The sequence below is a fragment of the Pseudomonas sp. B414 genome, from assembly GCF_055408445.1.
This window is the reverse complement of the sequence record NZ_JBUZTQ010000039.1, coordinates 1-45160: the sequence shown is the minus strand read 5'-3', so window position 1 is coordinate 45160 and position 45160 is coordinate 1. Positions and strand designations below refer to the sequence as shown.

43 protein-coding genes, 6 pseudogenes and 1 riboswitch are annotated in these 45160 nt (G+C 52.0%); of the genes and pseudogenes, 30 read left to right on the top strand and 19 right to left on the bottom strand.

The window, feature by feature from the left end:
• Positions 1–248: 248 nt before the first annotated feature.
• Positions 249–827 (bottom strand): Maf family protein, encoded by a 579-nt coding sequence (locus ACZRMH_RS22525; RefSeq protein ID WP_464015334.1) that lies wholly within the window; start codon positions 825–827, stop codon positions 249–251.
• Positions 828–932: 105 nt separating this feature from the next.
• On the opposite strand from ACZRMH_RS22525, the gene ACZRMH_RS22520 reads away from it, so the two are divergent.
• The 10 genes and pseudogenes from ACZRMH_RS22520 to tmk all read left to right on the top strand — a co-directional run.
• The gene (locus ACZRMH_RS22520) at positions 933–1460 is read left to right on the top strand and encodes a YceD family protein (protein WP_016779948.1); all 528 of its coding nucleotides are present in this window, start codon (positions 933–935) and stop codon (positions 1458–1460) included.
• 13 nt (positions 1461–1473) lie between these two features.
• The gene (rpmF, locus tag ACZRMH_RS22515) at positions 1474–1656 is read left to right on the top strand and encodes a 50S ribosomal protein L32 (RefSeq protein ID WP_003442519.1); all 183 of its coding nucleotides are present in this window, start codon (positions 1474–1476) and stop codon (positions 1654–1656) included.
• A 4-nt stretch (positions 1657–1660) separates the two neighbouring features.
• Positions 1661–2671 carry a phosphate acyltransferase PlsX gene (plsX, locus tag ACZRMH_RS22510; protein WP_464015333.1) on the top strand — a complete coding sequence of 337 codons (1011 nt, stop codon included), beginning with the start codon at positions 1661–1663 and terminating at the stop codon, positions 2669–2671.
• Positions 2672–2797: 126 nt separating this feature from the next.
• On the top strand, positions 2798–3736 hold the full coding sequence (gene fabD, locus ACZRMH_RS22505; RefSeq protein ID WP_464015332.1) for an ACP S-malonyltransferase: 939 nt from the start codon (positions 2798–2800) through the stop codon (positions 3734–3736).
• A gap of 16 nt (positions 3737–3752) precedes the next feature.
• A complete protein-coding gene (fabG, locus tag ACZRMH_RS22500; protein ID WP_464015331.1) occupies positions 3753–4496 on the top strand; it encodes a 3-oxoacyl-ACP reductase FabG in 744 nt (247 codons plus the stop codon).
• 191 nt (positions 4497–4687) lie between these two features.
• A complete protein-coding gene (gene acpP / locus ACZRMH_RS22495; protein ID WP_016779952.1) occupies positions 4688–4924 on the top strand; it encodes an acyl carrier protein in 237 nt (78 codons plus the stop codon).
• A 111-nt stretch (positions 4925–5035) separates the two neighbouring features.
• Positions 5036–6280 carry a beta-ketoacyl-ACP synthase II gene (fabF, locus tag ACZRMH_RS22490; protein WP_464015330.1) on the top strand — a complete coding sequence of 415 codons (1245 nt, stop codon included), beginning with the start codon at positions 5036–5038 and terminating at the stop codon, positions 6278–6280.
• Positions 6280–7098 carry an aminodeoxychorismate lyase gene (gene pabC, locus ACZRMH_RS22485; RefSeq protein ID WP_464015329.1) on the top strand — a complete coding sequence of 273 codons (819 nt, stop codon included), beginning with the start codon at positions 6280–6282 and terminating at the stop codon, positions 7096–7098. Before fabF ends, pabC begins: the two co-directional genes overlap by 1 nt.
• Before the next feature lie 3 nt (positions 7099–7101).
• Positions 7102–8196, top strand: coding sequence for an endolytic transglycosylase MltG (gene mltG / locus ACZRMH_RS22480; RefSeq protein ID WP_464015328.1), 1095 nt, complete (start codon positions 7102–7104; stop codon positions 8194–8196).
• 12 nt (positions 8197–8208) lie between these two features.
• Positions 8209–8502: pseudogene (gene tmk / locus ACZRMH_RS22475) on the top strand (dTMP kinase); the annotation flags it as partial.
• A 485-nt stretch (positions 8503–8987) separates the two neighbouring features.
• On the opposite strand, the gene ACZRMH_RS22470 reads toward tmk, so the two are convergent.
• Positions 8988–9179: a helix-turn-helix domain-containing protein gene (locus ACZRMH_RS22470; RefSeq protein ID WP_464015327.1), complete on the bottom strand. Its 192-nt coding sequence runs from the start codon at positions 9177–9179 to the stop codon at positions 8988–8990.
• A gap of 483 nt (positions 9180–9662) precedes the next feature.
• Positions 9663–10130 carry a helix-turn-helix domain-containing protein gene (locus ACZRMH_RS22465; RefSeq protein WP_401368972.1) on the bottom strand — a complete coding sequence of 156 codons (468 nt, stop codon included), beginning with the start codon at positions 10128–10130 and terminating at the stop codon, positions 9663–9665.
• A 263-nt stretch (positions 10131–10393) separates the two neighbouring features.
• Here ACZRMH_RS22465 and ACZRMH_RS22460 point away from each other — a divergent pair.
• The 5 genes and pseudogenes from ACZRMH_RS22460 to ACZRMH_RS22440 form a co-directional block, all read left to right on the top strand.
• A pseudogene (locus ACZRMH_RS22460) lies at positions 10394–10726 on the top strand (DUF6957 family protein); the annotation flags it as partial.
• A 42-nt stretch (positions 10727–10768) separates the two neighbouring features.
• Positions 10769–11191, top strand: coding sequence for a hypothetical protein (locus ACZRMH_RS22455; protein ID WP_401368975.1), 423 nt, complete (start codon positions 10769–10771; stop codon positions 11189–11191).
• 103 nt (positions 11192–11294) lie between these two features.
• On the top strand, positions 11295–12023 hold the full coding sequence (locus ACZRMH_RS22450; RefSeq protein WP_401368978.1) for a metallophosphoesterase family protein: 729 nt from the start codon (positions 11295–11297) through the stop codon (positions 12021–12023).
• Between the two features lie 111 nt (positions 12024–12134).
• Positions 12135–12539 (top strand): DUF6957 family protein, encoded by a 405-nt coding sequence (locus ACZRMH_RS22445; RefSeq protein WP_401368981.1) that lies wholly within the window; start codon positions 12135–12137, stop codon positions 12537–12539.
• Between the two features lie 49 nt (positions 12540–12588).
• A complete protein-coding gene (locus ACZRMH_RS22440; protein WP_401368984.1) occupies positions 12589–12957 on the top strand; it encodes a hypothetical protein in 369 nt (122 codons plus the stop codon).
• Between the two features lie 379 nt (positions 12958–13336).
• On the opposite strand, the gene ACZRMH_RS22435 is transcribed toward ACZRMH_RS22440, so the two are convergent.
• Positions 13337–14487, bottom strand: a protein-coding gene (locus ACZRMH_RS22435) for an IS3 family transposase (protein ID WP_401368987.1) whose coding sequence is annotated in 2 segments (ribosomal slippage) — positions 13337–14253 and positions 14253–14487 — 1152 coding nt in all. Because the reading frame shifts where the segments join, the coding sequence is not laid out codon by codon here.
• Between the two features lie 318 nt (positions 14488–14805).
• Here ACZRMH_RS22435 and ACZRMH_RS22430 point away from each other — a divergent pair.
• Positions 14806–15171 carry a histone-like nucleoid-structuring protein, MvaT/MvaU family gene (locus ACZRMH_RS22430; protein WP_401368990.1) on the top strand — a complete coding sequence of 122 codons (366 nt, stop codon included), beginning with the start codon at positions 14806–14808 and terminating at the stop codon, positions 15169–15171.
• Between the two features lie 149 nt (positions 15172–15320).
• On the opposite strand, the gene ACZRMH_RS22425 is transcribed toward ACZRMH_RS22430, so the two are convergent.
• The gene (locus tag ACZRMH_RS22425) at positions 15321–15803 is read right to left on the bottom strand and encodes an OsmC family protein (RefSeq protein WP_401368993.1); all 483 of its coding nucleotides are present in this window, start codon (positions 15801–15803) and stop codon (positions 15321–15323) included.
• Positions 15797–16138 (bottom strand): annotated as a pseudogene (locus ACZRMH_RS22420) (transposase domain-containing protein); the annotation flags it as partial. The gene ACZRMH_RS22425 and the pseudogene ACZRMH_RS22420, both read right to left, overlap by 7 nt.
• 626 nt (positions 16139–16764) lie before the next feature.
• On the opposite strand from ACZRMH_RS22420, the pseudogene ACZRMH_RS22415 reads away from it, so the two are divergent.
• Together ACZRMH_RS22415 and ACZRMH_RS22410 are read left to right on the top strand one after the other, a co-directional pair.
• Positions 16765–18059, top strand: a pseudogene (locus ACZRMH_RS22415) (HAD-IC family P-type ATPase); the annotation flags it as partial.
• Between the two features lie 67 nt (positions 18060–18126).
• Positions 18127–18561 carry a universal stress protein gene (locus ACZRMH_RS22410; protein WP_401368995.1) on the top strand — a complete coding sequence of 145 codons (435 nt, stop codon included), beginning with the start codon at positions 18127–18129 and terminating at the stop codon, positions 18559–18561.
• A 217-nt stretch (positions 18562–18778) separates the two neighbouring features.
• On the opposite strand, the gene ppa is transcribed toward ACZRMH_RS22410, so the two are convergent.
• The 3 genes from ppa to chrA form a co-directional block, all read right to left on the bottom strand.
• Complete coding sequence (gene ppa, locus ACZRMH_RS22405; RefSeq protein ID WP_401368998.1) at positions 18779–19309, bottom strand: inorganic diphosphatase; 531 nt, start codon at positions 19307–19309, stop codon at positions 18779–18781.
• 165 nt (positions 19310–19474) lie between these two features.
• Positions 19475–19858, bottom strand: coding sequence for a fluoride efflux transporter CrcB (gene crcB / locus ACZRMH_RS22400; RefSeq protein ID WP_401369000.1), 384 nt, complete (start codon positions 19856–19858; stop codon positions 19475–19477).
• Between the two features lie 137 nt (positions 19859–19995).
• Positions 19996–20056: riboswitch (Fluoride riboswitch) on the bottom strand.
• A gap of 72 nt (positions 20057–20128) precedes the next feature.
• A complete protein-coding gene (chrA, locus tag ACZRMH_RS22395; RefSeq protein ID WP_401369003.1) occupies positions 20129–21322 on the bottom strand; it encodes a chromate efflux transporter in 1194 nt (397 codons plus the stop codon).
• 688 nt (positions 21323–22010) lie between these two features.
• Here chrA and ACZRMH_RS22390 point away from each other — a divergent pair.
• Both ACZRMH_RS22390 and ACZRMH_RS22385 read left to right on the top strand, forming a co-directional pair.
• The gene (locus ACZRMH_RS22390; protein ID WP_401369006.1) at positions 22011–22376 is read left to right on the top strand and encodes a histone-like nucleoid-structuring protein, MvaT/MvaU family; all 366 of its coding nucleotides are present in this window, start codon (positions 22011–22013) and stop codon (positions 22374–22376) included.
• A 647-nt stretch (positions 22377–23023) separates the two neighbouring features.
• The gene (locus ACZRMH_RS22385; RefSeq protein WP_464015326.1) at positions 23024–24301 is read left to right on the top strand and encodes a DUF2254 domain-containing protein; all 1278 of its coding nucleotides are present in this window, start codon (positions 23024–23026) and stop codon (positions 24299–24301) included.
• Between the two features lie 83 nt (positions 24302–24384).
• Here the strand turns inward: ACZRMH_RS22385 and ACZRMH_RS22380 are convergent.
• Positions 24385–25678, bottom strand: a pseudogene (locus ACZRMH_RS22380) (TrkH family potassium uptake protein).
• Positions 25679–26289: 611 nt separating this feature from the next.
• Between ACZRMH_RS22380 and ACZRMH_RS22375 the strand changes: the two are divergent.
• The 3 genes from ACZRMH_RS22375 to ACZRMH_RS22365 all read left to right on the top strand — a co-directional run bounded on the left by ACZRMH_RS22375 (position 26290) and on the right by ACZRMH_RS22365 (position 29267).
• Positions 26290–27777, top strand: coding sequence for a SulP family inorganic anion transporter (locus ACZRMH_RS22375; protein ID WP_464015325.1), 1488 nt, complete (start codon positions 26290–26292; stop codon positions 27775–27777).
• 11 nt (positions 27778–27788) lie between these two features.
• Positions 27789–28640 (top strand): universal stress protein, encoded by an 852-nt coding sequence (locus ACZRMH_RS22370; protein ID WP_048350927.1) that lies wholly within the window; start codon positions 27789–27791, stop codon positions 28638–28640.
• A gap of 93 nt (positions 28641–28733) precedes the next feature.
• On the top strand, positions 28734–29267 hold the full coding sequence (locus tag ACZRMH_RS22365) for an NUDIX hydrolase (RefSeq protein ID WP_401369011.1): 534 nt from the start codon (positions 28734–28736) through the stop codon (positions 29265–29267).
• A 112-nt stretch (positions 29268–29379) separates the two neighbouring features.
• On the opposite strand, the gene nhaA is transcribed toward ACZRMH_RS22365, so the two are convergent.
• The 5 genes and pseudogenes from nhaA to ACZRMH_RS22340 all read right to left on the bottom strand — a co-directional run bounded on the left by nhaA (position 29380) and on the right by ACZRMH_RS22340 (position 33551).
• Positions 29380–30582 carry a Na+/H+ antiporter NhaA gene (nhaA, locus tag ACZRMH_RS22360; RefSeq protein ID WP_463959755.1) on the bottom strand — a complete coding sequence of 401 codons (1203 nt, stop codon included), beginning with the start codon at positions 30580–30582 and terminating at the stop codon, positions 29380–29382.
• 123 nt (positions 30583–30705) lie between these two features.
• A pseudogene (locus tag ACZRMH_RS22355) lies at positions 30706–30895 on the bottom strand (inorganic diphosphatase); the annotation flags it as partial.
• The gene (locus ACZRMH_RS22350; protein ID WP_048350924.1) at positions 30888–31634 is read right to left on the bottom strand and encodes an S-methyl-5'-thioinosine phosphorylase; all 747 of its coding nucleotides are present in this window, start codon (positions 31632–31634) and stop codon (positions 30888–30890) included. The pseudogene ACZRMH_RS22355 and the gene ACZRMH_RS22350, both read right to left, overlap by 8 nt.
• Positions 31635–32058: 424 nt before the next feature.
• Positions 32059–32826 carry a haloacid dehalogenase type II gene (locus ACZRMH_RS22345; protein WP_401369018.1) on the bottom strand — a complete coding sequence of 256 codons (768 nt, stop codon included), beginning with the start codon at positions 32824–32826 and terminating at the stop codon, positions 32059–32061.
• Between the two features lie 152 nt (positions 32827–32978).
• Entirely contained in the window at positions 32979–33551 is a 573-nt protein-coding gene (locus ACZRMH_RS22340; protein WP_048350923.1) for a carboxymuconolactone decarboxylase family protein, read from the bottom strand.
• 321 nt (positions 33552–33872) lie between these two features.
• Here ACZRMH_RS22340 and ACZRMH_RS22335 point away from each other — a divergent pair, with 321 nt between their 5' ends.
• Together ACZRMH_RS22335 and ACZRMH_RS22330 are read left to right on the top strand one after the other, a co-directional pair.
• On the top strand, positions 33873–34403 hold the full coding sequence (locus ACZRMH_RS22335) for a TetR/AcrR family transcriptional regulator (RefSeq protein ID WP_082136478.1): 531 nt from the start codon (positions 33873–33875) through the stop codon (positions 34401–34403).
• Positions 34404–34458: 55 nt separating this feature from the next.
• Positions 34459–35139 carry a haloacid dehalogenase type II gene (locus ACZRMH_RS22330; RefSeq protein ID WP_048350921.1) on the top strand — a complete coding sequence of 227 codons (681 nt, stop codon included), beginning with the start codon at positions 34459–34461 and terminating at the stop codon, positions 35137–35139.
• A 159-nt stretch (positions 35140–35298) separates the two neighbouring features.
• Here ACZRMH_RS22330 and ACZRMH_RS22325 read toward each other — a convergent pair whose 3' ends face one another.
• The 4 genes from ACZRMH_RS22325 to ACZRMH_RS22310 all read right to left on the bottom strand — a co-directional run bounded on the left by ACZRMH_RS22325 (position 35299) and on the right by ACZRMH_RS22310 (position 37982).
• Entirely contained in the window at positions 35299–36000 is a 702-nt protein-coding gene (locus ACZRMH_RS22325; RefSeq protein WP_048350920.1) for a TIGR04283 family arsenosugar biosynthesis glycosyltransferase, read from the bottom strand.
• A complete protein-coding gene (locus ACZRMH_RS22320) occupies positions 35990–36676 on the bottom strand; it encodes a TIGR04282 family arsenosugar biosynthesis glycosyltransferase (protein WP_048350919.1) in 687 nt (228 codons plus the stop codon). Before ACZRMH_RS22320 ends, ACZRMH_RS22325 begins: the two co-directional genes overlap by 11 nt.
• A gap of 95 nt (positions 36677–36771) precedes the next feature.
• Positions 36772–37413, bottom strand: a complete 642-nt coding sequence (locus tag ACZRMH_RS22315) for a DUF1109 domain-containing protein (protein ID WP_464015324.1) — start codon at positions 37411–37413, stop codon at positions 36772–36774.
• Complete coding sequence (locus ACZRMH_RS22310; protein ID WP_048350917.1) at positions 37410–37982, bottom strand: sigma-70 family RNA polymerase sigma factor; 573 nt, start codon at positions 37980–37982, stop codon at positions 37410–37412. Before ACZRMH_RS22310 ends, ACZRMH_RS22315 begins: the two co-directional genes overlap by 4 nt.
• A 484-nt stretch (positions 37983–38466) precedes the next feature.
• On the opposite strand from ACZRMH_RS22310, the gene arsS reads away from it, so the two are divergent.
• Genes arsS through ACZRMH_RS22285 form a run of 5 tightly spaced genes read left to right on the top strand, consistent with a single transcriptional unit; the run spans position 38467 to position 45128 of the window.
• Positions 38467–39444, top strand: coding sequence for an arsenosugar biosynthesis radical SAM (seleno)protein ArsS (gene arsS / locus ACZRMH_RS22305; RefSeq protein ID WP_048350916.1), 978 nt, complete (start codon positions 38467–38469; stop codon positions 39442–39444).
• 11 nt (positions 39445–39455) lie between these two features.
• Entirely contained in the window at positions 39456–40841 is a 1386-nt protein-coding gene (locus ACZRMH_RS22300; protein WP_048350915.1) for an SLC5/6 family protein, read from the top strand.
• A 53-nt stretch (positions 40842–40894) separates the two neighbouring features.
• The gene (locus ACZRMH_RS22295) at positions 40895–41821 is read left to right on the top strand and encodes a hypothetical protein (RefSeq protein WP_464015323.1); all 927 of its coding nucleotides are present in this window, start codon (positions 40895–40897) and stop codon (positions 41819–41821) included.
• The gene (locus ACZRMH_RS22290; RefSeq protein ID WP_464015322.1) at positions 41818–44007 is read left to right on the top strand and encodes an FAD-dependent oxidoreductase; all 2190 of its coding nucleotides are present in this window, start codon (positions 41818–41820) and stop codon (positions 44005–44007) included. The genes ACZRMH_RS22295 and ACZRMH_RS22290 overlap by 4 nt, the downstream gene beginning before the upstream one ends.
• Entirely contained in the window at positions 44004–45128 is a 1125-nt protein-coding gene (locus tag ACZRMH_RS22285) for an FAD-dependent oxidoreductase (protein ID WP_464015321.1), read from the top strand. The genes ACZRMH_RS22290 and ACZRMH_RS22285 overlap by 4 nt, the downstream gene beginning before the upstream one ends.
• The last annotated feature ends 32 nt before the right edge of the window (positions 45129–45160 follow it).

Sequence of the window (45160 nt, the reverse complement as noted above, 5' to 3'; positions counted from 1 at the left end):
GACGGCTTCCTCGAATAGGCCTAATACATAGATGCAACGGGGCGGCAGTTTTTTAAAAGCAGGTAGACAGTGGGGGCGAGTCCATACATAGCAGCTGCCGTAGGAACGAGGCTGCGTTCGGCGGCGAAGCCGTCGTAAAGTCAGGTAGCGAGGTGTTTCAGGTCGCCCGCGTATTCGGGTTTTACGACGGCTTCGCCGCCGAGCGCAGCCTTCGTCCCTCGGCAGCTGCTACGCATGTTCTTTCACATCTAGGGGATATTAACGCCTTCAGCTAGCAGCATATCCACCAGGCGAATCAGTGGCAGGCCGACCAGGCTGGTGGCGTCATCGCCTTCGGTGCGTTGGAACAGGCTTACGCCCAGCCCTTCCGCTTTAAAGCTGCCAGCGCAGTCGTAGGGCTGTTCAGCGAGCAGGTAGCGTTCAATCTGCTCCGCGCTTAGCGTGCGCATGTGCACGGTGAAGGGGATGCAGTCAGTCTGGTGGTGGCCTGTGCGGCTGTTGAGCAGGGTCAGGCCGGTCAGGAAGCTGACACTGGCGCCGCTGGCACTCGTCAGTTGCTGATGTGCCTTGGTGTGGGTGTGAGGCTTGCCGATGATCTGGCCGTCGAGTACGGCGACCTGGTCCGAACCAATGATCAGATGATTCGGATGGCTGGCGGCCAGTGCCCGGGCTTTTTCCAGGGACAGGCGTTTGACCAGTTCGACGGCGCTCTCGCCCGGGCGGTGGCTTTCGTCGATGTCCGGCGAACTGCAACTGAAGGGCAGGCACAGGCGAGACAATAAATCGCGGCGATAAACCGAGCTTGAAGCGAGTAATAAAGGTAGCATGCGCGACTCCTGTAGGCAGTTGACGATTCTAATGCTCGTACGCAATGTCGCACAGACACAATTTCCTTTGACACGTGAAGGGGTCCTCCCTAGAATGCTGCGCCTATGTTGAATGACCCGATTCCACCTCACGTTGACCCGCGCAAATTGGCTGATCGTGGCACTACCCTTCAAGGTGAAGTGTTGCTGGCTGATTTGGAGAGACTCTGCGATCCGCTTTCCGACGATGTTGGAACGGTCCAGGCTAAATTTGTTTTTGAGCGCGACGAACGTAGATCTGTGGTAATACACAGTTCCATCGACGTCGAGGTCAAGATGGTTTGCCAGCGTTGTCTTGAGCTGGTCACCCTGCCGATCCACAGCGAATGCAGTTATGCTGTGGTGAAAGAGGGTGCGAATACCCAGTCGTTACCGAAAGGTTATGACGTGCTGGAACTGGGCGAAGATCCATTGGATCTGCATGCACTGATCGAGGAGGAGCTTTTGCTCGCCTTGCCCATTGTGCCTGCTCATCATCCGGAAGAATGCCAGCAGCCGGCGGGTCTCGATGAGCCCGAACCAGGCGAGGACGAGGTAACGCGGTCCAACCCGTTCAGTGTATTGGCGCAGTTAAAGCGTGACCCAAACGTTTAGGAGTTAATCAATTATGGCTGTTCAGCAGAACAAAAAATCCCGCTCTGCCCGTGACATGCGTCGTTCGCACGATGCTCTTTCGGCTAGCACTCTGTCTGTAGAAAAAACCACCGGTGAAATTCACCTGCGTCACCACGTATCGCCAGAAGGCGTATACCGTGGTCGTAAAGTGATCGACAAGGGCGCTGACGAGTAATCACTTGTCCGCTCAGGTCATCGCGATCGACGCAATGGGCGGGGACTTCGGTCCCCGCAGCATTGTTCAGGCCTGTATTGCCTGCTTGTCTGCTACTCCCTCGTTACATCTGACCCTAGTCGGTCAACCCTCCGTACTTGAAGCTCTGATTGCCGGCCATTCGGCTGTGGATCGCTCGCGCCTGACGATTACCCCTGCTGCAGAAGTCATTGCCATGAATGAGCGGCCTTCCCACGCCCTGCGCAGCAAGCCTGACTCTTCCATGCGTGTCGCTCTGGAGTTGCTCCGTGATGGCAAGGTGCAAGCCTGTGTCAGTTCCGGCAATACCGGTGCGCTGATGGCATTGTCGCGGCATGTGCTCAAGACTTTGCCGGGCATTGACCGTCCGGCGATGGTGGCGGCGGTGCCGACCCAGACCGGCTACTGTCAGTTGCTGGATTTGGGGGCGAATGTCGATTGTACGGCTGCGCAGTTGTTCCAGTTTGCGGTGATGGGCTCGGTGGCGGCGCAGGCGCTGGGTGTGCGTCGTCCGCGAGTTGCCTTGCTCAATATCGGCACCGAAGACGTCAAGGGTAATCAGCAGGTCAAGGAAGCAGCAGCATTGTTGCAGGCTGCGCCGGGGCTGCATTACATCGGTTTTGTCGAAGGTGACGGGGTGTACCGTGGCGAGGCGGATGTGGTGGTGTGTGACGGTTTTGTCGGCAATATCATGCTCAAGTCCAGCGAAGGCCTGGCGACGATGATTACGGGTCGGCTTGAAGCTGTATTCAGACGTAACCTGTTCAGTCGTTTTGTGGGGGTGCTGGCATTGCCGCTGATGCGGCGCCTGCAGGCCGATCTGGCCCCGGCGCGGCATAATGGTGCGAGCTTTCTCGGGTTGCAGGGCATTGTGGTCAAGAGTCACGGTTCGGCAGGTGCTCAGGGCTTTCAAAGTGCGATAGAGCGCGCGCTGATTGAAATCCATGAAGACCTGCCAAAGCGTTTGTATGGACGCCTGGAAGGATTGTTACCGTAGGCGTTTTGCCGGGCGAGTGCTTAAATGTGACCGCTCGGTCCAATCAGCCATCCAACTGTCAGTTTCTTGCGTCCACTATGGTGGGACGTCAATTCTCCGACGACAAGATCATTAGGGGCTTGTTACATGTCTACATCCCTCGCATTCGTCTTTCCAGGGCAGGGTTCGCAGTCCCTCGGCATGTTGGCCGAGTTGGGCGCGGAACATCCGCTGGTCCTGGAAACATTCAAAGAAGCTTCTGCTGCCCTGGGTTACGATCTGTGGGCGCTGATCCAGGAAGGTCCTGCAGAGAAGCTCAATCAAACTGACATTACCCAGCCTGCCATTCTCACGGCCTCGATTGCCTTGTGGCGTCTGTGGCTGGCCGAAGGTGGCAAACGCCCTGATTTCGTTGCCGGCCACAGCCTGGGCGAGTACAGCGCGCTGGTGGCCGCCGAATGCCTGACATTGGCCGAAGCGGTCAAACTGGTCGAGCGTCGTGGTCAGTTGATGCAGGAGGCCGTACCGGCCGGGCAGGGCGCCATGGCGGCGATCCTGGGGCTGGAAGATGCCGACGTACTGGCTGCCTGTGCGCAAGCTGAGCAGGGCGAAGTGGTCAGCGCGGTCAACTTCAACTCGCCGGGCCAGGTAGTGATTGCCGGGGCCAAGGCGGCTGTCGAGCGCGCCATGGAGCTGTGCAAGGCCAAGGGCGCCAAGCGTGCCTTGCCGTTGCCGGTGAGCGTGCCTTCGCACTGCGAGCTGATGCGTCCTGCTGCCGAGCGTTTTGCTGAATCGATCGAAGCGATTGAATGGAAAATGCCAAGCATCGCGCTGGTGCAGAACGTCAGTGCTGCTGTTGCCGCTGATTTGCCAACCCTCAAGCGCGATTTGCTTGAGCAGCTGTACAAGCCTGTGCGCTGGGTTGAGTCGGTGCAGGCGCTGGCTGCCGCAGGTCCGGTTGATCTGGTTGAATGCGGCCCGGGCAAAGTCCTGGTGGGCATCAGCAAGCGTTGCGCCGAAGGCGTTACCACTCACAATTTGAATACCCCGGATGCCTTCGCCGCTGCGCGATTGGCTCTGGTCTGAATCAGGAGAAGCCTGCATGAGCTTGCAAGGTAAAGTTGCACTGGTAACGGGCGCAAGCCGTGGCATTGGCCAGGCGATCGCATTGGAGTTGGGTCGTCAGGGCGCCGTAGTCATCGGCACCGCCACCACGGCTGCCGGTGCCGAGCGCATTGCTGCCACCCTGAAAGAAAACGCTGTTCAGGGCACTGGCATGGAACTCAATGTCACCAGCAGCGAATCGGTTGCTGCGGTACTGGCAAGCATCCAGGAGCAGTTCGGTGCGCCGGCGATTCTGGTCAATAATGCCGGTATCACCCGCGATAACCTGATGATGCGCATGAAAGATGACGAATGGCATGATGTCATCGATACCAACCTGAACAGTCTGTATCGCCTGTCCAAGGGGGTTTTGCGCGGCATGACCAAGGCCCGTTGGGGACGAATTATCAATATTGGCTCTGTTGTGGGTGCCATGGGCAACGCAGGCCAAGTAAACTACGCCGCCGCCAAGGCAGGCCTGGAAGGTTTCAGCCGTGCGCTGGCACGTGAAGTGGGCTCGCGCTCGATCACTGTCAACTCGGTCGCTCCAGGTTTTATCGATACCGATATGACCCGTGAGTTGCCAGAAGCACAGCGCGAAGCCTTGCAGACGCAGATTCCGCTGGGCCGTCTGGGCCAGGCTCAAGAGATCGCAAACGTGGTCGCTTTCCTGGCATCCGACGGTGCAGCCTACGTGACTGGGGCTACAATCCCGGTCAACGGCGGGATGTACATGAGTTAAATGTGACGGATTGCTTCAAAAAAATGTCATACGAGCTGTCTAAAATCCGTTATAAAGCTGCAATCTATTTATAGGCAGCCGGTTGTTGCGGTGTGCGTGCAAAGCTTTCAGTTGAAAAACTGAAAAGGCTTTCGATACACTTGCCCACTGGCCAGCTGCCTGAATTTGTCCATTAGGAGTGAAAACAAGGTATGAGCACCATCGAAGAGCGCGTCAAGAAAATCGTTGCCGAGCAACTGGGCGTTAAAGAAGAAGAAGTGACCAATGCCGCTTCCTTCGTTGAAGACCTGGGTGCCGACTCCCTTGACACCGTTGAGCTTGTGATGGCTCTGGAAGAGGAATTCGAGACTGAGATTCCTGACGAAGAAGCTGAAAAGATCACTACTGTACAAGCAGCAATCGACTACGTTACTAGCCACCAGGCGTAATAGTTTGTAATCGTTGCTCGCTGTCATGGAAAAACCGCACTGCCGCTCTGGCGTGCGGTTTTTTCTTTAGGTGTGATGCAAAGTGTCGTCAATAGAATAAAGGAGAGTGCTGTGTCGCGTAGACGCGTCGTAGTCACCGGTATGGGGATGTTGTCGCCACTGGGTGCAGATGTTCCGAGCACCTGGCAAGGCATTCTGGCAGGCCGAAGTGGCATTGGTCTGATCGAACACACGGATCTTTCTGCCTATTCCACCCGTTTTGGCGGCTCGGTACAGGGCTTTAACGTTGAGGATTACCTCTCCGTCAAAGAAGCTCGAAAACTTGACCTGTTTATTCAATACGGTCTGGCAGCCGGGTTTCAGGCTGTGCGCAATTCCGGCCTGGAAGTTACCGACGCCAACCGTGAGCGCATCGGTGTGGCAATGGGTTCGGGTATTGGCGGTTTGACCAATATCGAGGAAACCAGCCGTACCCTGCACGAGCAAGGCCCGCGACGGATTTCTCCGTTCTTCGTGCCCGGTTCGATCATCAATATGATTTCCGGTTTTCTGTCTATCCACTTGGGTACACAGGGGCCTAACTACGCCATTGCTACAGCCTGTACCACGGGTACGCACTGTATCGGCATGGCGGCGCGCAACATTGCCTACGGCGAAGCCGATGTAATGATTGCCGGCGGTGCCGAAATGGCCGCCTGCGGTCTGGGCATGGGTGGCTTTGGTGCCTCACGGGCGCTGTCGACCCGCAACGACGATCCGACCCGCGCCAGCCGTCCATGGGACAAAGGCCGTGACGGTTTTGTATTGTCTGACGGTGCCGGTGCATTGGTGCTTGAAGAGCTTGAGCACGCCAAGGCGCGAGGTGCGACCATCTACGCCGAGCTGATCGGTTTTGGCATGAGCGGTGACGCCTTCCACATGACCTCGCCTCCGGCCGATGGTGCGGGCGCTGCGCGTTGCATCACCAATGCCTTGCGCGACGCCCGGATCAGCGCTGATGAGGTGCAATACATCAACGCCCACGGCACTTCGACGCCTGCTGGGGACCTGGCAGAAGTTTCGGCGATCAAGTCGGTATTCGGTGATCACGCTTACAAGCTGGCCGTGAGTTCGACCAAGTCGATGACTGGTCACCTGTTGGGCGCGGCGGGCGCGGTTGAGGCGATTTTCAGCGTGCTGGCGATCAACAGCCAGGTTGCCCCGCCGACTATCAACCTCGACGAGCCTGATGAAGGCTGTGATCTGGATTTCGTGGCGCACACTGCGCGTGAAATGCCGATCGACGTGGTGTTGTCCAACTCGTTCGGTTTTGGTGGCACCAACGGTTCGCTGGTGTTCCGCCGGTTCGCCGACTGATGCAAAGCTGGGTCGACGGTCAACCGGCGAGCGCCCTGGCGTCGCTGAAAGACCGTGGGCTGGCCTACGGCGATGGTCTGTTCGAGACCATCGCGGTCAAGGCCGGCACCCCCTTGCTGCTGGAGCTGCACTTGCAGCGCCTGGCACTCGGTTGTTCCCGGCTGGCCATTGCTGCGGATCATTCTTTGATCCGCAGCGAATTGCTGGCCTATGCCCAGGCAATGGGCGAAGGCGTGCTCAAGCTTATCCTGACCCGCGGCGACAGCCTGCGTGGTTACGGCGTATCCCCCGGGGCCTTGCCTCGAAGAATTCTGCAAGCCAGTCCGCCAGCGGCCTACCCTGAAGCCCATGGGCAGCAGGGTATCGTGCTGTTTGACTGTGCCACCCGTCTGGCCGAGCAACCGCTGCTGGCGGGGCTCAAGCATCTCAATCGACTCGAACAGGTGATCGCGCGATCCGAATGGCAAGACCCGGGCTATGCCGAGGGCTTGATGCGCGACACTTCGGGGCGAGTGATTGAAGGTGTATTCAGCAACCTGTTTATGGTGCGTGACGGGGCCCTGATCACCGCTGACCTGCAGCGTTGTGGTGTGGCAGGTGTAATGCGCGCTGCCCTGCTGGCTGAGGCCGGGCGCCTGGGTATCCCTTGTCATGTCACTGATATCAGCCTTGCGCAACTGCAACAGGCCGATGAACTCTTCCTCTGCAACAGCGTGTATGGCATCTGGCCCGTGCGCGCTTTTGCAGACCTGAGCTGGCCGGTGGGGCCGCTCACCCGTAAACTGCAAGGCATTGCTCGCACCTTACTGGATGTCTGATTCGTGAAACGTAAAATCTTGGTGCTGCTGCAGATGGGTCTGGTGCTGGCGGGCCTGTTGCTGGGCGCCGGTGCCTGGAAGCTCAATTCGGCGCTGGAACAACCGCTCAAGCTGACGCAGGAGCAACTGCTCGACGTTCCGGCTGGCGCCACGCCGACCGGCACGTTTAATCGCCTGGAAGCTGACGGTACCCTGCAGGACGCCTTTTGGCTGCGCCTGTACTGGCGCTTCAACCTTGAAGGCCAGCCCTTGCACAGCGGTGAATACCGCATGACTCCGGGCATGACTGCCCAGGAGCTGATCGGTGTGTGGCAGCGTGGTGAAGTGGTGCAGTACAGCCTGACCCTGGTCGAAGGCTGGAACTTTCGCCAGGTGCGCAGCGCCTTGGCCAAACACGAAAAAATCGAACAGACCCTCGACGGCCTGAGCGACAGCGAAGTCATGGCCAGGCTTGGGCATGAGGGGGAGTTCCCTGAAGGGCGATTCTTTCCTGACACCTATCGCTTTGTGCGCGGCATGACCGACGCGCAGTTGCTGGAAAAAGCCTACGATCGTCTGGAGAAGGTGCTGGCCCAGGAGTGGGAGCAGCGTGACCCAAGTGTGCCTTACGCTAACCCGTATCAGGCACTGATCATGGCCTCACTGGTGGAGAAAGAAACCGGTGTGCCACAGGAGCGTGGGCAGATTGCCGGGGTTTTTGTGCGCCGGATGAAGATCGGCATGCCGCTGCAAACCGATCCTACAGTGATCTACGGTCTGGGTGAGCGCTACAACGGCAAGCTGACCCGCGCCCATTTGCGCGAGCCAACGCCGTACAACACCTACACCATCCCCGGTTTACCGCCGACACCTATAGCCATGGTCGGGCGTGAAGCGATCAATGCCGCCTTGCACCCGGTCAGTGGTACCAGCCTGTACTTTGTGGCCAAGGGCGATGGCAGCCACACGTTCTCTGATGATCTGGATGCGCACAACGCTGCGGTGCGTGAGTTCCAGATCAAGCGTCGGGCCGATTACCGTTCTAGCCCCGCGCCGACCCCTGCGACTGAACCGGTGAGCACCCCGGTCGAGGCGCAAGGCCCGAAAGACACTGATTAAGGATTGCTGCCTGTGACTGGCTTGTTTATTACTCTGGAAGGCCCCGAAGGCGCGGGCAAAAGTACCAACCGTGAATACCTGGCAGAGCGTTTGCGCGCCGAAGGTATCGACGTGGTGCTAACTCGTGAGCCCGGCGGCACACCCTTGGCCGAGCGTATCCGCGAGCTGCTGCTGACTCCCAGTGATGACGCCATGAGCGCCGATACCGAGCTGTTGCTGGTGTTCGCCGCTCGTGCCCAGCATCTGGCCGAAGTCATTCGCCCGGCCCTGGCCCGTGGCGCAGTGGTGTTGTGTGACCGCTTTACCCGCATACTATTTCGGAAGCCTAACCAATGTAAACATGGTGCAGGTTAGGCTAATTCTATGAGTCTACAGTTTCATAAACCTTGAATCCCCAGAAATGCTAGCTTTTTAGAAGGTTGATATTCTGGTTTATTCTGTTGATAGCCTGCCCTATATTAAAAACGTAAACAAGCCCCCTCGAAGACTTTTCTCGCCAGCTATGTAAACCTGGGGATAGCTCATCGCTTCTGTAGGTCATAAATTCGGGTGCTGAAAAGAGTAAAACGTCCGTATTTAGGGGGGTTCAGGGTTTACATTTCAGTGTTGCCATCTCGCGCCGTCACTCGAACGGCACTTTAAATTGCCTCTACTCAGAAACAGGGTGATGCTACCTACAGATGCGAGTGATTTTGTGGAGAGGGCGCAGCGGAAGGCTATTATGGATTAAACCCCATATGAGCATTTGTGCCCATAGGAACCGCCTTCCTTTACTGCCGTTCGATGTCTGCCTATTTCAGCATCCGCCAAATCCGATTAACAGTTGACGTAGGAATTCCAAGCGCTTCAGAAACATCTTTCTGCGTCATCCCCTGCGCGCGGCAACGAAGCAGGGCTTCTATTTTTGCGGGAGATGAGCGCGGGCCAGCCTTGATGGGTATGAGTGTGCCGTCAGCGAATTGCTCCGACAATCCGTTTACCACACCCAGATCAATGAGATTCCTCACCTCTAAGCTAAGTCGCTCGAGAGCCTCATCGGGAGATAGCCTCTTGTCAAAGTTCTGTAATAGTGAGGTAAGAAAAAAATGGACAGCTGAAAGCCCACTAAATCAACGCTTTGGGCTCAAACGGATTTGTCCATTTTTTTAGGATTGAAATGGACAGCAGATTCGATTGGTTTCAGATAAGGCCTGGACGAGTGCGCCGCATGAGGTCAAGCCAGCATCTACGCATAGCGATGAGGGGGTGAAGACTGGCGCGGAGAATTTCCGCAGAAGGGGGGGCTCAGGAGTAGCCTCTGATTTTTGAACGCCTTAATCTGCGGAGAATTTTGCTTTTCTTAGTGAGCGGCGGCGATCAAAAGCCTTCAGGATTGGCTGGAAGGGTTGGTCAGCTCTGCGCGGAACGCTTTTGTGAAGAGACATTTTTTTAGTGTCAAAGCCTTTAGGCTTAGACAGCGCTTACCGTTAATGAGCCGCCTTGGCTAGATAACGTTGCACTGTTGACTTAGAAACGTCCAATTCTCGAGCTATCTCTGAATTCGATAGTCCTTTTTGCTTAAGCTGTGGAGCAAGTTTTAGTCTTTCACTCGCAGCGAGGTTGGAAGGTCTTCCTTGTTGGCTTGGTCTACCTCCGCTGGAGATCAGCTCGATCACCCCACTGTCTTTCAGTGTCTCTAGCTTCCTCGAGATCCGCTCCAATGCCACATCTGTAGCCTCCTCAGAAAGCAAAGAAGTTGTTAGGAGCATTAGAACTGTGGGCTCAGCGTCCAGCATTTTTGAAATTTTCAAAAGCATTTCGATCGAAACGTTCCCTTTGCCGCGCTCCACGCGGCTTAGATAAGAGCGATCAATTAAAGGTAGGTCGTCCTGGGACATTCCTGATTTCTGTCTCAAGGCCCGGACAACGGCCGCAAATGCTTCGCTGAGAGACATTTATGATCCTCTACAAAACAGAGGATAAAGCCACATTGCGTCGAACCATAACACGTCATATAATCCCTATTGCGGGTCGATTGTTTTCGTCACTCATGAGAAGGCAATGTCCGAGGTAGTGTTTCTTCCGTGAGTTTTCCTAACGGTGATGCGCTTAAACATATGACATGTATTGACGGGAATTAAGGATGGGATTCGAAGAAATCCAGGCAGCCAGCTAGCTCCTCTCTACCCCCGGAGAGCCACGCCCTGGATCTGGAGAAAGCCAAGAAGCACTAATTCATATCGCGCAGACCCGCTTTCCAAACAAAGGTTTTTGCATCGTCCAGCAGTGGACAATCGTGCGCGCGATAGCGAGCGATGGGGATCTCACCAAAATCCACGTTCATGGCCACCTGCCGCTCTTTGTTTTCGCCGAAAAAGTCATCCTAGACAGCCGAGGACGCTTCGATTACGGAAATCGGGTGCGCAGCACCATGGCCATTTCATTCCAAGATGGCTTTCTCTTTGAAACCAAAAATACTGTGTACGTTTTGATGGGAGACGGCGACGAAAAGTCAGCCCGTCTCGCCGCGATACTATCTCTTTATCAATGATGTCAGCTGCAACTGCGGTCTGTAGATTCACGGGAATGTGAAATGTTTAGAAGTCACGAAGCCTTTGCCGAGGGCACCCCTAATATCTTTGGGGATGGTTATTCAAACTGGCGGATATTTGAACGCCACTTGGCTCATCCTTGGTATCACGTCGTTATTGAAGAGTGCTTGTATGGCAAGGTGTGGCCACGCACCATGATGATTAGTGACGTCGATATGCTTGAAGAAATACTTTCCAAACAAACCAGCGACTTCGTCGTTGCCGAAATTCAGGTCGTTACGCCTGGATGGATGAACAAAGCCGGCAAATGGAATATGGAGGGGCTTTCGGGGTTGCTGGTCGGATATGACTCAACAGGAGGTCGGGTTTTCCTTCACAACGTTGAAAACGAAAAAGCTTATACCGATGCGCCTGGCCGTCTTATCGACGTTCAGTCTCTCAAAGATATTCGAGTGATTTTTTAATCCAAGTACGCAAACGCAGCCTCTCCTTGCAAGGCGAGCCATGCTCGGAGGCCGGCCGCCGCAGCGGCATCCAAAGTACAACTAAATCGAAACTGGGTCTGTTATGAAAATTCAGATTTACTCTGACCTGCACCTCGAGTTCGCTAGGTTCGATCCCGCCCCATGCGACGCGGATGTAGTGATTCTCGCCGGCGACATTAATATCAAATCGCGTGGAGTCTCATGGGCGAATGACACATTCCAGTGCCCTGTGATCTATGTGTGTGGCAATCACGAATATTACGGCGGGCACATAGGTCACACATTGCGAAAGATGAAAGAAGCTGCATTGCCCCATGTGCATGTACTTGAAAACGAGATGCTCATTCTCGATGGCACACGCTTTTTGGTCACAACTGCCTGGACGGATTATTCGGCTACGGGTGATGTGGTTGCGGCAAAGCGCGTTGCTTGGGATTCGATGAACGATTTCTTGGTGATTCGAGCCGACTTGGATTACAGGCGCTTACGTCCAGACGATTTGGTCGCTAAATCAATGAGGGCTCGCCGCTGGTTAGCCCAGGAACTCGATAAACCCTTCGACGGTAAAACCGTGGTGGTCACACACCATGCACCAGCGTTGGATCATCTAGGTGACGATCACCCCGGACACCTGGTTGCAGCCTATGCGAACGATTGGTCAGAGTTACTGAGTAAGACTGATCTTTGGATACATGGGCACACGCATTTTGCAGCAGACTTCCTCAAGAATGGGTGCCGAGTGGTTTCCAATCCACGCGGTTATCCGAGTCAAAGGACAGGCTTCGATCCTGAATGCTTGGCGGTGGTTTGATGGTGAATAGATCTCGTCAGTGTCCTCCATCAGCTCGGAGCTGATAGATCAAAACTAGCGGGTATGAGCTGCTCGAGCGGTTGATATTTAGTGTGAATCTAAGGTTTTTGAATGGTCACTTTGAATGAAATCTCGCAGTTACTTTACGGAACCGGAGATGAATCGCCTGGCTGGCTGGGCTCTCAAGAAGACCTAATCTCTTTGGCAGCAAAGTCATTCCCAGGCAAAGCATTCTGTGTGGTGAAACAGTGGATCTTAATCGACCTCACCGTGACGCCGGTTGAAAGGGAAAAGCTTACGAGTCTTGGTCTACTTCTCATGACGCTTTTCGCTCACGAAATTGTCCTAGACAGTAAAGGTCGTTTCCAGTCAGCCATGTGGGTACGCAGTAACTTCGGAAAATCTTTCACTGAAGGCTGCATGTTTGAAACCAAGAGTACCGTCTACCTCCTTTTAGGTTCAGGTCTGAGAAAAGAGGCAAGCATTGGCGCTGCTTTTTCCATGAAAGCCGGATAATCGACGGTCAGCACATATACATAATGTGTAATTTTGGAGCTTTGGCCGGATGCCAGAAATCATTGAAATTGAATTTCATAGTAAGTATCTCAGTGACTTTCAACTGAGTCGTCTTGTACAGGCGAGTCTTCGAAAATACACCGTGGCCATTACGGCTTATATCAGCGATGCGGTGATCATTGAAGACATGTGCCTTGGCGTGTTCTTCGATCACTTTCAGGAAGACGGGACGTATCTAACAGCCAATGGCGGAATCATTTGCACGACGAAAATTCAAAAGGCTTGGAAAGAAGGACGTTTCTGGCTTTTGGAGACGGAGGAGGGGAATTACCTCGTTGCTAGCTTCAAACGCGGCGGTGGGCGACGTAGTTTTCTTAAGTTGCTACGATCATGTGAACGTCTCAAATCAGAAGATTGAATACTTGATCTCTAGCGCAGTGGAGATATGACTGTATGGCAGTTGATGAGCGCTGAATTGCAATTACGGTTTTGATCAACCGCGCTCCGAGTTTGACGTGCGGAGCGCTTCAAATTGCCGCTATCCGGTGGGACTCATTTTCCCATCGGATTGATTCATAGCTCACCTTGGTTTAATAGCCAAAGTTGTTCAGCAGTTTCTGCAAAAATTCACGCCTCCGTTGGACAATGCTCAAAATTAGGTAGTCACGGTCGGTATCTCTCGTCGACAGATGCCCAGCGTCCACAAGGCCATTAATGTAGCCTTCAGCTCTGCCTCTAGCTTCGAGCAACGTCTCTGTGGAAGTGCTTTTGTAGATGTCTGAATCGCCCCGGCTTTTCTAGACACTCTCCAAGCTCGCTGTGTAACGCTTTTCAAACTCTACCGGTGACAGCTGATTGTTGAAACCATGACGACGCTTCGAGTTGTAAAACATCTCGATATAATCGAACGCATCACCACGAGCATCCTCTCGTGTGGTGTAAATTCTCCGCTTGATCCGCTCCCGTTTTAGCAGCTGGAAGAAGCTCTCAGCTACGGCATTGTGGTGGCAGTTTCCTCGACGACTCATGCTGGCGATCAGGTTGTTGGCCTTTAAAAAACTGCGCCAATCAGAACTGCTGTATTGACTGCCCTGATCAGAGTGAATCATCACCTCTTGCTTCGGTTTTCGCCTCCAAACCGCCATCAGCAGCGCATCAATGGCTAAGTCGCTGGTCATTTGTGGCTTCATTGACCAGCCAACAACCTGGCGTGAAAACAAATCGAGCACCACGGCTAAATACAGCCAGCCTTCATATGTTCGAATGTAGGTGATGTCGGTGACCCAGACTTTGTTGGGCTCTCGGACATCGAACTGGCGCTTCAGCAAATTTGGCGAGGCAACCGCTGGTTTGCCGCCAGATTTCCCTGGTCGCCGCCGATACCCAGTCTGAGAACGCAATCCCTCAAGGCGCATTAACCTAGCCACCCTATGGCGGCCGCAGCTTTCGCCAACCTCGCGCAGGTCATCATGAATTTTGCGATAACCATAAACACCACCGCTTTCCGGCCAAGAATGCTTGATCAAACCAAGCAGTCGTTGATCGTCCTTAGCTCGCGCAGATTTTGGTTCAGATAGCCACGCGTAATAGCCGCTGGGATGAACCTTCAGCGACAGGCAAAGCCGTCGAATGGAGTAATCACCGGCAAGCTGCTTAATAAAGGCGCACTTCAGCCGCACTCCTTGGCAAAGTACGCGGCGGCCTTTTTTAAGATGTCTCGCTCCTCCGTCACTCGCTTTAGCTCGGCACGCAGACGACGAAGCTCGGCACTCTGATCGTCCTCTTGAACGCGTTGCTCCTGAGGCTTGGTGTAGCGCTTAATCCAAGCATACAGGCTGTGCACGGACACACCCAATCGCGCAGCCACCTCCGAGACAGGAAGCTGCTTTTCGGTCACTTGGTTGACCGCCTGGATCTTGAATTCTTCGGGATATCGATGGTTGCTCATGGCACCTCCTAATGGGCCTCATTTTAAGGCTTGGAGATGTCTACGAAACTAGGGGCGATTCAGCGTTCGCTGGCTGTTAGAGCAGTGTTTCGTATATACCAAGTTTAATCGCCCAGATTTAGTAGGCAAATCCATACCTCAAAGAGGTTGACCTCAATACTTCGCTTTTGACAGGAAACAATAAATTAGAGATTCCTAATCTAGACTCCTCAGTGCGGGTCTTCGTTATCGCTCCTCATGAACCTGATACCTAAACGATTTGCGGCTAATTCCAGAGTTTGGTGTATTGTTAGTGGACTAACTACTGAGAGACTAAACATGTCCAAGCTCGCTGAATTCCGCCAGCTCGAAAAACACCTGGCCGAGCAACTACAAGCCCTAGAAGCCCTGAAAGGGGATGCTGGCCTCAAAAAGGAAATAGAGTTCGAAAAGAAGCTGCGCGCTCTTCTTGCTGAGTACGGTTACAGCCTGTCTAACGTAATCAACTTATTGGATCCTCAGGCTGGCCGCAGCGCTCCAGTGGTCGAATCCAAACCAGGGACTCGTAAGGCTCGTCAGGTTAAGGTCTACAAAAACCCGCACACTGGCGAGGTCATCGAAACCAAAGGTGGGAATCACAAAGGCTTGAAGGAATGGAAAGCTGAATATGGTTCGGACACCGTCGAGTCTTGGCTAGCCAAGTGATTCAGGTTTGAGTGAAAAAGGGCCCTTTAAGGGCCCTTTTTTGCAGTGTAGAGCTAAGAATCCGAGTTGTAAGCTTCCGGCAATTTCATCTAAGCATTTACGTAGACTTTGAGATGGTGCCCGACTAAGCGGACACCATCTCTGATTAACTAGGTGGTTGGGCTTATCGATATTTCGGGTGCGTGGCTTACTGGAAAGTTTACCGAACGAGCAATGAAGCATTTTTCGTGAGCTATTTTGTGCAGCGTCTGAGCCTTAGCGATCTCAGACCCCGGTGCCAGGATCACTTTCGGCCTCAAAATAACTGAGGTGAACTGACCAGCGCCGTTGCTCTCCTCGACCATTGTCCCTTGAGCGTTGTCCTCGTAGGCCACCACAACGATCCCGGCTTCAGCGCAAATGCCAAGGTACCAAAGCTTGTGGCACGCAGATAAGGATGCCAATAGCAATTCCTCGGGATTCCAGCGCGTAGGGTCTCCTCGAAAACTGGGGTCGGACGACCCCTCAATTGGTATTTTGCCGTTAGCTGCGATTAAGTGCGCCCGGCTGTAACCTCGATAAGATGACGTTCCTGTCCCGTTGTTGCCGGCCCAAGTTACCTGGACTTCGTACTCGTGCGCTTTATCTACCATTGATCCCTCCTGGGAAAGTTCTCGAAAAGTACATTAAAAAACGGACTTATTGAGTAAGCACCTCGACGAGGTAGCAGTTCCATAATTTCACTGACCCACTGCGTAGACCGGCGAGTGAGTACGTCCTTCAAATAAGCATACGGATCATGCCCTTTGAGTCGCGCCGACTGGATCAGGCTCATGATCACCGCCGCCCGTTTGCCGCTGCGTAGTCAACCTGCGAAGAGCTAGTTTTTGAGACCCAAGGCTCACGGTCGAATCTGGATCTCGGCCCAATTATTGTCTATGAGTATGGCCCCGTCATCTATGTAGCGCGACAGCGTCGTCCAGCACTTGGCTCTAAGCCAAGGGTCTGCTGATAGGCTCGGTGGCGAGCCAGATAGAGTCGGGGATCATTGCAACAGGTCTCGCAGAAACGTCGCACAGGCAGCCGCGTTTTCGGTCGGCCAGTTAACTTTGACTGTGTCGCGAGGGTGCGGGATTTCGAGGAAAATAGTCGCAGCGGTGATATCTGGTCGTGACTTCGGCGACGGTAATGTCAGCGGAATAAAGGCAGGTTACCCATGTTGAACGCTTCTGAGTTCCTCGCCTTGCACTCGTTGCTACGGCGTCAGTAACATCCAGGCCAAACCTACATTAACGATTGCGTTTGCAATGGAAGTGTTCATGAACAGCAAACACCGTGGCGGAGCCTATATTCGAGCAGCGTATGCTTTCACATCTCTGCTTGCAGATCTCCTAAGGCGTTTGGGGGAACTTAACGTCCTAGAGGAACCGGAAGAGATATTGGGCCTAGAGCCTGACATTGTCTTTGGTCGGCGAGATACGTTGACAATGGTTGAAACCAAATTCTATCGACGTTCCTCCCCACCTCCATCGTCTACCTTTAAACGCGCCCTCGAACACACCGCTGATAGAGGCATTAGGATGGGGGCGTCCACTATCGTGCTGGCAATATCGTGAGCAAATACTGGCCATGAGCACGCGGCAGTTCGTAACCGATGGCGTGACTGAGCCCCTTAACGCGGACTTCTGGTACGAACAGGCAAACACCATCGCCGCAAAAGGGCAGCGTCTATTAGCGTTTGCCGCTAGATCCGTTCCGCACGAGCACACGGTGCGGGGTTGAGTGATGTGCAAGGAGAGCTAACCTTATTGGGTACGGTCGGACTGATTGACTCACCTAGACCCGAGACGAGCAAAGCCATTCAACAATGTGTAGCTGCGGGCATTGTCGTAAAAATGATTACTGGTGATCATGGCGGTACCGCCGCTGCTATCGGTCGTCAGATTGGCTTGCAAAATCCCGAACAGGTGCTGACTGGTGGAGACCTTGACTCCACGAGTGATGCAGTCCTTAAGGAGGTGGTAAAGGATGTCAATATCTTTGCTCGTACTAGCCCTGAATATAAGCTTAGATTGGTTATACTGCAGCGATCAAATGGCATGACAGTGGCAATGACCGGTGATGGCGTTAACGATGCACCAGCGCTAAAGCGAGCCGATGCAGGTATTGCCATGGGTGGAAAAGGCAGTAAAGCCGCGAAGGAAGCAGCTGACCTGATGCTGGCCGATGACAACTTCGCGTCCATCGTAGCTGCAGTGCGCGAAGGACGGACAGTCTACGACAACATTAAGAAAGTACTGAGCTGGACGTTGCCTACCAATGCTGGGGAGACAATCACTATAATAGTAGCCTTGTTACTCGTTCTTACACTTCCAGTGACGGCAATTCAGATTCTGTGGATTAATTTGATAACCACAGTGAATCTCGGCATCGCACTGGCATTCGAACCCACCGAGGAAAGCACAATGCGTAGGCCGCCCCATTCACGCCATAAGCCTCTGATAAATGGTGCATTGGTGTGCCACATGGTACTTGTTTCTTTTTTGTTGCTATGCGGAGTTTACGGTATTTTTTCGTATGCGATCGATCGAGGATACTCGATAGAGTTGGCTCGAACCCTCGCGGTCAACACTTTAGTGGTGATGGAAATATTCCATCTGTTTTTCATTCGTAATCTCTACAGCACATCGCTTACATGGAAGGACATTTGCGGCACTAAGGTCGTGTGGGTGACCGTCGCGGTGGTAATGGTAGCTCAGTTCGCCATCACCTATACTCCGTCGTTGCAGAAGGTGTTTGCTACTGAAGCGATCCCTTTCCTTGATGGCCTACTGGTAATAGGAGTTGGGGTTGCATTTTTTATGGTCATTGTGATTGAGAAGCAGACTCGAGTCTGTTTGTCCGAGTAGAACTGATTGCAAGCTGGCAATCCCCTAACGACAAGCATCTTCAGGCCACTGAAAGAGAATTTAGAAAATGCATAAAGTACTTGTAGCTGTCGATGGTTCCGAGCACTCGGAGCGCGCAGTGCGTTACCTTGTTGGGCTAATCCAAGATGGCGGGTTACTGGGCGGTAGTGTTGAGGTGCATCTGGTGAATGTACAGCCACTGTTACCAACTCGAATTGCACACGACATGAGAGCGGATGAGATTGATCGTTACTACGGTGATAAAAGTGCTGAGAACTCACAAAAAGCTGGGGTGCTTCTGAAGCAGGAAGGGGTTGCATTTACACTTCATACCTTACAAGGCGATGCAGCAAGCCAAATCGTGGCGTGCTCACGCTCCTTAGGATGTAACAACATAATCCTAGGCTCACATGGCAACGGCTTTCTTGCAGGGATCTTTCTGGGCTCTGTCGCGGCAAAGGTGATTCAGCTTTCAGATATACCAATCACCTTAGTCAAATAGGAGATCGTCAAATGCATGATAGCGCGACCCTATAAGTGGGTTATCAAAGGCCGATATTCTGGAATGACTTTGATTGAGTTGAGTCATGCGCAGCATAAGCCATCCACTTATCTATGCGTGTGGTTCCCTCGGCATTTGATGTCCCGAGCGACTGAGAGGCAAATCACTTGCCCCTCAGTTCTGACTCCCGGCTGATGCTTTCAATCTGGAGTGAAACCTACTTGGGAATATACGCAGCTACCGATTTTCGAATCTCTTCCCGCGCCTCGTCCGCGCTCCCCCAGCGGCCCATCTTCACCCACTTACCCGGCTCCAATGCTTTGTAGTTTTCAAAGAAATGCTGGATCTGTGCGAGGAGTAGCGCAGGGAGGTCTGAGCACTCCTTTACGTCGCTGTACATCGAGCTGAGTTTTTCATGAGGCACAGCGATCACCTTGGCATCCGCTCCGGCTTCGTCAGTCATGTACATCACACCCACCGGGCGACTGGGGATGACAACTCCAGGTGAGACGGGATAAGGGCAAACCACCAGGACGTCCAGAGGATCTCCGTCATCGCTCAACGTATTTGGAATGAACCCGTAGTTGGCCGGATAGAACATCGGTGTGCTTAGGAAGCGGTCAACGAAGATCTGTCCGCTCTGCTTGTCGACCTCGTACTTGATCGGCGAGTGGTTTGCAGGGATCTCAATAACTGTGAAGAAGTCATCGGGGATCGCGTTACCAGCAGGAATGTCCGCGTAGCTCATGTTCTTACCTCCGATGTTGTAGAAGTGGTTGCGTCGGACGGATCTATCCCAAGTGGGCTCATTTCTTTTGGCAAATCGACGATCCATTCACCTAACATCTTTCCCTGATAGCGACAGTTTTGTTGAGTAAAGAAAACGACCATAAAGCCTTTCATGTCTATCCCCTCAGCGAGTACCAATCACTTGGTATGAAAGAAGCCCGGCAGTGGTCATCGTCAACGAATCAACCACGTGCAACGAAATTGAGCCAAGCGCCCAGAGCAGTTTTCCTTCCTGAATCAAGGTGACTGTTTCGGCTGAAAATGTAGAAAAAGTGGTAAGACCACCACAAAATCCGGTGATGATCAGGAGGCGCCATTCAGGGCTGAGCGAAGGCGATGCAGCCAAGAAGGCGATGGTCAGCCCTATGAGATAACCCCCGACCATGTTCGCGACTACAGTCCCGGGAGGAATCGTAGGAAATAGAGCGTTCAGCTTTATACCCAAAAGCCAGCGTAACCAAGCACCAACTGAGGCGCCGATGGCAATGACGATCAATGATTTCAGCATGGCGAGCACTCCTTACCAAACCTGGAGGGCCAAGCATGCAGAGGGACAGCGCTGTAAGATGGGCGAAGCACGAATAGTAAGATCATATCCTGTCCTAAATTAGGGACAGGGAGGCACACCTACGCACCCTGTCCAGGGTTCACGTAGGCATCATCAGCACAAGGCGGTTAAAGGAGGAATGCCATCTCCTGATAAGATCCTATAGCATCCGCGCTACTGACATCAATAACCTCCTCTACAGATCAAGATACCTTTGGCTGATGCTTGCTTTCAAAGTACACCGCTGAGCCACCATCCAAGCATTCCACTGCCCAAGACGACTACCCATGGGGGAACCCTCCAAAACATTAGGGCGACAAGGGCTATCAGCGCCAAACCGAAGTCTTGAGGTTTCAAAATTGCACTCGTCCAGACTGGGTTATATAAGGCCGCCAAGAGTAGCCCTACTACTCCCGCATTAATTCCTGCAAGGGCCGATTGGGTGCGAAAACTATGTCGTAGTTGCTCCCAGAATGGCAGCACGCCGATTACGAGTAGGAATGAAGGTGCGAAGATAGCGACCAGGCATACCGTAGCTCCGATCCAACCAGAGGGTTGGGCGTTCATGGACGCTCCGAGAAATGCTGCGAAGGTAAAGAGCGGGCCCGGTACTGCCTGTGCTAAGCCATACCCAGCAATGAATGTGTCGTTGGTTACCCATCCGTTGAATACGGTCGCAGACTGAAGTAACGGTAGTACAACATGCCCCCCTCCAAAAACTAATGACCCTGCTCGGAAAAAGGCATTCGTCATAGCTAGTGCTTCAGAGGGCCAAACCTGGATCAAAAATGGTAGGCCTACCAATAAGCCAAAGAACACCACCAACGATACCAGACCTACTTTTCGGCTAACTGATATTGGAAGGGACTCAGCAGTATGCTGTTGAGCAGGCTTGAAAAGCATCAGACCGATGACAGCACTGCAGATAATCACGGCGATCTGCCCCCAGGCATTTGGCCAGATGAGTGCTGCGCAAGCTGCAAACACAGCGATGGTTACCCTGGGCACATCAGTACAAATATTGCGCGCCATTCCCCAGACGGCTTGAGCAACAACAGCAACCGCGACGATCTTAAGTCCGTGCAAAAGACCGCTTGGGAATGCATTTCCCCACGCGGACATCCCTTGCGCAAACAAAACGAGGATTATTGCCGATGGCAGTGTAAACCCAGCCCACGCGGCAACTGCTCCAGAGAAACCAGCACGCGATAGCCCCAAACCTATGCCTACCTGGCTACTGGCAGGCCCTGGCAGAAACTGGCACAGGGCGATCAAATCGATATAACTGCGCTCACTGAGCCATTGGCGCCGAACAACAAACTCTTCGCGGAAGTAACCTAGGTGTGCAATTGGCCCTCCGAAGGAGATGAATCCCAAGCGCAAGAACACCAGAAAAACCGTCCACGGGGTATGGGCTGTAATCATCTTGGTACTACTTTCAGCTGACAAGATTCATGCTCCCAAAAATAGCTGCTGTACTGACCAATTAACACTGTGGCTACGCTCTACAATCCAATATGCCTGTTTTAGGAGGCGCTTACATCGATTTACACACACACCGACGACTTTGGGCAGGGGCAGGGCGATGGTTACCTTAGTCAGCAGGTCAATCCGCAAGAAGCCGTTGAAGTAGCCCGAGGGGTGACTGGGCATTCAGTGGATTTAAAAGGCCTGCTTGGGCTGGGCCCGGTGTCCGATCTACATACCCAAATCTGCCTCAAGACGGGAACCCTTCAAATTGGTCGGCAATGTCCCGACGGGCATGATTTTCAGTATCTCGCTAGTGAGATACTCGGCGTGAGCGGAGTAAGTCGCGATTCGCCCTTGCTCAACCGACCTATAAAGCACAGCCGCGTCTGCAGCTGCTGGGTAAATCTCAGAATACTCAGCACATCATCCTGAATAGCCCCTAGTTTCATAGACACATCCATGCCACAAAGATGTTGACCTCAATACTTCGCTTTTGACAGGGAACGAATAAAATTAGAGTGTGAGCCCAGACTCCACGGTGCGCGTCTTCGTGATCGTTACTCATGAATCTTATACCTAAACGATTGACGGAAAACTCCAAAGTTAGTGTATTGTTATGAGACTAAATAGGTAGAAACTAAACATGTCCAAACTTGCTGAATTTCGCCAACTCGAAAAACACCTTGCCGAACAACTCGAGGCTCTCGAAACACTGAAAGGCGATGCTGGTCTCAAAAAGGAAATAGAGTTTGAGTCGAAGCTGCGCGCTCTGCTTGCTGAATACGGTTACAGCCTGTCTAACATCATCAACTTCTTGGATCCTCAGACTGGCCGCAGCACTCCAGTAGTCAAATCCAAAGCTGGCACTCGTAAGCCACGTCAGGTGAAGGTCTACAAAAATCCGTACACTGGCGAGGTCATCGAAACCAAAGGTGGGAATCACAAAGGCTTGAAGGAGTGGAAGGCAGAATACGGCTCGGACACTGTCGAGTCTTGGTTGACCAAGTGATTCAGGTTTGAGTACTAAATGGGGCTGAGAGCGCCTTTTTTAGCAAGTTAAGGATGTTTTCTAATGGTAGAAGGGCTGTTAACAGCCCTAGTTACGCATAGCAGTCGATCGCGTTGTTACGGTCTATGTACTTAATTGAAAACTGTCTTTATCATCGAGATTTTGGGTAAGGTTTATAGGGTTTTCCGGGACTCTGTCATGAGTGGATAGTCCGTATAGCCGCGCTCTTCACCTTGGTAGAAAGTCGCTGGGTCTGCTTTATTCAGCTGTTCGCCTTGCTTGAAGCGATCGACCAAATTCAGGTAGACCAAGAACGCTGTGCCGAAGGAGACTAGGTCTGCATTACCGTAGCTTAAGGCGCTTTCTGCTTACTCTGCGTCATAGCTACCATTGGCCATGTAGGTGCCACCAAAATGACGTTTCATTTTGACGAAATTAAATTAACCTTCTCCCAGTTCCACTACTTGAATGTAAGTCCGACGTTTAGGATGATAGCGTTCGCTTAAAAGTGCGTGGAGGACTATCGTCCTTAATGCTGGAGTTCGGAAGGTGTGTTCCCCGGTACCTTACAACGATAATTTTATATTGCCGAATAAAACCTCTGTATTGCCAGCCACTCTACTGGCCTAGTCACTAAGGGACTCCACATGATCGCTCGTTGGCGCTGGGTAACGAATCAACTGACTAAAAGGCTTTGGTTTAGAGCCTCGCTGTTTTCACTTCTCGGTGTAGCTACAGCACTGGCAGCTGTTGTTTTCAAAGATTTCATCCCTGAATCATTATCAGCACGCATCGGCGCGGACGCTGTGGACAAGATTCTGGGGATCATCGCTTCCAGCATGCTGGCCGTCACAACGTTTTCGCTAAGTACTATGGTCACGGCTTATGGTGCCGCTAGCAGTGGAGTCACACCGCGCGCCACCACCCTAGTAATGGAGGACACCACGACTCAAAATGCCCTTGCCACGTTTATTGGTTCATTCTTATTTAGCCTGGTAGGGATCATTGCGCTGAGTACCGGAGCCTATGGTACTCAAGGTCGAGTATTGTTATTCGCAGTGACGATAGGTGTAGTCGTCCTGATTGTTTACACCCTCCTGCGTTGGATCGATCACTTGTCCAAACTCGGAAGGGTTGGAGAAACCATTGACCGTGTCGAGAAAGCTGCGATTGAGGCAATCAGCCAGCGCGTTCAGTGGCCATATTTGGGCGGTTCGGTTTACCCCACTGATCTGGTACTACCTCTTAGCGCAATAAAACTCGCAAGTGATCAAACGGGCTACGTGCAACATATTGATGTGAGCGCCCTTGGAGTTATCGCGCAGGAGGAACAAATTCAGATTTATCTGACCGTGCTTCCAGGGACATTTGTACACGAGGGAATGCCACTCTTACAAATTGTAAGCTTGGGTAGCACGATGATTGATGATATCAGTACCGCTAGAAATAAAATTCGAGCGACGCTGATCATCGGCACTCGGCGAACCTTTGATAATGATCCCCGTTTTGGGCTCTGCGTGCTCTCAGAAATCGCTTCTCGCGCCTTGTCTCCTGCTGTCAACGATCCAGGGACAGCCATCGATGTGATTGGTCGGGGGGTGAGAACTCTGACTTGCTGGAGTAAGCCACAAGTCTCGAGCTCAAATAATGATCAAGGATGTAAACAAGTCTTTCTTCGAGGATTGACGGTTGATGATCTTTTCGACGATTTTTTTGCCCCGATCAGTAGGGATGGTGCAGCTTTGCTCGAGGTTAATCTCCGGCTATTAAAGGCCCTCATCAGTCTCGCTAAAATAAACCCTGCTATTTTCAAGGATGCCTGCATCAAACATACAGATCTTTTGATTGCTCGCGCAGATACCGCGTTAGCGCTGCAGAATGAAAAAGATCAACTTAGCTCATTGGCCAAGACGATGTACCTTTAGGGCCATCTGGTTGGTTTACTTGAAGCGGTGTAGGACTCTTTTTCTGTTAGGATATTGTCGATAAGGCATACCCGTAATGGGGATTAATATCTCCAAAAAACTGGGGTAATTAGCACCAGTACAGTGAGTATGGCCAGTCGTCCCAGCAGCATGCCAATGGTAAGCAACCATTTTGCTGCGTCAGGTATTGATGAAAAGTTACCAGCAGGCCCGATTATGGTGCCAAGACCTGGCCCAACGTTGCACACTGCATTAGCAGCGCCACTCACGCAGTCGTCCAGTCCGATCAAGGCGAGTCCTAAAGCGATTATTGCAATGGTGATGCTGAAGAAAACGGGAAAGTCAAAAGCGAGCGCCATATCTCCTCGTCAATTGGATGGCTGTTGTACTTTTTCTGAGTCACGGCTCTAGGATGGATCAATTGCTTCAAGCCACCTATCAGTAGAGTGGCAGCAACCTGAAAGCGGAAGATTTTGAGGCCTCCTGCCGCAGATCCCGAACATCCACCAACAAAGGTGAGATAGAAGAGCAAAAGAACAGCAAAGCTTCCCTACAGCGTGTAATCGCCCACCGCAATTCCAGTGGTCGTAACAACAGAAGTCACGTTGACTGCGACGATACGATACGAAATGCATCCCACCATCCGTAATCGCTGTGAAAACAGAGCCATGTCCCTACGGCCAGCCAGGTGACAATCAAGAACCCAATAAATCCACGTACTTGGTGATCTTTAATCAGCGCACGCCGGTTACCGCGCAATGTTGCAACATACAAGGTAAACGGTAGTCTACCCAGAATCATGATGACCACAGCTACCCAGTGTATTGCTGGCTGCGTCCAATGCCCCAGTGAAGAGTCCGAAGTCGAGAATCTTCCAGTTGAGATCAAGGACATGGGGTGGTTGACCGCTTCGCAACAGCGGAAAGATCGCTACAGCCATGCCTATGAAGCCTATACCGCCGAGCCAATGCAGCATTGAGCGCCAGATCAATAATCCTGGTGAAGTGCTATCTAAACCACTTAAAACGGTAGAGCCAGTAGTTGTAATCCCGGACATCGTTTCGAAGAAAGCGTCGGTGAAACTAATACCGCTGATGAATACCATCGGCAATGCTGTGAAGGTGCATGCCACAACCCAACTGCCAGTCGTCAGCAGGTACATATCTCTAGGGCGAAGCTGTACGGGGTCTGGCCGCCCCGGTACGACCAATAGTAGTCCGCAGACAAAGGTAATACAACTCGACCAAAGAGAGGCAGGCAGGTCGTTGCTACGTTCATAGGCCACTAACGTAATCATGGGATAAACATGCTCACAGCTAGAGTGACGAAAAAGATGCCTAAGATGAAACCGATAAGCCGTATTGCAGCAAGGGACATAACGATAGCCCGAAAATTTAGCGCCTAGCAGTATCGGATTCTTAGGCTTTGAGCTCCGTAAATTTTTCGTAAAAAGCCTTCAGCTAATCGTTAGGTAGGGTCTCTAATTACGTGATAGGTCTTGCTTGATTCAATACATTAAACAGGTTGTACTGGAGTATTGATTGAAATTTAACCAAGCAATAAAAACCGAACTTAGTGCAGCTTTGTACTTACGGTCTCAATAAAAAATTTCCAATTGATAGGGGTGGAGAGCTTGTGAAGAGGAGCGCAGATAGCTGATATTGACAAAATGTATCTCGCCACCCAAATCTAGGCAGGAAGTCGCAATCGGTGACAATTTGACGGTATACTTACCACTCACCCGATACCTTGAGCTACAGGAACATCAGCATGACTGTACTCCAAACGATCTACTGGCAGCCTACGCCGCCTTAGCGCTACGCCCCCTCGCAACACCTTGCTTCCGCTAGCTTCGCTCGCGGGTGCTCACTGCTGTACGCCTGGTTTTGCACCTTAAGCACACAGCAAAAAATCCTCAAAATTTGAATTTGTATCGATTCGCTCGCCGTTCTCTTGGCGTGCGCGATGCTTTGCCTTGGATATTTTCTATGCTGCAAAAATTTAGACAAACGTGGTTTTCCAACGTCCGTGGCGACGTGCTCGCGGGGTTAGTGGTCGCACTCGCGCTTGTCCCTGAAGCAATCGCCTTTTCCATCATCGCCGGTGTTGACCCCAAAGTCGGTCTCTACGCCTCCTTCTGTATCTGTGCTGTCATCGCCTTTGTCGGCGGGCGCCCCGGAATGATCTCGGCGGCTACCGGCGCCATGGCACTGCTCATGGTTACGCTGGTTAAAGAGCACGGACTTCAGTATCTGCTGGCCGCGACCCTTCTATGTGGCGTACTTCAAATCCTTGCCGGCTACCTGAAGCTTGGCTCGTTGATGCGGTTCGTTTCACGGTCGGTAGTCACCGGTTTCGTAAACGCATTGGCGATCCTGATTTTCATGGCGCAGTTGCCGGAACTTACGAATGTCACCTGGCACGTCTACGCCATGACGGCAGCGGGCCTCGGGATCATCTACCTGTTTCCATACGTACCGAAGATCGGCAAGCTGATTCCGTCACCGTTGGTGTGCATCCTGACGCTGACTGCCGTCGGCATTTACCTCGGTTTGGATATCCGCACCGTCGGTGACATGGGCCAACTGCCGGATACGTTGCCGATTTTCCTTTGGCCCGAAGTGCCGCTGAACTTTGAAACCCTGCGCATCATTTTCCCGTACTCGGCTGCGTTGGCAGTAGTGGGTCTACTCGAATCAATGATGACCGCGACCATCGTCGACGATCTGACCGATACCACCAGCAACAAAAACCGCGAGTGCAAAGGCCAGGGCGTGGCCAACATCGCTGCCGGTATGCTTGGCGGCATGGCCGGTTGCGCCATGATCGGCCAGTCGATCATCAACGTGAAATCTGGTGGCCGCACCCGTCTCTCGACATTGTGTGCCGGCGTTTTCCTGCTGCTGATGGTGGTATTTCTTAGCGAATGGCTCTCCAAGATCCCGATGGCGGCGTTGGTTGCCGTGATGATCATGGTGTCCATCGGCACCTTCAGTTGGGATTCGCTGCGTAATCTGAAAGAGCACCCGCTGTCGACCAACCTTGTCATGGTCGCGACTGTTGTAGTCGTCGTGGCAACGCACAACTTGGCCTATGGCGTACTGGTAGGTGTGCTGCTGGCATCACTGTTCTTTGCTAACAAGGTTGGACACTATCTCGATATCAAGAGCAGTCTTGAAGAGGCTGAATCTCATCGTACTTACCGCGTTGTGGGCCAGGTGTTCTTCAGCTCCGCCGACAAGTTCACCAATGTTTTCGACTTCAAAGAAGCGGTCAAGAAAGTCACCATCGACCTGACCCAAGCGCATTTCTGGGATATCACCGCCGTTGCTGCACTGGACAAGGTAGTCATTAAATTCCGTCGAGAGGGTGCAGAGGTTGAGGTGCTGGGGCTGAGTGAAGCCAGCGCTACTATCGTTGACCGATTTGGCGTGCATGACAAACCTGACGCCATCGACAAGCTCATGAGCCACTAAGGAGATCAACAATGACCCACGTAATGGCATGCATTGATAACTCACAGTCCTCACTGGCGGTCTGCGACTACGCAGCATGGGCGACGCAAGAGTTGGATGCGCCTCTTACCTTGCTGCATGTATTGGATGAAGAGAAATACCCGGCTGCAGCAGATCTCAGCGGCAATATTGGCCTCGGGAGCCGAGAGCATCTGCTCGAAGAGCTGGCTACGTTGGATGCTCAGCGCGCCAGGCTTGCTTTGGAACAAGGACAGCACACGCTCGAGAAGGCAAGGGAGCGGACGGTCATCGCCGGTGCAGCTTTTCCTGAAATGAAGCAACGCCATGGCCATCTGGTAGAAAGCCTGAGCGAGCTTGAGAAAGAGATTCGACTGTTGGTCATTGGACGATTGGGTGAAGACAGCACACGCGGTGCTCAAAGCCTCGGCAGCCAGATTGAAGCTGTCGTACGCACAATTCACCGTCCAATTTTGGTCACAGCCAGCAGCTATAAAAAGCCGGAAAAAGTAATGCTCGCATTTGACGGCAGCCCAACAGCGTACAAAACCGTTGAGATGCTTGCAGCCAGCCAGCTTTGCGAAGGGTTACCCATTCACCTGGTTATGGTTGGAACAGACTCAGGAGATAATCGAGAGGCGCTCGATAAAGCCAGAAGCATGCTTCTAACTTCAGGCTTTGTAGTCCATGCAGAGATCCGCCAAGGAGAGGTGGAGATGGCACTTCACGCTTATCAGGCAGAGCACGCAATTGTTCTTCTCGTCATGGGCGCTTATGGGCAATCACGCATCCGACAGTTTCTGGTAGGCAGCACGACTACGACAATGCTTCGAACAGCCACCATGCCTGTGTTGCTGCTTCGCTGAAGTGTCGCTTGCGGGCACAGCATTTCCAGGACTCCAGAAATACTGTGCCCATCTTAAATGATGATTACCTGAAAAAGTCCTGGCTGAGACCTCATGCAACTCATAACCGAAATTATTCACCCAGAGCTGAAATCCAAACAAGGCAGGGTGTTCCGCCGTCATGCCGCACGCGGCATCGTGTTGCGGGACGAACAGATCCTGTTGCTGTTCACCGAGCGCTATAACGACTTCAGCTTTCCTGGAGGCGGCCTTGATGGTGACGAGGACATTGTCACAGGCCTGAAGCGTGAGCTTGAGGAAGAGACTGGTGCCCGTGAGATTCAGGTACTCCAGCACTACGGTTATATCGAGGAATACCGGCCTTATTGGAAGCCACAATATGACCTGATGCACATGACGTCGCATTTTTATCTATGCGAAGTAGCGACTCAGCTAGAGCCGGTCAGGATGGAAAGCCACGAAATCGCTAATGGAATGCGGCCTGTCTGGATCAACCTGCATGAGGCCATAACGCACAATGAAGCCGTGATGCAGCGTCAGGAGTCATCGATGGGGCAGTCAATTCAGCGCGAAACTTTCATGCTGAAAAAAGTCGCAACCGACTTGTTGGTGACGATTCGCGGTTAAGAGGACGCCTCGGTAGCTTTTGGCGTAAAGCACGATGACCAAACTTCGCCAATCGATGTTCCGGCCACAGGATTTCGATCAGGGAGAAATTCTGTGGCCGTCTTGCTTTCGCTTAACTGGAAATCGTGGCGTGCACAGCGGCAGGAGCAGCGCTGCGTCGCAAAATCAGGACACCACCGATTGCAGCTAGGGTCGAACCAATCAACACACCCACTTTTACTTCGTCAATCAGGTGAGCTGATCCTGCAAACGCAAGGTTTCCGATGAACAGGCTCATGGTGAAGCCGATGCCGCACAAGAGCGCAATGCCGTAAAGCTGTGTCCAATTGCTCCCTTCCGGCAGCTTGGCCAAGCCCATGCGAATGGCCAGAGCAGCTAATAGGAAAATACCGACTTGCTTGCCCACCAACAGACCGATAGCCACACCCAACGGAACTGGGTCAACTAGGTTCTCCATGGAGATACCGGACAGTGAAACCCCCGCATTGGCAAAGCCAAAAATTGGCACCACAGCGAACGCTACCCACATATGCAGCTTTTCTTCTAGGAACAGCAGTGGAGACCGGGCTTCCTCTTCAGGCTTGCCCATTGGAACGCACAGTGCCACAGCGACACCCGCAAGGGTGGCGTGCACTCCCGATTGCAGCACGAAGAACCACAGCACACCACCGACCAGCAGATATGGGAACAATCTTCTGACGCCGAATCGATTCATTGCGATCAGAATGATCAGGGTTGCAAGCGATGCCAGCAACATCGGCATGGAAAGACCGGTCGTGTAGAAAAAGGCGATGATGACCACAGCACCTAGGTCGTCGATGATTGCCAAAGCGGCGAGGAAAACCTTCAACGAAGTCGGGACTCGCTTACCCAGCAACGACAAGACGCCAAGGGCGAATGCAATGTCGGTAGCGGCTGGGATAGCCCACCCCTTCAAGGTCTCAGAGTTACCCCAGTTAATTGCGATGTAGATCAGCGCAGGCACAACCATGCCGCCTAAAGCACCAAACCCAGGCAACGCGCGCTGGCCCCAAGTGGAGAGCCCGCCTGCCAGAACCTCTCTTTTGATCTCGAGTCCGACCATCAGGAAGAAGATCGCCATCAGGCCATCGTTGACCCAATGCTCCATAGACATACCCAACCAGACACTGTGCAAGGCTGCAAAATAACCTTGGGAGAGAGGTGAATTGGCCACAATCAGTGCCGCGAGTGCTGCGCCCATCAGCACAAGACCGCCAGCGGATTCCGACGACATGAAGCGAGCTAAAATTGCAGCTGCTCTTGGGGTTTCTGTAGGCGTTCTATTGTCGGTCATCAGTGTCCTTGCGCTTCGATCTAAAGAGAGTATTTTAACATCCGACGTTTACCGGTGCGGCTGTCTAAATAGCCTGTAACGATTATTGTCACAGGCGAAATCAGCCTCCAGCTTGTTCAACTACGCCCCAGCACCGGCTTCGTCTGTCATATACATCACGCCGACAGGACGACTACGAACGACAAGGCCAGGCGGTACCGGGCAAAAGCAAAAACCAGAACGTCCAAAGGATCACCTTCAGCGGTCAACCTATGTGGGGCTAACCTTTGTTGGCCGGATAAAACAAAGATGTACCGAAGAAGCGATCAACGAAGGTCAGAGCCAATGAGCCTAACCAAAACAGCCTTGGCATTGCTAACTCCTACTTGCAACACCGACTCAATCTCCGCCATAGAAATCTCAGACGAAGATTTTCCCGCAGCTGGGTTAACAACCAACGCTAAACATGCATATTCGAGTTCTAACTCACGAGCCAGCGCCGCTTCAGGCATTCCGGTCATACCTACAATGTCACAGCCGTCACGCTCCATTCGGATTATTTCCGCAGCTGTCTCTAGGCGAGGGCCTTGCGTGCAGCCATAAACACCTCGTGCACTGAAATCAAAACCCTCAGCCGCCAATGCAGTAATCAGCCTAATGCGCAACTCATTAGTATAAGGTTTGCTGAAGTCAATATGAGTGACTTTGTCTAGATCTTTATCAAAGAACGTCTGCTGACGGCAGTATGTATAGTCAATTAGGTCGTGAGGAACACAAAATTTACCAGCTCCCATTGCATGATTAATCCCACCAACAGCGTTGAAAGCGAGAATTGAATCTGCTCCGGTCTCCTTAAGGGCCCAAACGTTAGCTCTGTAATTAACTTGATGGGGCGCATAGCGATGTGGCTCGCCATGGCGAGACAAAAACATAACCTCCCGACCTCCATAGTCGCCTATATAAATATCACCCGATGGCTCACCGTAAGGAGTATTGATTGATATAGACTTTCTATTTCTAAGGTCTTCCAAGTCGGCTAGCCCAGAACCACCTATAATTGCGTAAACGGTCATATATAATCCTTCAATAGAATAGTCGCACCTTTCAGAGCTAAGGGGATGCGCTAATTGTGGATGTGCAGTTGTATACTGAGCGACCTGAAGGCTGCTTGGTCGATTGACTGGTTGTCCATTCGAGCTAGTCGACTTCAACACACTGTACTGCCAATTTGAAAAAACAGTCAAGGCAAAATAAATTGGCGGTTAAAAATAGACCTTTCCTCGAAGTCTTACTAGTTCGTTTTTATTCGGTTTTTTAGTGGTGTGATGCTTAGGGGGACGGAGAGAAAACCAAAAAACCTAAAATGTATAAAGGCTATACAGTAAGCGGTTTTAAAAGTACGGCGAGTGGAATGCGCAACAAATTTGAATGATGCTCCACTCAACCTAAATAATTTAAAGCCCGCTGGTAATTAACGTCAGCAAGCAATTTTTTGGCTTAACGCTTCGGTAGTAAATTCGAGAGTTCAACCAAGTCATTGACTATGTAATCAGGTGATTTCGCTAATGGATAGATTGCCTTTCCAGCTCGTGCTACGAATGCTGTTTTCATGCCTGTCTCCTTAGCGCCCGCTACATCCCAGCCATGTGCAGCGACTAACAAGGATTCCATACCGCTTACTCCGATTTTTTGCATCGCCCAATCATAGACCTTTAGATTTGGCTTATAGCTGTGCACAGCTTCACCACTCAAATACTCGTCAAACAAATCATACAATCCTGCGTTTTTCAGTTGTTTCTCTACGGTGGAGCGTGACGAGTTTGTCAAAGCCACTAATTTGTAGCCTTTGTTCTTTAGCGTTTCTAATCCAGTGCGAACATCAGGATGCGCCGGAAGGCTAGTGATGGGGGCGATAGCTTTCTTCGCCTGGTCTTGAGTAATAGTCAACCCGTTCGATTGAGCAACCATGATTAGTGCTGCTGCACCAATCTGGCCAAAGTCATGGTATTGATTAATTGATGTCTCTACTAATGAATAATGCAGCATCGTCGAAAACCAAATGCTCAACAAGTCAGGCCTGCCGCCAAGCGCATCTCCGACTGTTTTTTGTAGAGGATGAAGATCTAGAAGGGTTTCATTTACATCAAAAAAAATAACTTTAACATCTGTTTCCGAAGCTTTTGTTTTCTGGCTCGCGAATGCTAATGGCGAAGCGACCAGCAATGCAACCATTAGAAAATTAAAAACAGATCGAATACTTTTCATCTTTGGTCTATCTCTCATAATTTAAAAAAATTGGGCAGCATTTTAGTAATCCTGTGTTCTATGTTTCTTGCGCGAACACCCATTTCTCGCAACCAAACCAGTGAGCGCTAAAACGCAACCTGGAAGCGCTCAACTGGCATAACAGGTTGAAATCAGTTCTGCGTCCAAGCGCGGGCTGCAAACTTTTCATCTAGGGGAGTATGAAAGAGGTGATTGGAGTAATTACTAAGGGTCTTCACAGCCAACGCGAGAACGATTTCGAGGATGTGCCGCTCGCTGAACTCGGCCTTCAAAAACGACTGAACTGACTCTTCAGTTGGTAGGCCACGGGTCTGGAACATTACGCTGGTAAATTCGGCTAAAGCGGCAAGCTTGAAATCACTGATTGGTGTGCCATTGCGAATTGCGTCCGTCACCTCTGGGGACACACCTGACATGACGTCTGCCAAGGTGCTATGAGCAGCCATGCAGTATTCACATCCGTTCTCGCGGCTGATAACCAAGAAGATGACCTCTTGCTCCTCCAAGGAGAACCCTGATTCTTTTCTGAAGGCCGCATAGCCTTGCAGGTAGGTTTCGAGCAAACCTGGCGAATTAGCCATGCGTGCATACATATTAGGGATAAACCCTGTCTGTGCTTTTGCCTTAGTCAGTACATCCCGGCCATGACCTTCGGTAGATTCAGGAGTAAGCGACGGGAGAGAAATTTTGTATTCGCTGAGCATTATGAGCTCCTCTGTTTGCGGACTGATCAGTCCTTAATGTGGCTCGGTTGTGGCTCCGAGTGTCCAAAGACCTCTGGAAAAATTTACTGAGGTACGTTTTTTATTTTGGGACTGATCGGTTCATAAGTCAATTTCTCCCGAGAAGCCAATCGTGTGGAATGATCCTCGCACCAGCTTCAGGGGCTAAAGGGATGGACTGCTCTGTGTCGTCAGCAGCCTTACCCGGTCGGGCTTTGAAAAAAAATCCGATCAGTCCATAATGGCCGTATGAATCGCGGACGCCCCAGAATCTTTGACCCTGAACTTGTACTGGAAAATGCCATGGAGCTTTTCTGGAGTCGAGGCTATGACGCCACGAGCCTGCAGGATCTGCTTGAAGCTACTGGTCTTTCCAAAAGCAGTCTTTATGAAAGCTTCGGTAACAAACAGAGTCTATTCGAGACTGCATTCACTCGATATTTCGAGGGACGGGCAAGGTTTATGCGTGAGCGCCTTGATGAGTCCGAGTACGCGCTCGAATTCATTCGAGAATGCCTGATGTCCGTGCTCGAGGATGCTTCGCGAGACAGCCCCCGTGGCTGTATGCTCGTAAACGTAGCCAACGAATTTTCATCTTCCGACCCGGCGATACATCGCCTAGTGATCCTGGCTTCCAAGCGATTCCGTCGAGTGTTCGAGTTAGCGTTTGAGCGAGCCCAAGAGAGCGGTGAAATATCTGCTGATAAGACGCCGGCAGAGCTTGCTCTCTTAATGCATTGCATAATGAATGGTCTGCGCACCCAAACCAAATCTGGGCTCTCGCATCAAGAGTTGCTTATGGTGATCGATCTGGTAATGGCGCGCTGGGCTTAAATTTAACGAATTATGGACTGATCGGTTCTTTATTTACTCAAGACGGATTACCACGATGATCAAGGCAGTTGCATTCGATATCTACGGAACGTTAATCGACACTCAGGCTGTACTAGGCCAGTTGACCCAAGTGGTTGGTGAGAAAGCGGTAGATGTGGCGAAGACTTGGCGACAGAAACAGTTGGAGTACAGCTTTCGCAGAGGTTTAATGCGTGATTATTGCGACTTCTCTGTCTGTACTCGCGAAGCATTGATCTTCGCCTGTCGCGAGCAGTTGATTGAACTGGACAGTGCTGAGATCCAGGTGCTCATGAACACCTACTCAGAGCTTGATGCATTCGATGATGTAAGCAGCGCGTTGGAGGAAATGGTAGGCAGTGGCTTGCATCTGTACGCATTTTCAAATGGTAGCAAGCAAGCCGTCGAGCGCCTGCTGCAGCACGCAAATATTCTCGCGTATTTTACTGAGATCGTAAGCGTAGAGTCGGTGCGCTCCTTCAAACCCGCGCCAGAAGTTTATGACCATCTGGTCGACGTGTGTGCGCTGCCCTCGGCAGAAATCTGCTTGGTTTCAAGCAATACCTTTGATGTCTTGGGAGCGATGTTTTCGGGCTTGAAATGTGCCTGGGTTAATCGTGACTCAGCGGCGCAATTTGATCCATGGGGAATTAAGCCGCACATAGTCTTGGGTGGCTTGGCAGGTGCCTGCCACGAAATACAAAGTCTTGATGTGTAAATAGCGCCCTAAGGAGCCAGGTCTTAAAGGAGGTCTGGCTGAATGTAGTCGTATTGGTCTCCACACTGCGCACCAGGTTCTGGGCAAGCGCTAGTAATATGTCGCCTATGATTAGTGAATTTTCGGGAGTGCGTGGGTAGGTTACGCTGGGAGGGGTAATCATTTTCGCGAACTATAAATAGCTGCTAATCGGGACGCTGGGACACCCATCCAATAAGCTATCGCGAGCAAACGATTACGAAACGACCGATGCCACCAGCCATCGCGCTGCCAGCGTCTTGCATCAACCCCCAGACCTTTAGCCAACTCTACGAATCGGCCTTGGTCACGGACGCGCCTCACAAGTTCGACCTCCTCGAACAACGGTGACGCATCATGTTGTCCAGATGATAGATAGATATCGTGCTGGAAAAATAATCCCTGGTCGCCGTAAGGAATCCCAAAGCGGGTACGCATGTTGATCAGCTTTTCTAACAACCTGCTTTGCCAGCAATTGGCATTGGAGAATCTGAATGCAAAATAACCTCCTGATGCACCGGAGTCGATTGCACTACGGATAGCAGGTAGACAGTCAAACGTTAAATGAGCGTCAGCATGCAAAAACCAGAGAATCGAATGAACTGCGTGGCTTGCCCCCAACCGCAGCTGCTCACCTCGGCAGGGTGATGCAGGTATCCACAGCGAACCATGACGCTGACAAATTTCTAGGCAACTCTCGCTTTGGGCCGCATCAACCACTATCAGTTGTAGTGACTCGCGCTCATTTTTTGCTATTAGATTTAGATGATTGAGCAGCTTTTCCAGCGATGCTTCGTCATTCCAGCAAGGCACGATAATGCTGACAGAGGCGCTATTTTGCATCTGATACTTCCAGCAAACCTGCCAACGCATTTTTCAGTTTTAATCTCTCAGGTCGTGCATCCTCAGCCAGTGCCTCTAGCAAGGGCTTTAGGTCTTCTTGGAGGTCGATGTCGAATAACTCACCAGCCAGTGAAACCGAGTGGCCCGAGCTCCGGCAACATTCGAGTAATGCTTGACCGAGATGCTGAGTGCTCCAAGGCAAAGCGCTCAAGGTCGGCCAGGGCTTACGAGAGGCCATAAGAACAACGCCACCATCTTGCGCCATCGTTAGCACTGTATCTGAGTACCGAAGTTGCTCGTTCACACGTTGATAGTCGTCAGGGCCTAACAATGGACAGTCGCTTCCTATGTAAATAAGGTACTGGTGACCCAAGTTACGGAGTTGCATATCCAATGCATTCAAGCGTTCACCGAGGTTCCCCTCGCTCTGTGGAATGCAGAGTGCGCTCTCGCACAGAGCCTGACCCCATTGCTGGTGTTGTGCTTGGTCAGGAGCTAAAGCTCGAGTACCCGGAAAGTCCAGAAGGTCTTCTACAGCGCAATCGAGAAGCAACTGAGCGATAACCAGGGCGCGTTTCTTACCAACGCCCTCTGCCAGCCGCTGTTTTGAGTGGCCCAGCGCAGGTCGCTTACAAAGTAGTACCAGGCATGGATAATGATTGTTCAGCGAGTTCATCTGCTTGATCCCAATATTCGTCCGGTATCACGCATCGCCTGAGCTGATGGTGTTGGTGGATATCTCTGAACAGCACGGGTGATGACTACGATCTGCTACCAGCGTAGCCAGCGTCGACCGAGCAGTGCGCCTAATACGGTCGGCACCAGCATGCCCAGCAAGTACCATACGCCCCAAAATGGTATCTGCATCTCGGGGCATCGAAAGGAGTAAGCAATCGTTGCCATTGAGCCTGCTAGCAATCCGCCGCAAGCACCTGATAGCCTCAGATTGGTGGGTGCTAGCCCCTTCAGCGCCCAAAACACAGCGACAAACCCGGGAACCGACAGCAAGGTGATATTGAGTACGCATACTTTCCAAGTTTCGCCGAGGATAATCGCAACTCGTTCGTCAGGTGGGCTAACCAACAGGACATAGATAGATGCGACCCACACCGAAAAGACTGCAGTAACAATTAGGATTTTGCCGGGGCCCGAGGCTATTCCGGGTCTAGCCAATTTCCCTACCATACTCAACGCACCGATCATCAAGCTGAGCGGAAATGCGACCCTTGCCCAAAAAATAGGCTCGGCCATGGCTTGGCCCAAGTCTGGACGAATACCCATTATTGCTATGACTAGTAAAGTGGCGCCCATGAAGCCAGCCAGCACCGCGATGCTGAATCGCTTAGCTACCATACTTCGGTCAACAGGGGCGACGCCGGAGGCAAGCAGGGAAATAAAATCATCAGTATTCATCTTGCACCTCTAACTCTTCCCGCCAGTGCTTTAAGCCCACGGTGTATGCCTATTTTCACCGCTGACTCAGATAACCCGGTCAATTGAGCGGTTTCAGTCACAGACAGCCCTTCTATTTTCACATGCACAATAGGTAGACGCTGACGTTCAGGTAACTGCTCTAGCAACCTGATTAGGTCGCGACTGGCCTGTGCTGGTTCAAGATGTGGATTAGCAAATAGCTCTGCCACATCTTCGAGTGATTCGTTAAACGCGTCATAACGTGACCTGCCTCGGAAAAAGTCGGTGAGTTTGTAACGCGCAATAGCAAAAACCCAAGCCGTCAGAGGTTCGTCTACCCGATAGGTCTGGCGAGCATTATGAACGGCCAGCAAAATCTCTTGCAGCAAATCCTCTACTTCGCTAGGTCGTTGCTGAAGTTTCGAGCGCAAAAAACCACGAAGATGACCACTTAACTCCGTTAAAAAAATTCGATAAGCAGATTCGTCCCCTCCGAGACCCGCGATGAACAGAGCCTGCAGGTTGAACTCTCGCCTGCGCAACTCATCGTTATGTGTAATTCGTTCCATCGTTCGCTCTGGTTACACAAAAGGTAAAAATATCTCGCTCCTGCATGAAGCCAGCATTAATGACGGGCTGCAAACCTCATATTCGGTACCGAGCTAAGGTAACAAGTGAATCAGTTTGATGGTCGAAAAAAATTCGCGGACGCTGTAACCGGATGTGGAGGATCAACGAACTAACCTTAGATCGAATGACAGTACCCAGCACTGACTAGACGAGTAGGGCCCGTAATCCTGAAGACAAAGCAGCGAACGACCTTAGAGAATCGGCTCTTGCTCTTCCCTGTCATTCAGCACGAGCAGAGACCATCCTAATGGCAAATCGAGGCGGCTTACAGGGTGCAGTCGCCCAAGCTCATTCTTGTGCCACACAGTGAATCTCGTGGGTCAATGCTTAAGCAACGAGCGATGCTCTGGCTTTCGCCTCTTCAGCTTGTAACACACAGAGGCCAAGGCCTTAGACCATCAGTATTCGAGAGTAGATATAGTCATGCACGCAATGTTACCGCTTCTGAATACTTTGAGCTTTCCGCGCCTGCAGCGTGGCCAGTTGGAAGCCTTGCAGGTCAATCTCACGTACCTTTGCAACCAGCGCTGCCTGCACTGCCATGTCAATGCAGGCCCGACTCGTACAGAATCCATGACGGATGAAAGCCTGGCATTGTTGCATCAAGTTATTGACGCCCATCCAGTGAAAACCCTCGACCTGACCGGTGGCGCTCCTGAGATGCATCCCCGCTTCAGAGAAATCGTTGTACATGCTCGACGCGAAGGATTACGTGTAATTGATCGCTGCAATCTGACAATTCTTTGTGAGCCTGGGTATGAGGACTTAGCGGTATTTCTAGCAGAGCAAGGCGTTGAGGTGACTGCATCTCTGCCTTGCTATTCCCGTGAGAATGTCGACAAGCAACGAGGTGATGGGGTATTCGACGCAAGCATTGAAGGCCTCAAGAAGCTCAACAATCTCGGATACGGTATTTTTGACAGCGGCTTAATCCTAAATCTTGTTTACAACCCTCAAGGCGCAAATTTGCCCCCGCCGCAGGCCCAGCTAGAAATAGATTACAAAGCTCACTTGGCCGAAGATTTTGGCATTCAGTTCAACCATCTCCTGACGATTACCAACCAACCCATTGCCCGATTTGGAAGCACACTCGTTAGCAAGGGGCTGTTCGGTGATTACATGCAACTGCTCAGAGACAGCTATCGATCAGAGAATCTGGATGCAGTCATGTGTCGGAACTTGGTCAGCGTTGACTGGCAAGGTTACCTCTACGACTGCGACTTCAACCAAATGCTAGACCTGCCGATGCTCATACCTGATCTGATTGGTCGTGATCGGCCTCATTTACGAGATTTGCTCGAATCGTCAAGCCTGGAAAATAACCCAATAAGCACTCGTGATCACTGCTTTGCGTGCACAGCTGGTCAGGGTTCGAGTTGTGCTGGCGCATTGAAGGAATAGGGAGAAGATCAATGGAGCCGAATAGCCTGCTAGGTGTATTTTTTTGGGGTTTTTTACTGATTTACGGTCTCATCATGTACGCATTGTCACCTCGTGCTGTAACCCTGGGGGGCTTCTTTCATGGCGAAGATTCCCGAGGTCGTAGCGCGGCTCCCTGGTTAGTGACATCGAGTATTTTTATCAGCTGGATTTTCGCTAAGTCGGTAACGAACGCTGCCAACTTGGGCGCAAGCTATGGATTGATTGGTGGCTTGGCTTATGCCACCTATTGGCTTTCGATCCCGCTGGCAGGTTTAGTCATATTCAGGCTGCGCCGACGCTTTGGAGCGACGGGACTGGTCAGCTTTCTGACCACCAATTACGGTCGATCTGCGGCACTGGCTTTCAGCGCAGCCATTCTTATCAGGCTCTTTAACGAGGTCTGGAGCAATACCGCCGTGGTCGGTGGCTATTATGGTGCTGCCGGTAGCATTGAGTTTATCGGAGCCGCCTCGTTGTTCACCGTGGTGACGCTGGCATACAGCCTTCGTGGTGGACTTCGCAGTTCAATCATGACCGATGCGGCCCAAGCAGGAATTTTCTTGATTGCCCTTGTCTGGGTGCTTGGCTTGGTTTTACCGCAGCACAGCACCAAGGAGTTGATGAGTACCAGTCATTGGGCGATGAGCTCAGGCGTTGATTTATTACTGGTCGCAGGGCTCCAAATATTCAGTTACCCGTTTCATGATCCCGTCCTGACGGATCGTGGCTTCATCAGCGAAGAACGGACGATGCGTAGGTCTTTCTTCGTTGCCGGCCTGCTGGGTTTTGTTGCCATTCTCGCGTTCAGTTTGATTGGCGTACACACCACCCTCATCGGCATGAATGTTTCCGATAACGTCCCAGCGGCACTGGCGAAATCCATGGGGGTAGTCGCGCTGATGGTGATGACCGTCGTAATGGTCTCCGCAGCAGGCTCCACTCTCGACTCCACTTTTTCGAGCCTGGCCAAGCTAGTGGGTCGAGAGCTGCCACTGTTGGCTGGTCACGATCTAGGCAAGAAGGCAATCGGAGTAGGCATGTCTGTGATGATGATATTCGCCGTCTTGGGCAACATTCCAATGCTCACCGGAACCGACATTCTCAAAGCAACAACCTTGAGCGGCACAATGGTTATCGGTCTCGCACCCGTATTCGTTTTACATGGAATGGTGACTCCGACTCGGTCGGGGTTTCACCTGAGTTTCTGGTGCGGCATTGCCTTGGGCATAGCCCTTACGTTGGGTTGGATACCTCAAAGTTGGGCTATTGGTGATGGCAAGTATGCCCTGCTGTTGGGTACCAATCTTTACGGATTGGCGCTATGCATATTGGGTTATTTGATCCCGGGCTACCTAGCTAAGCGAGTCGCAATATGAGTCTTGACAGAATGCTCATGCGACCTGGGCGCGATTGTCCTCTGGACTACAGATTGCCGCACAAGGCATTCGACGGCCCCGCGCAATTTGGCTGCAAAACGCTCTACGTCGTAGGCGGCCTTTACGGAAACACTTATGCGTTAGATGCGCTGGACATGTTGCTAGCAGATGAGCCAGAAGCTCGTGTTGTGTTCAACGGCGACTTGCACTGGTTTGATCGTGATCCAGAAATCTTCCGGTGCCTCGAGGATCGCGTTGCGCCTCACGTTCTTCTTCGCGGTAACGTCGAGACTGAGTTAGTCCGCGTGGAAGACAGCGGAACGGGATGCGGTTGCGCGTATCCTGAGGAGGTAACAGAACTCACAGTCGCTTGGTCTAACTCTATCCATGAACGGCTGTGTGAAACCTTCGCTACTCTTCCCTCGTTGAGAGCTTCAGTTGCGTTGCGTCCTGCCCATGCGCTGGTCGAAATTGCTGGACGTACAGTCGCCATCAGTCATGGTGATGAGCGCTCACTTGCCGGCTGGCAGTGCTCACGCGAGGCATTGAGATCTGTTGATCGCCAAAAGGAATTAGCGGATTGGATGGCGAAACGAAAAATCGATGTTTTCGCCACCAGTCACACCTGCTCCCCCGCAGCCTTGAGCTGGGGCTCTGGGGCGGTGATCAATAACGGTGCTGCCGGCATTCCAAACTTCAGCGCAGAACGTAAAGGACTTGTCACACGGATAGCTTCCTCACCACATCCCCAGGCGCTATATCGCGCCCAAATACTCGGGCTCTATGTCGAAGCGATTTCGCTTGATTACGAACATGTGGCCTTTCTCCAAGACTTCGACCGGCAATGGCCCTCACAGAGCCCGGCAGCGCTTTCTTATCGTGATCGTTTGCTCAACGGAACTGACGATCTTCCATCATCAGCCTTGCTGGGCGGCTTTCAGGAGTGTTCAGTTTCTACGCAAAAGGATCCACTCTCATGAACCTTCGTAAGCTCATACTTCTAGTGGTGATAGCTGCGCTGATCGCTTCTTTTTTTATCTTCGATCTTGGCCAATATCTCAACCTGACAAACCTCAAAACCCAGCAGGAAGCGTTTAGTGAACAGGTGTCTGCCAACCCCTGGCTCATTGGTGGCGCGTATTTCTTTCTGTACGTACTGGTGACTGCACTGTCACTACCCGGTGCCGCCCTCATGACTCTGCTTGGCGGTGCATTATTTGGCTTATTCGGCGGTACGCTCCTGGTGTCCTTTGCATCTACGCTTGGGGCCACATTGGCGATGCTGATCAGTCGCTTCATGCTGCGCGACTGGGTGCAAGCCAAGTTCAGTAAACGCCTGATGGGAATAAACCAAGGGGTTGAGCGTGAGGGGGCATCCTACTTATTCGCCTTGCGTCTGGTACCCGTGTTTCCCTTCGTATTGATCAACCTGGCGATGGGGTTGACCAAGTTGCCTGTGCGTACATTCTGGTGGGTCAGTCAGCTGGGTATGCTGCCCGGCACGCTGGTTTATGTGAATGCTGGTCGCGAGCTTGGTCAACTCAACTCTTTGGCTGGAATCCTCTCACCCAGTCTCATCGGCGCATTCCTGCTGCTTGGGTTGCTACCGATGTTGTCTCGCAAAATTCTGGAATGGTTCAAGACTCGGAAAGTGTATTCGGGCTGGAAGAAGCCTAAGCGCTTTGATCGCAATTTGGTGGTTATTGGCGCTGGCTCCGGTGGCCTGGTATCCGCGTACATAGCAGCGGCTGTGAAAGCAAAGGTTACGTTGATCGAAAAGCACAAGATGGGTGGCGACTGTCTGAACACGGGGTGTGTGCCTTCAAAAGCACTCATTCGATCTGCCAAATTTGCCCACGAACTTAAAAAATCCGAAAGCCTAGGTTTTAGGTCGGTTACCGGCGAGGTTGATTTTGCGGCGGTCATGCAACGTATTCAGCGCGTGGTCTCGGAAATCGAACCGCATGATTCCGTCGAGCGATACACAGGGCTGGGCGTTGAAGTCATTGAGGGAGACGCGAGGATCACCTCTCCTTGGACGGTTGAGGTCAATGGTAAAACCCTCAGCACTCTATCCATCATTGTCGCCACTGGCGCCCGTCCATTGATACCCAAAATTGAAGGTATTGAGCTCATCACCCCTCTTACCTCCGACAACATATGGGCATTGCGCGAACAACCAAAGCGATTGCTCGTGTTAGGAGGTGGGCCCATCGGTTGTGAGTTGGCACAAGCATTCCAGCGTCTTGGAAGTGCTGTGACCCAAGTCGAGATGGTTGAGCGACTACTTATCCGTGAAGATGTCGATGCGAGTGACATCGTAATGACAAGCCTCAGGGCGGATGGTGTCGATATAAGGGTGCAGCATAAGGCTATACGTTTTGAGGTGCTTGAAGGCCAGCAGCAGCTGATTTGCCTAAACCTCACGGACAACAACGAAGTGACAATACTTTTCGATCAAGTGCTTTTGGCCTTAGGCCGGGTCGCTAATGTAAAGGGTTTCGGCGCTGAAGAACTTGGTCTGGAGGTGCGAGGCAATGGCACTCTGAACACCAATGAATACTTGGCAACACGCTTCCCCAATATATTTGCTGTAGGGGACGTCACGGGGCCTTATCAATTCACCCACACCTCAGCGCACCAAGCCTGGTATGCCGCCGTGAATGGACTGTTTGGGGGCTTTAAGCAATTCAAAGTCGATTACCGGGTGATTCCTTGGGCGACGTTCACTGATCCAGAGGTGGCACGTGTTGGCTTGAATGAGCAAGAAGCCAAATCCCAAGACATTGCCTACGAAGTCACCCGCTTTGGCATTGATGATCTAGATAGGGCTATCGCCGATGGCGCAGCCTACGGCTACGTCAAAGTGCTGACTGAACCTGGCAAGGATCGGATCCTTGGCGTAACAATCGTAGGCCCGCATGCAGGTGATCTAATTACCGAATACGTGGCTGCCATGAAACACGGCTACGGCATGAACAAAATACTCGGCACGATCCATATCTATCCTACGTTGGCCGAAGCGAACAAATACGCTGCCGGAGAATGGAAGCGTGCTCACGCTCCCATCGGCGCACTGCGCTGGCTTTCAAAATTTCATCGATGGCGCCTGGGGGGCAACCAGCGTGTTGAGTCTGGATTCAAGACGGACGAGAAACCGTCTTGAACGCGGAATTTGACCTCCTGCTTGCAGGAGCTGGCCATGCCCATTTGGGGGTGTTGCGCCAGTGGCTCTCTGTTCCTCGGCCTCACGGACGTATCGCTCTCATAAGCGATGGAGCATCGGCTTGGTACTCTGGGATGCTTCCGGGCGTGCTAGCAGGGAGATATTGGCCAGATCAGTGCCGCGTCCCGTTATCTGCGCTCTGCGCTAGCGCAGGGATTGAACTTATACAAGGGGAGATAGCGGACATTGATCCAGACTCAAATTCGTTGAAACTTGCTGATGGACGAGTTTATTCAGCCAAATGGTTATCTCTAAACGTTGGCTCAACGTTAGAACCACTCCAGGTAGATACTTGCGATTTGGAGATGGTACCCGTGAAGCCCTTCGTTGGTCTCGTTCGTGCTTGGTACGCCTGGAAGCAAACGCCTCAACCCTTAGCAATTCTAGGGGGTGGCGCCGCAGGCGTGGAGCTTGCTCTTGCCCTTGCACCTCAAGTCTCAGAGTTAACACTTATCAGCTCTGGAAAGATCCTCGCCGGCCATCCGCCGGGGCTGAGGGCTAAGGCAATCAGAAGCCTCGTGAGTGCGAATGTCAAACTTATCGAGGGTTCATTTGTCGACTCAGCCCATCGCGACGCATTGCTCTCTGGGTCGAAGATTGTTTGGCGCGGTAAGCAACTCATTTTGGCCACCGGAGCAGTGCCACTGCCCTGGTTGAGAGAGGGAGTGCTTGCCTACGACAAACGTGGGTTTATCGCCATTAGCCCCACACTTCAAAGCCTATCCCATCAAAGCATTTTTGCCGTGGGTGATTGTGCCAGTCTGCCCGATTGTCCGCGTAACGGTGTTTATGCGGTGCGCCAGGGGTCGATACTCGCGAAGAATTTAGCGGCAGCTCTAGAGAAGAAACAGTTGAGCAACTTTGTACCGCAACGCCACGCATTGGCACTCTTGGCCGATGGTAAGGGCGGTGCAATGATGAGCTGGGCCGGGATAACAGTGCAGGGGCGATTATTTGGGCGATGGAAAGATCGACTTGATCAAAGCTTTATAAACAAGGCGGTTGCAGGAGCTGAGTGCAACACGGTTATTGAATTGAAGCCGGAGCATCATGCCGCATAGCCAAGGCTTCCTGCATCACCTCTCCCATGACT

Bases quoted from the DNA above. Each gene is read 5' to 3' on its own strand.
- ACZRMH_RS22520 (WP_016779948.1), top strand. From the start codon at position 933: ATGTTGAATGACCCGATTCCACCTCACGTTGACCCGCGCAAATTGGCT.
- rpmF (WP_003442519.1), top strand. From the start codon at position 1,474: ATGGCTGTTCAGCAGAACAAAAAATCCCGCTCTGCCCGTGACATGCGT.
- ppa (WP_401368998.1), bottom strand. From the start codon at position 19,309: ATGAGCTACGCGGACATTCCTGCTGGTAACGCGATCCCCGATGACTTC.
- fabG (WP_464015331.1), top strand. From the start codon at position 3,753: ATGAGCTTGCAAGGTAAAGTTGCACTGGTAACGGGCGCAAGCCGTGGC.
- ACZRMH_RS22375 (WP_464015325.1), top strand. From the start codon at position 26,290: ATGCTGCAAAAATTTAGACAAACGTGGTTTTCCAACGTCCGTGGCGAC.
- ACZRMH_RS22455 (WP_401368975.1), top strand. From the start codon at position 10,769: ATGTTTAGAAGTCACGAAGCCTTTGCCGAGGGCACCCCTAATATCTTT.
- ACZRMH_RS22525 (WP_464015334.1), bottom strand. From the start codon at position 827: ATGCTACCTTTATTACTCGCTTCAAGCTCGGTTTATCGCCGCGATTTA.
- ACZRMH_RS22325 (WP_048350920.1), bottom strand. From the start codon at position 36,000: ATGCAAAATAGCGCCTCTGTCAGCATTATCGTGCCTTGCTGGAATGAC.
- ACZRMH_RS22330 (WP_048350921.1), top strand. From the start codon at position 34,459: ATGATCAAGGCAGTTGCATTCGATATCTACGGAACGTTAATCGACACT.
- ACZRMH_RS22465 (WP_401368972.1), bottom strand. From the start codon at position 10,130: ATGTCTCTCAGCGAAGCATTTGCGGCCGTTGTCCGGGCCTTGAGACAG.
- ACZRMH_RS22450 (WP_401368978.1), top strand. From the start codon at position 11,295: ATGAAAATTCAGATTTACTCTGACCTGCACCTCGAGTTCGCTAGGTTC.
- acpP (WP_016779952.1), top strand. From the start codon at position 4,688: ATGAGCACCATCGAAGAGCGCGTCAAGAAAATCGTTGCCGAGCAACTG.
- ACZRMH_RS22385 (WP_464015326.1), top strand. From the start codon at position 23,024: ATGATCGCTCGTTGGCGCTGGGTAACGAATCAACTGACTAAAAGGCTT.
- ACZRMH_RS22335 (WP_082136478.1), top strand. From the start codon at position 33,873: ATGGAGCTTTTCTGGAGTCGAGGCTATGACGCCACGAGCCTGCAGGAT.
- ACZRMH_RS22410 (WP_401368995.1), top strand. From the start codon at position 18,127: ATGCATAAAGTACTTGTAGCTGTCGATGGTTCCGAGCACTCGGAGCGC.
- ACZRMH_RS22310 (WP_048350917.1), bottom strand. From the start codon at position 37,982: ATGGAACGAATTACACATAACGATGAGTTGCGCAGGCGAGAGTTCAAC.
- ACZRMH_RS22320 (WP_048350919.1), bottom strand. From the start codon at position 36,676: ATGAACTCGCTGAACAATCATTATCCATGCCTGGTACTACTTTGTAAG.
- chrA (WP_401369003.1), bottom strand. From the start codon at position 21,322: ATGATTACAGCCCATACCCCGTGGACGGTTTTTCTGGTGTTCTTGCGC.
- ACZRMH_RS22315 (WP_464015324.1), bottom strand. From the start codon at position 37,413: ATGAATACTGATGATTTTATTTCCCTGCTTGCCTCCGGCGTCGCCCCT.
- ACZRMH_RS22290 (WP_464015322.1), top strand. From the start codon at position 41,818: ATGAACCTTCGTAAGCTCATACTTCTAGTGGTGATAGCTGCGCTGATC.
- ACZRMH_RS22365 (WP_401369011.1), top strand. From the start codon at position 28,734: ATGCAACTCATAACCGAAATTATTCACCCAGAGCTGAAATCCAAACAA.
- ACZRMH_RS22430 (WP_401368990.1), top strand. From the start codon at position 14,806: ATGTCCAAGCTCGCTGAATTCCGCCAGCTCGAAAAACACCTGGCCGAG.
- ACZRMH_RS22350 (WP_048350924.1), bottom strand. From the start codon at position 31,634: ATGACCGTTTACGCAATTATAGGTGGTTCTGGGCTAGCCGACTTGGAA.
- ACZRMH_RS22425 (WP_401368993.1), bottom strand. From the start codon at position 15,803: ATGGTAGATAAAGCGCACGAGTACGAAGTCCAGGTAACTTGGGCCGGC.
- ACZRMH_RS22440 (WP_401368984.1), top strand. From the start codon at position 12,589: ATGCCAGAAATCATTGAAATTGAATTTCATAGTAAGTATCTCAGTGAC.
- ACZRMH_RS22340 (WP_048350923.1), bottom strand. From the start codon at position 33,551: ATGCTCAGCGAATACAAAATTTCTCTCCCGTCGCTTACTCCTGAATCT.
- ACZRMH_RS22300 (WP_048350915.1), top strand. From the start codon at position 39,456: ATGGAGCCGAATAGCCTGCTAGGTGTATTTTTTTGGGGTTTTTTACTG.
- nhaA (WP_463959755.1), bottom strand. From the start codon at position 30,582: ATGACCGACAATAGAACGCCTACAGAAACCCCAAGAGCAGCTGCAATT.
- ACZRMH_RS22370 (WP_048350927.1), top strand. From the start codon at position 27,789: ATGACCCACGTAATGGCATGCATTGATAACTCACAGTCCTCACTGGCG.
- ACZRMH_RS22345 (WP_401369018.1), bottom strand. From the start codon at position 32,826: ATGAAAAGTATTCGATCTGTTTTTAATTTTCTAATGGTTGCATTGCTG.
- arsS (WP_048350916.1), top strand. From the start codon at position 38,467: ATGCACGCAATGTTACCGCTTCTGAATACTTTGAGCTTTCCGCGCCTG.
- ACZRMH_RS22390 (WP_401369006.1), top strand. From the start codon at position 22,011: ATGTCCAAACTTGCTGAATTTCGCCAACTCGAAAAACACCTTGCCGAA.
- fabD (WP_464015332.1), top strand. From the start codon at position 2,798: ATGTCTACATCCCTCGCATTCGTCTTTCCAGGGCAGGGTTCGCAGTCC.
- pabC (WP_464015329.1), top strand. From the start codon at position 6,280: ATGCAAAGCTGGGTCGACGGTCAACCGGCGAGCGCCCTGGCGTCGCTG.
- ACZRMH_RS22445 (WP_401368981.1), top strand. From the start codon at position 12,135: ATGGTCACTTTGAATGAAATCTCGCAGTTACTTTACGGAACCGGAGAT.
- crcB (WP_401369000.1), bottom strand. From the start codon at position 19,858: ATGCTGAAATCATTGATCGTCATTGCCATCGGCGCCTCAGTTGGTGCT.